The following is a 57,671-nucleotide window of genomic DNA, read 5'->3' as shown; positions in this document are numbered from 1 at the left end:
TTTTATAAAAAATTAAGGAGTCAACTCTATGAAACAACAAGTTGGCCATCAGAATATTTATACAAGTTTATTGTGCCATCAGACGCAAAAAAGATCAACCAAATAGAAGCTCTTTTTGATAATGTAGGTGCTGTTATTAACACTACAGAATCTAAAACAGGAAAATATACCAGTGTATCTGTAAATTTACAAATGAAAGATCCTGATGCTGTTATTTCTAAATATAAAGAAGTTGCTAAAAAAGTTGAAGGCGTTATTTCTCTTTAAGTTTATAGATTGCTAACTATTTTTTTGTATTTTGCACTCATGCAGAAGGACTTCGTGCATCATTTACAAATTCTACACATATAATATTTTGATAGACGATTTAGAATACAATACAGAGCGTGAACATTTGATTATTCCTGAATATGGAAGACATCTTCAAAAGATGATCAATTACGCCAAGGGGTTACCAACAAAAGAAGAACGCAATAAAGTTGCAAAATCTATTATTAATGTGATGGGAAACCTCCAGCCACATTTGCGAGATGTACCTGACTTTCAGCATAAGCTTTGGGATCAATTATTTATTATGTCTGATTTTGAGTTAGATGCTGAGTCGCCTTACCCAAAGCCCTCAAAGGAAGAATTATCTGAGCGTCCAGAGCCTTTAAAATACCCTCAAAATCATCCGAAGTATCGTTTTTATGGGAATAATATAAAAACGATGATTGATGTTGCTAATACTTGGGAAGATGGAGATCTGAAAGAAGCGTTGGTCTACACCATAGCTAATCATATGAAAAAGTGTTTTCTTAATTGGAACAAAGATACGGTTGAAGATGATGTAATTTTTGAGCATTTATATGAACTCTCTGGAGGTAAGATCAATTTAAAATCTAGTGCTGAGGACTTATCAGATTCAACTAGCTTATTACGTAATAAAAAGAAATATTCTAACAATAAGAAATCACATCATAAAAAGAATAATTCTAATAGAAATAGAAAACGCTACTAACTCAACTTCATGGCAACATTTATTATTGAAGGAGGTCACCAACTAAAAGGAGAAATACAACCTCAAGGCGCAAAAAACGAAGCTTTACAAATACTATGTGCAGTTCTTTTAACAGCTGAAGAAGTGAAAATTGATAATATTCCAGATATTATCGATGTCAATAAACTTATTGCCTTACTAAAAAAATTAGGTGTTAAAGTAAATAAATCAAGCAAAGGATCATATACATTCAAAGCAGATGAGGTTAATTTAAAGTATTTAGAATCAGCAGAATTTAAAGAAGATGGTAAAGGTTTAAGAGGTTCTATAATGATTGTTGGTCCACTGTTAGGGCGCTTTGGAAAAGGATACATTCCTAAACCTGGTGGAGATAAGATTGGGCGACGTCGTTTAGATACACATTTTGAAGGTTTTATAAATCTTGGAGCTAAATTTAGGTATAATAAAGAAGACTTATTCTATGGTGTAGAAGCTGATAAATTAACAGGAACCTACATGCTTCTTGATGAAGCATCAGTTACAGGAACTGCTAATATAGTTATGGCTGCAGTTTTAGCAGAAGGCACTACAACTATATATAATGCTGCATGCGAACCTTACTTACAACAATTATGTAAGATGCTTAACCGAATGGGAGCAAAGATAAGTGGTGTTGGTTCTAATATGTTAATTATTGAAGGCGTTGATGAATTAGGAGGAACTAGCCATAGGATGCTTCCAGATATGATAGAAATTGGAAGTTGGATAGGTCTTGCTGCCATGACCAAAAGTGAATTGACAATTACTAATGTGAGCTGGGATGATCTAGGTCAAATACCGAATGTGTTTAGGAAGATAGGAATTAATATTGAACGTCAAGGCGATGATATTCATATTCCTGCACATATAAATGGTTATGAGGTGCAAAACTATATCGATGGTTCAATTCTAACCGTTGCTGATGCGCCTTGGCCAGGATTTACACCAGATCTCTTGAGTATTATACTTACAGTATTAACTCAAGCTAGAGGGAGTGCAGTTGTGCATCAAAAAATGTTTGAAAGTCGCTTGTTTTTTGTTGATAAGTTGATAGATATGGGTGCAAAGATTATCTTATGTGATCCGCATCGTGCTACAGTTATTGGTCACGATTTCAAATCACAATTGAAAGCGACTACAATGACTTCTCCAGATATTAGGGCAGGTGTATCGTTATTGATTGCTGCATTATCTGCCAAAGGCACTTCTACAATTCATAATATTGAACAGATCGATAGAGGTTATGAAAATATAGATGAACGTTTGCGAGCAATAGGAGCAAAGATCACACGTATTGATGGTAATTAAAAACCAATAAGTAACTATTAATAAAAGCCTTGATCCTATCAAGGCTTTTATTAATTTATAGAGTCACTACCTTATTCGAAAGAATAAAAATACTGTTCACTGGCTATTTTACCATCTTTCACTTCATAAACACACACTTCTTCCATTTGTTGTCTACCTCGCTCTTTAAATGTACAATCAAAACCCATTTTAGCTGTAAAAAAATTACCAGCTACAACTGGATCACTTATAGAACTGGCGTGGAAATCTTCTACACTTTCTAACCATTCTTTGCTTTTATTCCAAACATTTTGCTTTCCAGTGGTAACTTCTCCTGGCATACCAGGCATTTCTTTACTTATAACATTGTCTGCATAAAGTTCGTTGATGCAATCTAGATTTTTACCTTCTTTGCACATTTGAGCCCATTTTTGGGCAACTTCTTCTGTTTTCATTTTATTGATTTTTAGATTGAACTTAAAATTAATTAAAAATGAAATAGGTAATTATAAAAGAATGTTAATCTTAAGTTAGTTCAATGCATCTTTATAAACTTTCAAACAGCGTTCTCTAGCCATTTTATGATCTACTATAGGTTGAGGATATGTGAGTTCTTGAAAATCTGGTACCCATTGCTTTATGTATTGAAGATCTTTGTCAAATTTTTGAATTTGAGTCGTAGGATTGAAAATTCTAAAATACGGTGCAGCATCAACACCAGAACCAGCGACCCATTGCCAATTTCCAACATTACTAGCCATTTCATAATCGTGTAATTTTTCAGCAAAATAAGCTTCGCCCCAACGCCAATCTATCAACAAGTGCTTGCACAAAAAGCTGCCAACCAACATGCGAACTCTGTTATGCATAAATCCAGTTTGATTTAGCTGACGCATACCAGCATCAACTAATGGGTATCCTGTTTTTCCGTCACACCATTTGTTGAATTCTTCTTCATTATTCCGCCATTCAATTCTATCATATTTTGATTTGAAAGATTTGTTGGATGTATGTGGAAAATGCCAAAGGATTTGCATAAAAAACTCTCTCCAGATCAATTCTTGCCAAAAGATCTCGTTGTCTTCGGCAATTGCTTTTTTTATCATTTTCCTAATACTTACTGTTCCAAAGCGAAGATGAGGTCCTAATCGAGATGTGGCATCTTTAGCAGGAAAATTTCGAGTATTCTCATAGTCTTGAATTAGCGTAGGCGTTACAGTAAAATCTTTGATTTCTTGTTTAGATTTTACAAAACCAATATCTGATAAGTCTAAATTTGGTAAGCGTGAGTTTTTAATTAGATTGTCTAAATAAGAATTGGTATAAAAGATTTCTAGATCAAAATCTTTAAAGAGACGTTTCCATGTTTTCATGTATGGTGTATAAACCACGTAAGGATCGCCATCATTTTTAACAACGTCATCTTTTTCAAAAATGACTTGATCTTTAAAAGTTTTGAATTCTATACTTTTTGATTCTAGAAACTCCTTTATGTCATTATCACGTTTTCTGGCGTACGGTTCATAGTCATGATTCGTATATACAGATTGTATATTGTAGTCTTCAACTAATTTTTTATAGACATCTATAGGGTTTCCATGAAATATAGCGATGCTACTATTGCGTTCATCTTGAAGTGTAGATCGCATAGTTTGTAAAGTATCATAGATAAAGTTTACTCTTGCATCATCCTTAGGAAGCGTATCTATTATTTCTGAATCGAAAATAAAAATAGGTAATACAGGTTTTTCACTTCTTAAAGCTTCATAGAAACCTACATTATCGTCTAATCGTAAATCTCTTCTAAACCAAAAAATAGTTAATGGTTGTTTCATAAAACAGTAATTCTTATGGGTTGTAAGTTCCGAATAATTCTTCCAATTTCTGAGTTCTATAATTAAAAATTTCTTCAAGTTTAGGCTTGACTAGAATTGGATGAACCAATTGACCTAGAATTCCTAAAGGAACTTTATAGTCTATGATATCTTCCATTTCAACGCCTCCGTCAATTTCTTTTATGAAGTGCTTGTGATGCCAAAGTGAATATGGACCAAAGCGTTGTTCGTCTACAAAGTAATGTTTGTCAATACTATGGGTAATTTCTGTAACCCATTTGGTTTTAATTCCTAGAACTGGTGTGACAATATACTGAATGATTTGTCCGGCATACATAGGCCTGTCTGCACCAGAAAGGATGTGAAAGCCCATATAATCTGGCGTAATGGTCTTGAGGTTTTTTGGATCTGATAAAAACGCCCAAGCAATGTCAATTGTAATGGGTAAGTTTTGCTTTTTATGTAATCTGTATATTTTCATATTAGTTGTAAATTGAAATGTAAAGATTAAGCGATGTTGCAACACATAACCATATTAAATAAGGAAGGATGAGTATAGATTTTCCTTTTAAATCTTTTAAGTATGTGAATAAGAATGCTGTAATAATAATTGCAAGTACAACAATGTTTACAAGCGCAATATTAATAAGTCTTTGATCGAAAAATATGAAGTTCCAACTGATATTCAGAATAAATTGTATGGCGAATAATAGTGCTATTTTATTTGTTGGCCTTTCGGGATACAAATAGGCCATGTAAGCCGAAAAGCATATCATTACTATAGTCCAAGCTACACCAAAAACCCAGCCATCAGGAGTCCAAGGCGCTTTGTTCAGATCAATATACCATCTGTTTTGTGGACCTTGAGCCATGAGCCATGAACCAATGAAAAGCGCAGTAAAATTTAAAATCACAAATACTAAAAAAGACTTTATAAACTTCATTCTTTATGGGATTGAAGTGCTTCTATACGATCTAATACACGTTGAGCTTCTGCATATTTTTTATCACTTTCAGCTCTGTTCGTTGTAGATAGTGCGTGCCATTCTTTCATTAACTTCTCATATTTTTTTTGAAGCTTATCTACTTCAGAGCTTTTTTTAAATATTCCAAACATTGGTTTCTATTTTATATGTTTTGTAATTTTTGCACTGGTTGGTAAGGTCGTAGAGTAGTAATGATCTATTAGTTCACCATTAGTATCGAGAATGTATTTTTGAAAATTCCATTTTACTTTTGAGTTTTTTACACCATTTTTTAGCTTTTGTGTTAACCATGCGTATAACGGATGTTGATTAGTGCCCTTAACATCAACCTTTTCAGTAATTGGAAATGTTACACCATAATTAATCTTACAAAATGATGTAATGGTTTCAGCATCTCCTGGTTCTTGATTTCCAAATTGGTTACATGGCACACCTATTACAATTAGTTTTTCTTTATGAGTATTATATAGGTCTTGCAGTGCTTTATATTGAGATGTGAAACCGCATTTAGAGGCAACGTTAACAATTAGCATATACTTTCCTTTAAAATCCGAAAAGTTTAAGGGTTTACCATCAATTGTGTTGATTTCTATATTGTAAATAGAAGATCTGTTCAATTGATGTATTGTTGGTTTTGAGAATAATGTTGCCATAAAGATCTTGTACGGATTCATACCTATATTTTAAAACTTACAATACCACAATCTATTTCAAATACCTGACCTGAAATAGAGCTTGATCTATCAGAAAGTAGAAATTCTGCCATTTCAGCAACGTCTTGAGGTTGGAGGAATTTTTTCATTGGATGGCGCTCTGTGATATTTTCTATCATTTTTTCATTTCTAAGAAGCTTTGAAGCTAATTCAGTATTTGTAACTGTAGGTGCAATTGCATTAATTCTGAGTGTTGTTGCTAATTCTGCTCCCAAAGATTTTACCAAGCCTTCAACTCCAGATTTTGCTGCTGCTACACTTGAATGGAAAGGCATTCCTAATTTAGTAGCCACTGTACTGAATAAAACTATAGAAGGATTTTCTCCATTTTTTATCACATTCAAATATGTTTGTATGGCTTTCACAGCACCAATCACGTTAATTTCATAGTCATTGCGAAACTCATCTAAACTAAAACGTGAAATAGGTTTAAGATTAATGCTACCTGGACAATAGACTAAGCCGTCTGCAGTTTCAATATTTGGGAGTTGATCAGTAAGTATATCACATTGGTGGTGCGTTAGGTTTGGGTGTGTTAATTTTGGAGCGCTTCTACTTATGTTGATCACATAGTGATTTTCCAGTAAGGTAGTTACTATGGCGTTTCCTATCCCTTTACTGCCTCCAACAACTACGTATGTTTTCATGTGTGTTTTTGGTATTGATTAATACATTACATATAAAAAGCTGATAACCCATTTTACCTTTTGATTTAAACTAAAGCTAAAACAATCAAAAAAATGAAATGTAGGTAAAATTATAGTTACCAGCATTTTGTAATGCTTGTTATACAGCAGATAAATGTCCTTTAAGGCGTTTTTCTACTTTACGTTTGATTACTGTTAAACGTTTCATAATATCCATAATCTTTTGGTCTTTTCGTTCTTTATAGATTTGATTTAAATCTAAAATCAACGCTTTTGCTTCACGCGAAATCTTAACTCGATCACTAGTAGATAAAGATCTCATTTTTCTTTGCTCAAATTCTAAGGCTCTGTTTATTACTTCCATAGTCTTAATTATTTATATAGTTATGTAATTCTGTGATTTTTTCAGTAGTATTAAATTGACCACCATAGTAGGTTGTAACTGTGGCTGAGGTATCATCTTTTATCCCTCTTGATGAAACACATAAATGCTTAGCATCAATAATAACAGCGATATCTTCAGTGTGTAGTATGTTTTTAAGCTCTTCAGCAATTTGATTGGTTAAACGCTCTTGTACTTGTGGGCGTTTAGCATAGTATTGTACAATTCTATTTAATTTTGAAAGTCCAATAACTTTTCCAGAGGAAATATATGCTACATGTGCTTTTCCTATAATTGGAACAAAGTGGTGTTCGCAGTTGGAATAGAAGGTGATATTCTTTTCTACAAGCATTTGATTGTATTGATATTTGTTATCAAATAATGCGACTTTGGGCTTGTTCTTTGGATTCAACCCTGAAAATATTTCATCGATATACATTTTTGCTACACGTTTTGGTGTGCCTTTTAATGAATCGTCAGTGAGATCTAAACCCATAACATCCATAATTTCTTCAAATAAAATGGCAATGCGTTCTTTTTTTTCTGAATCACTAAGTATGAATGCATCGTTTTTCATTGGTGTCTCTAAACCTGTATAAAGATGGTCATCACCAATATCTGAAGTTGAAAAACCATTTAATCTATGGCCGTTATTTTTTAAGTTTAATGTGTTTATGCTCATTTGTTTTCTTTTTAATGTGCTGTCTCAAGTACTCATCTCTATGAACAAAGCACGTTATCATTTCGATATTGAGTTTTGGGTAATTTGTTTTTGTCTAGAACATTTAAATCTACCCTCAGAAAATGTTCTTAATTTTTCGTGTTTTGTTTTTCGTCCTTGAACTCGCTTTCGCCACATTTTGAAACTTTTCGGCTTCATTTCTCTTCGCATTAGTTCAATCACTTCTTGTTCTTTTAAGCCAAACTGAAATTCAATAGCTTCAAATGATGTTCTGTCTTCCCAAGCCATCTCTATAACCCTATCTATTGCTCTTATGTCTAACTCATTTTTATCTTTGAAAATCATAGCGTGTATCATATTGTACTTTTGCATCTAAGAGCTTGTTCAAGAACGTCTTATTCTCTTTAAAGGTTTTATTATTTCTAAAATGGATAAACTTTCCTTGTGAATGTATGCTTGCACCATTGGTTTTATAGATTACCAATTGGTAATAAGGAATAATCCATGTGAAATTTTTTAATCCTTTATTGATGTAAATAAGAATACCACCTGAACGCATTTCTATATTTGCATAGTTTATATCGGATACTAAGTTTAAATATTGTTGCATATTTGGACTCACTTCTTCAATAATCATTCGTTTAGAACCAACGCCTCCCATTTTAAACGATTCAAAAAATGAATAAGGCTTCCCAATTAAATCATTAATGATTTGTTTATGTTCTTTATTTGGATGTGTTGAATCTAAAACCAATGTTCAAAAATCTGAATCACTCAAATTTACGAAATGTTTAATCTTTTTATATAATACTTAAACAAAAAATTAACATAATTCTATTAATGTAAGTTGTTTTTGTGTATAAATATCTGATAAACAATAATTTATATTTAGTTTTTTGATTTTGCAAGGGTGTGTTTTTTAAGAATTCTCTTGTTCTCGTCCTTGACTTTTTTATTTTTACGTAGATTCCAAAGGATTTCTGTCGCTTTTTTACGAGTTTCTTCTATATCAACTACTGGTAAAGGGTAGTCTATACCTAACTTAAAATTATAGAATTGTTGTTCCATCTCTGTCATTAGAAATGGCTGATGGGCTAGGGGTATTTCTAAGTGTCTTAATTCTGGAACCCATTTTTTAATAAATACGGCGTCTGGATCATGTTCTAGACTGTTTTTAATTGGGTTATATATTCTTAGCATGTTTGTACCAGTTTCACCTGCTTGCATTTGTAATTGCGGATAATGGATACCAGGCTCAAAATCTAGAAATTGTTGTGATAAATGTCGCGATGCTGCTTGCCAGGGTTGCCATAGATTATGTGTGAAGAATGAAACCACTAATGCCCGCATTCTAAAATTGAGATAACCAGTTTCGTTTAGGCAACGCATCGCTGCATCGACTAACGGGTAACCAGTTTTTCCGTTTTTCCATGCTTTTTGATAAGTTTCTGAAACATGCTTCTTAAGCTTTTGAAAACCTTTATTCAAGCTTTCTTTTTCCATAGTATGCTCCATTTCAAATTTTTGAATAAAGTGAGATTGCCATCTCAATCGAGACATAAATGCTTCTAAAGGCTTTTTATTCGATAGCGTTTCATTTAATAGATATGTCTTTCTATAGACTTCTCTAACAGATATATTTCCCCAAGCTAAATAAGGAGAAATACGACTACAACTGGTTCGAGATAATTCGGGTTTAGAAATATGAAACATATAATTTACATAACGCTTTTCTAAAAATGATTGAAGATATTTTTGACCTATCGTTCTACCTCCTTTTTGGAAGACTGAGTTATTATTAGTCACAAGAGATGGTACATGTAAAAGTGTTTCTAACTGTTCTATTTCTCTTAAATGTAATAGTTGATTTTCTTGTGGTGTGAAAACTAGAGGTTGGAGCTCAAAATAAGCATTGCATAAATTTATCCACTGTTCTCTATCTTTTAGACCACGTTGTACACCATTGTTGATATTTTCATGCCATGTGATAAGATTATTTTTACAAAAACGATTAAATGATTTATCGCGATTATAAGTAATTAGAATACCTGTTTCTTGATGTGAATATACATTTCTAATGGTGTAGCACTCCATTAATTGGTTAATAGCTGTGATAATATCGCTTTTAACAGTTAATACTTTAGAATGATAGGGTTTTAAACATAGGTTTAAATCTTTAATAGACTCTTTAACGAAATCCCAATGACGTTTACTGTAATGATCGTCTTCTATGAGCATAGTTTCGAAGACATAGAGTAGTAGTGTACGCCTACCTGAAGCTAAAGCATTACTAATGGCTTCATTATCTTCCAGTCGAAGGTCTCGTTTTAACCAAACCACATTTATCTCTGGTGCATTAGTATTCATCTTGATGTTTAATAATATGTTGTGCTTTTTCTTTGATGGCTTGAAGCTCTTGCTTATTCATTTTATCTAACAAACTATACATCATTTTCATTCTAAAGTTGTTACTGAGCAGTGTTCTTTTTTCGTCTAGGAAATTCCAATATAAGCTATTGAAAGGGCAAGCGTTGTCTTCCGTTTTTTTATTTTTATTGTAATGACAATCTGTACAATAATTACTCATCTTGTTAATATAAGACCCAGACGATACATATGGCTTCGTAGCAATTTTACCACCATCTGCAAATTGACTCATTCCTCTAGTGTTGGTTAACTGAACCCACTCTATGGCATCAACATAAATGCCTAAATACCAATCATCTACTTCGTCTGGATTTGTTTGAGTAAGTAATGCATAATTTCCAGTAATCATTAAACGCTGAATGTGATGTGCATAACCATTTTCTAATGAGTTATTTATGGCATGTTTTAGGCAACTCATTTTAGTATTCCCTGTCCAGAAAAAATCTGGTAATTTGTTATAATTATCTAGTTTGTTATTGATTTTGTATTCAGGCATAAATGCCCAATACATACCTCTCATATATTCACGCCAACCGATAACTTGTCTTATAAAACCTTCAATTTGCGAAATACCAATTTTATCATCATGCTTTCGATAATAGTTCATTACTGTCGTCACAACGTCTTTTGGAGAGATGAGTTTTAAGTTCATTGCAAACGATAGCCGTGAATGAAAGAGGTATTGCTCTTCGGTATGCATTGCATCTTGATAGGAACCAAAATGAATTAATAGTTTTTCGCAGAAGAACTTGAGTTGATCAAGGGCTTGAACTCTAGTTATTGGGTATGAAAAGGTTTTAGTATTAAATTTACCTATGGTTTTGATATTTGCTTTTTTGATGGCTTTTACAACCGCTTTAACATCATTATTGAACCATTTATAACCAGGTATGTTAACGTCTTCATTCCATTTATTTCTATTGCTTTTATCAAAATTCCATTTTCCACCTTCTGGCTGATCATCAACTACTAGAATTTTATGTTTTTTCCGCATATTTCTGTAGAAGTTTTCCATGAGAAATTGTTTTTTTCCTTTAAAAAATTGTGCGACGTCTTCTCGATTAGTATAAAAGTGTTCAGCTGAAACAGCATTAGATGTTATAGGTAGTGTTTTACAAAACGTATTTATTTGCTTATCTAATCTATATTCGTCTGGGAATATATATTCAAAGTGTTCAATGTTGTGTGTTTTTATTAAGTGTAAAAGGTTGTCGTCAAGGTGTTGTGAGTTCCCCTTATCATTGATTTTTAAATAGTATACTTGATGACCTAGTTGTTCTAAATCTACAGCAAATTGTCGCATTGCTGAAAAGAAACCAATGACCTTTTGGATGTGATGATTTACATAATCGGTTTCTTGACGCATTTCAAATAAACAATACAAAACATTATGGTCAGTTTTTTTGAACCATGTGTGTTTAATGTTGAGTTGATCACCTAATATGAGTCTGAGTGTTTTCATTTAAAATAAAGTTTCTTGTAACCAGAGTTTTTGAAATTTGCCTGTTGTATCGTATCGTTCTGCTTGTAGATCTACATTGAATTTTCGATTTCTAGGGTCATTACCAACTCCAGAAACGTACATCCAATTTCCATAGTTGCTGTGAACATCATAATCAATAAGCATAGCTTCAAAATATGCTGCTCCAATTCGCCAATCTATCATTAAGTCTTTAGCAAAGAAAGAAGCAACATTTTGTCGGCCTCTATTACTCATCCATCCTGTTTTTTTGAGTTCTATCATATTGGCATTTACAAAGGAAGATTTGGTTTCTCCATTGATCCACTTAAGGACTTCATCATTATCGGTTTTCCAGTGATAATTTTTATTTAAAATGCCTCCAACTTTGAAAATATGGTTTTTATGTTTTAAGGAAATGTATTTAAAATAATCTCTCCAAATGAGTTCAAAGATCAACCAATAGGTTGATTGATTTTTAAAATATAGTTTTTCAAACTGTTTAACGTTCCAATATATAATTCTTGCAGAGATACTTCCATTAGCTAACCATGGTGAAAATTTAGAACTAAAATCGGTTCCAATTAAGCCATTACGCGTTTTTTTGTAGAACCCTAACTTTTTACTTTCAAAGAAATAATCATTAAGTCGCTTAGTGGCATAAGTTTCTCCACCTTTAAAAGGAAATGCTGACTGTGGATGTGTGTTAAAAGGTTCAAGTTTTAGATCTTCAAGTGTTGGTACTTGTGTGGTGTTTTCAATAGCGTTTATTTGATCTGCTGAGGGGTTTTCTACTACAGGTCTAACTCTAGAATAGGTCTCTATTTTTTTTCTAAAGTTGGTAAATACTTGAGGGATTTCTAGAAATGACATTCCTATATCGTTTGGATGATATAAAAATTGATCATAATATTCATTAAATGCAATGTTATCGGCTACCGATTTTTTAATAGAGTTCAAAGTTTCGATTTCTTCAGCAGTCCATTCACTTTGTAGATAAATAGATTTGATTTTAAATATATCGATAAGATTTGGTATGGATTGGTATGGAGCATTTGTAAAGACAAACAGTTCAATATTTAAAGATTTAAGGTTTGCCTTTAAATTTTCAACGGTCTCTATTAGAAATTTTGCTCTAAATCTATCTGTTTTTTTGAATCCAAATCGTGATATTTCATAATGTTTAGGATCAAAACAGTAACAGGCTATAACGTGTTTATGATTAGTAATGGCTTTGTTTAAAACTAGATTATCTTGAACCCTTAAATCATTTCTAAACCATACTAATGCTATATTTTCTTGTTTCTTCTGCATCTTTCACTACAATATTTTACATTATTCCAATTTAGTTTCCATTTTTTTCGCCAGCTGAATGATAAGCCACATGTTAGACATATTTTCTCAGGTAAATTTTGTTTCTTGTATTTAGACATCTACCAACTTATTTATCATTCCTTTGAAAATAAACCCGTGAAATGGTAATACGCTGTACCAATACAATCGTCCCCAAAGTCCGCGAGGCCTAAACGTGGCAGTTTGTTTCAATAATCCATTTTCAATTTTGAACTCCAACCAAGCTTCGCCTGGTAAGCGCATTTCAGCATAAAGGAGTAATTTTTTTTGTTCTTTATCAGCAAAAATGACACGCCAAAAGTCTAGGGCGTCACCAGCATCTAAATCTGTGGGACTAGTTCTCCCGCGACGTAAGCCAATACCACCAAAAAGTTTATCTAAGTAGCCTCTTATTTTCCAAAGAAATGTGCCATAATACCAACCAGTTGTGCCACCTATGCGCCATATTTTTTCTATAGTTTCACTGGTATTAGTTACTTTACGCTCTTTGTAATCTTTAAAACAACCAAACTTTGGAACATTGATATATTTGTGAAGATTATTTCTAAGACGATCACTGCTAATCATAGAATCTTTCCAGCTAGAAATGATACTATTCTGTTCAATTTTCTCAAAAGCCAGTTCTACAGCTTGTTTGTAGGTAAGTGGATTTACCTTAAGTATGTTGTTGATTTTACTTGGTTTACCAATAATTTGAACACCCATGCTATCTACTAAAGACGTTGCGAGTTTATAAGATGTTGAGGTTACAAAATATAACCAATAAGAAGATAATTTAGGTGTCATTACTGGTACAGTTAAAATATACCGCTTTAAACCTCTCACTTCAGCAAATTGAAGAAGCATTTGTTTGTATGTTAGTATTTCTGGACCAAATACGTCAAATGTTTTATTGTATAATTCTTCTTTGCCGATACATCTGTTCAAAAATGATAATACGTCTCTAACTGCAAGCGGTTGTGTTTTTGTGTTTAGCCATTTTGGAGCGATCATAAACGGTAGTTTTTCTACTAGATCTCTTATAATTTCAAAAGAGGAGCTTCCAGAGCCTACTATGATTCCAGCTTTGAAAACAGTAAGTGCATAACTACTTGATTTTAGTAATTTTTCTACATTTTTGCGTGATCTTAAATGTTTAGAGAGCTGATCTTCATTTGTTATTCCACTTAAATAGATTACTTGTTTTGCTGAAGTCGTTTCAATGTAATTTTTGAAGTTTTTGGCACAACGTTCTTCTAGCGACTCAAAGTCTTTAGAGGAATTAGACATGGAGTGAATTAAGTAATATGCAACATCAATATCGTTAGGGATGTTGTTAAGTGTTTCAGGTTTTAAGAAATCTGCTTCAACAACATCAATCAATTCATCTTCAAAATAGTTTTTATCTGCGCGTAGTTGATCTCTAACAGCACATACAACATGATGCTCATCATTGGTAATTAAAGGAATTAATCGTTTACCAATGTAACCAGTTGCTCCTGTTACAAGAATTTTCATTTGCTTTATTATTTGGGTCTTTGATAACCAAAACGCGCCTTGAGTTCTGGTATAGCGTAACCATCTAACCCATTAATTGTAGCTACTCTTGCCTTGGATAAATTAATAAAACCATCTTCAGTTAATAGATTTTCATTGACATGTAAACCTATTATTTTTCCAATGACAAGAATTGTGTTATTTGACTTGATATCATATTCTTCAACATATTTCATGGCTAATTGAAGTGGAGCACCTTTTACATAAGGTGCCTGGAAGTCTTCTTTATATTCTGAATTCAAGTTCGTTTTTTCAAATTCTGAAATATGTGAATCATATTTTGCAGATGTATGATGGGCATCCTTTAAAATATCTTCGTGAATATGATTTACAGTATAATAACCTGTGGTCTTTATGTTTTCATAAGTGTTTCTCAATACAGTCGTAGGCCTGAGAAAGAAACCCAGCATTGGCGGATTTGACCCTATATGTGTTACAGAGCTAAATACAGCTACATTTTCAATACCATCGGTAGATGTTGTGCCTATTAAATTAGCAGATTTATATCCAGAGCAACTATTAATTAAGTTAATTCGATATATGTGGTGAAAATTGGTAATATCATCTGTATTGATATAGATCATTAGAGTGTAAGGAAATTATTGATTTTGATGTCTTTAGCTTTTAGGTCAAACATTAAGTTGTATAAGCCAAAGAATGTTCTATTCATATAAATAAAGTGTTTAGATCCTCTATTACCATTCATTTTACGTAATTCGGTGTTTTTAGAATATTTTTCACCTAGTTCAGCTATTTTGCCAAAGAATTTCTCGTCAGAAAAATCAAAGGTTTCCGCATGAAACGGTTGTGTGAATAAGCTTAGCATTTCATAAAACATAGCTGTAAAAAAATTTACCTCTTCTTTTGTGTCATCTTCTCGGAGGATTTCTAGTTCATAAAGTTTATTTACAAAGTAATCCATGTTAGACATATTTCCCTTTTCAGCTAGTTCAAAATAGGGTGTATAAAACTCTTGAGGGATAATTTTCATACAGCCGAAATCTAGTGCGATAAGTTGACCTTCTTCAGAAATTAAAAAGTTGCCTGGATGTGGATCAGCATGCACTTTTTTAAGCTTGTGAATTTGAAACATATAAAAATCCCATAATGCTTGTCCCAAGGTGTTAGCAATGTTTTGATCTGAATTATGAGCAACAAACTCTGAAAGATGTTCACCAATCATATAATCCATAGTAATGATTCGCTCATTAGAAAGCGATTCATAATATTCAGGAAATTTTAAGTTAGGAATGATGCCACATGCTGCAGAAACTTCTTTGCTTTGTTTGACTTCTAATATATAATCTGTTTCTTCGATAAGTTTGTTTTCAACTTCCTTGAAATATTTATCTGAACCTTTTCCTTTAATATTGAACATACTCATAGCTATAGGTTTTACCATAGCTAGATCTGATGTGATACTTTCTGCAACGCCTGGGTATTGGATTTTCACAGCAAGTTTTTTCCCATCCTTATGTGCTAGATGGACTTGACCTATACTAGCAGCATTTACAGACGTTGCGTTAAAAGTATCATAAATCTCATTTGGGTTCTTACCAAAATATTTTTTAAATGTTTTTATAACCAAAGGTGGAGATAATGGAGGTACAGAGAATTGAGCCAAAGAAAATTTTTCTACATATGCTTGCGGCATTATACTTTTTTCCATGCTTAGCATTTGGGCTACTTTCAATGCACTTCCTTTGAGTTGTTTTAGACCGTCATAAATATCTGATGCATTATTTTCATTTAGTCGCTCTTTTGCTTCGGTTTCCGATTTTGTGATCTTATCACCATAATATTTTATATAATTCACACCTACCTTAGCACCTGTTGATACTAGTTTTGTAGCACGCTGAATTTTTGAAGTTGGTATTTTATCTATGGCTTTCATTTAGAGCAATTTTAATTTATGTGCATTTTTTCTTTGAAAATAAACTTTCCAAAGTCGATCAAACTCTTTATTGGTGCTACATCTAAAACATCAAAAGTTGTATTTACAGATTTCTCGATGAAGATATCAGTTTTTTCGAATCCTGAAGAGGTGTCATCCATCCAGAACTTCATAGTAATCAACAACTGTAACCAAGCAGACTCTTTCAATCCACGACGCTGAATTTTATCAATTTGTTCTTGTTTGATTTCTATAAGTTCAATTTCTAAATGTTCTATATAAGTGGTGAATGCTTCTTTTAATTCAGCTAATAGCTGTAAGCCTTTCAGATTATTTTTGTGTTTATGTAAAGCAAATATTACATAGCTTCTATTAGCAGTAAGGTTTTCAAAGAATGTAAAATAAAAACTTAATAGTTTATTTCGTGCATCAAATGAAGCATAATCATTGCTCTTTTCTAAAACACTAATCGTATTATCAAAGAATGCTTTAAAAATGTGTTTTTCTATAGCATCAAAAGAACCAAAGAAGGTATAGAATTTTTGCTCTTCAAAGTTATTAGACTTAGCAAAAGCATAAACCGTTTTTGGTTGTTGATTATGCTCTAATACATAATCCATGTAGAAAGAAATGATATCGTTATTAGTAATGTTTTTCTTTTTTGCCATAATTTATAATTGTAATGTAAATATACAAAATGTTTAACTATTTTAAATAAAAGCTAAACAAAATTTAACAAGATATTATAAGTAATTGTTTCTAAAAATGCTTGAAATATCAACAACAGTTATTGTCTTTGATTAAGCTACAGCTTTTGATGGCCAAAAACGCTCCAATGAACGGAGCTGTAAGATACAACCACAGGTGTTGCAAATTACCTGAAACCAAAGCAGGAGCCAAAGACCTTATAGGATTCATTGACGCTTTAGTCATTGGGCCAGCAAACATGGCTTCTAGTAAAATAACGCTTCCAACTGCAATAGCAGCCATAGTACCTATTTCTTTACTTCCAGTAGAAACATTGATAATCACAACCATCAAGAAAAAGGTTAGTAATAACTCTAGCACAAAAGCTTTATAAGGCTCAAATCCGTCGGCAGGAATAGAGCTGCCAAGAGTTTCGCTTTCAGGAAACAAAAACCATAGTAAAAAACATGCTAAAAAAGCACCTAAAGCTTGTGCTAGAATGTACTTTGGGACTTCATTCCACGGAAATTTTTTGGCTACAGCAAATCCAAAAGTAACCGCTGGATTAAAATGGGCACCAGAGGTTTCTCCAAACGCATATATCATACTCATAACTATTAGTCCCCAAGTTATAGCTACGCCTACATGAGATATACTGTCATTAGTAATTTCATTGATTGCTATTGCGCCACAACCACAAAAAATCATAGCAAACGTGCCAATAATTTCAGCAAAGTATTTTTTCATCATAATACTGAAGAGGTATAATGTCTTAATTTATAGTTTTATTAACAAATATAGGCTTGTCTAGTTCGTAAATTTACGTGAATTTAAAACTAATCATTAAATCTATTACAATGAAAAAATTATTATTAATATTTGCGGTTTTTGCGATGGCTTTCAATACAAATGCGCAAATTGAAACACCACAGCCTAGTCCTTTAGCAAAAGTTGAGCAGAAAGTAGGATTAACAGATGTATCTATTGAGTATTCTAGACCTAATATGAGAGGACGTACCATTTTTGGAGATTTAGTGCCTTATGGTAAAATGTGGAGAACTGGAGCGAATAAGAATACAATGGTCACTTTTAGTGATGACGTTACTGTAGGAGGTAAAGAATTAAAAGCTGGTTCTTATGCAATTTTTGTAACGCCTTCTGAAAAGTCTTGGGAAGTTACTTTTTATTCTGATACAGAGAATTGGGGAACGCCTAGAAATTGGGATGATTCTAAAGTTGCGGCTAAAGTATCTGCTGATGTATATCCTTTGCCTATGAATATTGAAACCTTTACCATTTCATTTGATGATTTGTCTAATGATTCAGCAGTAATTGGAATGATGTGGGAAAAGGCATATGTAGGTATAAAGTTTGAAGTGCCTACAGATAAAGCAGTTTCAGCAGCTATAGATAGAGTGATGTCAGGTCCTGGAGCTGGAGATTATTATGCAGCGGCGCGGTATTATTTAGAAGCGGATAAAGATATTAATCAAGCTGCAAAATGGATTGATATGGCTGTTGATATGACAAAAGATCAACCTCGTTTTTGGTGGTTACGTCAACAATCTTTAATTCATGCTAAAGCTGGGAATAAGGATAGAGCAATTGCAGCAGCAAAAGCTTCACTTGCAGGAGCTAAAGAAGCAAAAAATGACGATTACGTAAAAATGAATATGGACTCATTGAAAGAATGGGGAGCAATGTAATTTATTTTTCCTAGGTATAGAAAAAAAGCACAGTTTAACTAACTGTGCTTTTTTTATTTGTTATAAGTAATTTTTTGAATGATAAAAGCCATTAGTATAACTAATATGCATCCAAATAAATTTAGCCATAAATAAGGCATCCAATCAAACCACCATCCAGCAATAACGATAACTTGTGTGATAATGGCAGCAGAAAAAACAGCATTTGCTTTAACAAATTTGAAGAAAAAAGCTAAAAGGAAAATACCGAGAACGTTTCCGTAGAAAATAGATCCAATAATATTTACTAGTTGGATTAAATTTTCAGCAAGATTAGCAAAACAAGCGATTACAATTGCAACTAATCCCCAAACCAAAGTAAAGAATTTTGTTGCCTTTACCATATGGGCTTCACCTTTGTTTTCTTTGAGATTTCTGCCATAAAGATCAATAGAAGTTATAGTTGCTAATGCATTAACTTCAGAGGCTGTTGATGACATGGCAGCAGATAAAATCACAGCAAGTAGTAAACCAATAAGTCCTTTAGGTAGATACTTTAAGATAAATGTAATGAACATATAATCTCTGTCGTTGGTTCTTGTGTCTTTAGCTGAAGCCTTATAAAGCGCTTCTAATTCGGTTTCTTTTTCAGAAAATGCTATATCATTTGGGTTTAACTCACTTAGTTCTTTACTAAGCTTATCATAGCTATTGGCATATGATGTGTCGATAGCTTTTTTTATAAGATATTTAGATTCTAAGCGATTACTTCTTTCGATACTGTCTAAATAAAATAAATCTTTTCTAAGCTCAGCATTGTCACTATCTTTAGACAATGCTATACTTAATTCTTTTTTCTTATTAAAAAGCGCATCTTGTTTGGATTGAAGATCACGATAGTCTTCAGAATATTTTGATTCAAGAACGGTTTCTGTTGATGCATCAATGAAATTTAGAGGTGCTTGGTTAAATTGATAAAAAACAAATACCATCACACCTACTAGTAAAATAAAAAATTGCATTGGGACTTTTAGAAGTCCGTTAAATATCAATCCCATTTGCATTTCTTTCATTGACTTACCAGAAAGGTATCGTTGCACCTGACTTTGATCGGTACCAAAATAGGATAGCATTAAAAATGTACCTCCAATTAAACCTGACCAAACGGTGTACCTATTTTCTAAATCAAATGAAAAATCCAGTACTTCCATACGACCGCTAGCGCCAGCAATATCTAATGCGTTAGTGAATGAAACTTCATTAGGAATTAAACTCAAAATAATAAAGAGAGCAGCAAGCATTCCTGCAAAAATGACAAACATTTGCTGCTTCTGAGTCACCGTTACTGCTTTTGTACCTCCAGAAACAGTATAAATGATTACTAATACACCTATTATGATGTTTAGGGTAATAATGTTCCAGTCTAAAACTACAGATAGAATAATTGCTGGTGCAAAAATGGTAATTCCTGCTGCTAAACCTCTTTGAACTAAAAACAATATAGCTGTAAGACTTCGAGTTTTTAAATCAAATCTATTTTCAAGGAATTCATAAGCAGTATAGACTTTCAGTCGGTGATAAATTGGGATGAATACCAAGCAGATAATAACCATAGCTATTGGTAATCCGAAATAAAATTGCACAAAACCCATTCCATCAGAAAAGGCCTGACCTGTTGTAGATAAAAATGTAATGGCACTAGCTTGAGTTGCCATTACAGATAAACCTATTGTCCACCATTTTGACGTATTGCCACCACGAACATAATCTTGAACATTTTTACTACCTCTGGTTTTCCATGTGCCATAACCAACTATAGATAGTAATGTTATGCCCAAAACTAACCAGTCGACCCAATCTAATGTTTGCATATTCAGAAAGCTTTAGTAATGAAGTAAAATACGATTAGATAGATGAGGTTAGCAATTAATACTAAGGTGTACATCTTGCTCCATTTGTATTTTTCCATTTTTGATTGATGATTTAGTTGATTAGTTTTTTATTTCACTAGTTTGGTTGACATCGTTCTTGCCCAATGACAAAATGTTAGCAAATAGACGATAGGCTCCTGAAACTCCTGCAGGAAATTCTCTAAAAAAGCTAAGTCCAGTATATACGTAATACCCTTTACCATGTTTTGCAACAAGTAGACTTCCAGTTTTTGGAGATTCACCATTATCATTCATCGATAGGATAGGAGTAAATTCATTTGCCCATTTATTTGGAAAGTATAATCCACGTTCTTGAGTCCAACCTTCAAAATCTTTAGATGTTATTTTATTAGGGTAATTCAATACAGGATGCTCAGGTGTTAAAATGTGTACTTTGGCATTTTCGTCGGTTACACGATCTCTTGATATTGTTAAATCATAAGGTGCTAAGCGTTTTGTTTTAAGTCCATAGCTTTTACTGTATTGGGCAATGAGGTTGCCACCTTGAGCAATATAATCGAAAAGTTGCTGCTGTTTAAATTCTAGACCTTCAACGGTATTATAAGCTCTTATCCCAAGAACTATAGCATCAAATTTACTAAGAAGTTCATGGGTTATGTTCTCAGTTTTTATGGTTTCAACATTATAGCCGATTTGTTTTAAACTTTCAGGAATAACATCACCTGCACCTTTAATATAACCAATGTTTTTTCCATGCTTTTGAATATCTAGCCTGACAATTTTGCTTTCACTTGGTAGTAAAACTGTTTGAAACGGAATATGATCGTAATTAATTTCTATAAGTTGACGTGTATAGACTTGTTCTCCAATTTTAATCATAGGCGAAATGAAACCTTCACTTTGGTCTTTTGGAGGTATAATAGTAAATACTGCTTTTTGAATATCACCTTTATTTTTGATAAATACTTTTTGTGTTTTAGGATACACTTTCCAGTTGTCTGGATAGCACATTTCGATGGTTCCTTCGATATTTTTTCTACCTGCTTTAATAGTAACTTCTATTTCTTTTTGTTGGTCGCTATCAAAGATGTAAACTTTGTCAGACAATGAAGCAGTTGCTTCAGGTATGATTTCAAAAGGTTTGTACAATTCACCTTTATCAGGTTCTGAATAGCGATACACTATAGGTTTTGTGAAAGTTATAGGGATTTTATTGATTAAAAGGTTAAAATCCACATTGAATGCTCTTGGTGTTTCAGGATTACCAATAAAATCCTTGTCAGCTTTATACATTCCTAATGTTCCTTTTTCAGCCAACCAATATGGAGTTGTTGGTTTTTGTTCATTAGGAATGGTGATAGTTTCTTTAAAATTGAATTTTGTGTTCTCATTCAAGCTAACATCTTTTGAAATTTCTAAATCATTTGATGTATTTATGCTTAGTAAAGTTATGTTTTGTTTACTTCTGTTTAAAGCTTCAATATTCAAATTAATCGTTTCGTTTACAGTAGCCCAGTTAGTCTCGGCTGATGCTTCTAAATACATGCCAGCACAAGCCTCGATAATTGATTTTAGTTCTTTAGTTTTAATGGTTTTCCAATGTTTGTTTTCAATAGAAGACAGAAGTTGATATGCTTGTAATAATTGAGGTATATGTGAAGACGGGTTTACAAAGTTAAAGTTGTTTTCAACATTTAGTAAAATCTCTCCAATTTGACTTCCTCCATTAATACGATTCCAAGACGTGTCTATGCCATCAAAAATATCAGAGTCCATGTTAATAGGCTCTCCTTTTAAAAATTCAATATATTCTTGTTCAGTGCCACGGCGAGTTGGTTGTCCAAATCCTTGACATCGATGTTGGCTACTAGCTAGAGATGCCAATTCGTTGTTAGATAGGCCTTTTAAAGGGTAGTAGACACCAATATCGAAAGCAAGCATATTACTTTTATCGATTTTTTCAAAAGCTTCTCTACTTCCATATCTCCACCAAGAGGTATTGTAAAATAGTCGTTTTGGTTGCCATAATTCGGTTTCTGTTAATTGCTCAGGGTAGGATGAAGAATCATTTGCCAAATCAAATGCTTCCATGCTTAATAATGCAGAACTTGTATGGTGGCCATGAGTTTTTCCAGCACGTCGATGATCAAATCTATTTATAATTACGTCTGGTTTAAATTTTCTAATCGCCAATACAACATCGCTTAACACTTCACTTTTATCCCAAATGGCAAGTGTTTCATCAGGATGTTTTGAATATCCAAAATCGTTAGCTCTAGTAAATAATTGTTCGCCGCCATCAACTCGTCGAGCGGCTAATAATTCTTGTGTTCTCAAGACACCTAACAATTCTCTAAGCTCAGGTCCAATGAGATTTTGCCCACCATCACCACGTGTTAATGAAAGATAAGCTGTACGCGCTTTGACATGGTTTGACATATATGATATCAAACGTGTGTTTTCGTCATCTGGATGCGCAGCAACATACAATACTGATCCTAAAACATTAAGTTTTTTTATAGATTCATATATTTCAGATGAAGTTGGTTTTTTAGGCTGTTGTGCTATTGCTAGCGAAGTTGAAAAAACAAATAAAAAGAGTAGACGTAATTTTGTTTGCATGATGGTCTAATTAGCTAAGACTCAAATATAGCAAAGTAATCTAGTGAAGCATTTTTTTTAATGTTTCTTTAACTTAAAATGGGCAGGTGTAGCTAATCTTTATGTATTAAAAATATAGCTGGACGCTTGTGTAAATCTACTTTAACCTTTTGCCATTCATTAACGGTCATGGTCTTAATGAATTCAGATGGCAAGGTGATATCACAAGCGATGCACACACGCGTTTGAGGGTGCAGTGTGCTACAAATTTCATCAATCACTTTATTATTTCTATAAGGGGTTTCTATAAAAAGTTGTGTTTGGTTGAGCTCATAAGACAAGCGCTCCATTCTTTTTAGAGATGCTTTGCGTTCTGTTTTTTCAATAGGAATATAACCGTTAAACGTAAAACTTTGCCCATTCATTCCAGAGCTCATTAAGGCTAAAACTATTGAAGAGGGTCCAACAAGTGGAATGACCTTGATGTTATTTTCATGCGCTAATTTAACAATGTCTGCTCCAGGGTCAGCAATTCCAGGGCAACCTGCATCTGACAGCAATCCCATGGGCTTACCATCTTTACAAATATCAAGAAAATGAGCGATTTCGTGATCTTGTGTATACTTGTTTAAAAGTTGCAAATTTAATGATGCTTGCGATTTTCTTGAATGAATTTTTTTAATAAAGCGTCTTGCAGATTTTTCATTTTCAACAATGTAATCATCAACAAGTTCGATAATTTTTTTTACGGAAATGGGTAAAACTTCCAAAGGTGGATTGTCTCCTAAACGTGTTGGAATAAGATAAAGTTTTCCAAGAGATGCGTTCATAGCTTTTAGTTTACTACTAATTTCTTTACTACTGATGACTTACTGTTGGTTTTAATCTTAACAAAATATACTCCTTTACTTAAAAACGAAATATTAATATTTCTCTCAGAGAGCATTACATTTTTTTCTATGTAAAGAACGCTTCCTTTGATGTCTATTATTGAAATATTTTCAATTGTATTGCCTAAAGTATTGATATTTAAGAACTCTGAAGCAGGATTAGGAGTGATTGATATGTTTTTTTCTTCAAATTCTGGAACTGATAAAATGGTACCTTTAACTCTATGTATACTTCCAGTAATATCTACAATATACATTTCTCTATTAATATCTTCTCCAAAGGATACCCATACGCCATTGTTAAAATTACCTTGATCTACTAAATTATTTGAGGAATCCACAGTGCCTATACGTCCATTTCCTGTTGTTGCATAAATATATACACCTAGTATGTCACTATAAACACTTCCTCTGTAAACTTGCCCGCCTGCTACATTACAAAAGCAAGAAGGGGTAGGGTATTCAGCCACTGGAAACGTTAGCTCTGCAGCTGGAGGACAATCAGTAGTATTAAACGTATTTGAGCCTTCATAACATCTCCAACCAAAATTATAGCCAACAGTATTAATAGCAACTCTATTGATTTCTTCAGTTGTGCTTTGACCAACATCTCCAATCCACATTTCGCTTGTTTCAGGATCAAAAGAAAACCTCCAAGGGTTTCTTAATCCGTAAGCCCAAATTTCATCTAAAGCATTAGGATTTCCAACAAAAGGATTGTCAGATGGTATTGCATAGTTATTTCCATTTTCAGTATTGTCTACATCAATTCTTAACATTTTGCCAAGTAATTCCATTAAGTCTTGAGCTCTATCTCCAGGATCACCACCAGAACCACCATCACCAGTAGAAATATAAAGGTAACCATCATTAGGGCCAAAATGTAAATCACCACCATTATGATTTGAGAATGGTTGGTCAATGGTTAGTAAGATTACTTCTGAGCTAGCATCTGCTTCATCTATTGTATTTCTAGTAAACCTTGAAATGACTGTGTCTCCCGAATTGTTAGTGTAATTGACAAAAAAGAAACCGTTAGCAGCATAATTTGGATGAAATGCTAAAGATAGCAAACCTCGTTCTCCACCACTACTAACTCTAGGGTCAATATCTAAAAATGGAGTAGGATTTGTAGAACCATCAGCATTTAAAATTTTGATCACACCACCTTGTTCTACAACAAACAGTCTATCATCTCCGGCATTTCTTATGCATAATGGACTTGAAAACCCATTAGCAAATAATTCTAATTCAATGTCTTGGGAAAAACCTAATGTACAGAAAATGCACATTAAGCATAAGGTTAAATTTTTCATAGTATTAATTATTTAGGAAGCATTTTTGCTAAAAATACAAAAAAACAGCTAAATCATTAAAGAAAATTCTTATATCAGTTGGTTTGTAGCTGGTTTGCTAATAGTTTGCAAGTAGTGTTGAGTAAATTAAATACGTCGTGAAAATCGGAAATATTTCCATAGTAAGGGTCAGGAACCTTTTTATCTTTTATGGAGTTGTCAATTTCTAAAATGAGTTTAACTTTAGCGATGTCATTCGTGTGCCTTGCAAGTTTAATGACGTTGTCAAAATTAGATTGATCCATTACATAAACATGATCGAAAGCATCAAAATCGGTTACTTTGAATTGCCTTGCTTGTTGTTTCGAAATATCTATCCCATTGGCTTTAGCCACAGCAATAGAGCGATAATCTGGCGCATCACCTACATGATAATTTGCTGTACCAGCAGAGTCAATATAAAATAGATCTTTTGGAAGTTTTGATTCTAAAATACCGTGTGCTAATGGTGAACGGCAAATATTACCTAAGCATACCATTAGAATACTTGTCATAATACCTAATTACTTATAAGGATAACTTCTTTGAAAGGTCTTCAACATATTTTCTAAATTGTTTGTCTGTAGAGGAAAGATTATCTACAGTTTTGCAAGCATGAAGTACAGTAGCATGATCGCGTTTTCCAATTTGTGATCCAATACTAGCTAATGAAGCTTTTGTATATTTCTTGGCAAAGAACATAGCTAGTTGTCTAGCTTGGACAATATGACGTTTTCTTGTTTTAGATTGAAGTGTACTAACATCCATTTGAAAATAATCTGATACTACTTTTTGAATGTAATCAATTGAGACTTCGCGTTTGGTGTTTTTAACGAATTTTTCAACAATTTCTTTAGCAAGGTTTACGGTAATTTCTTTTTTATTGAATGACGATTGAGCAATTAGTGAAATGATAGCGCCTTCTAGTTCACGTACATTAGTTTTGATATGTTTGGCTACATATTCTATGATTTCTTCAGGCATTTCTACACCATCGCGATAAAGTTTGTTTTTCAGAATAGAAATTCGAGTTTCAAAATCAGGACTTTGTAATTCAGCTGAAAGTCCCCATTTAAAACGCGATAATAAGCGTTGCTCAATATCTTGCATATCTACAGGAGCCTTATCACTGGTTAAAATAACCTGTTTCCCGTTTTGGTGTAAGTGGTTAAAAATGTGGAAGAAGACATCTTGTGTTCCAGATTTACCAGATAGGAATTGTACATCGTCAATAATTAAAACATCTATAATTTGATAAAAATGAATAAAATCATTTCTATTGTTTTTCTTAACGGAGTCAATATATTGTTGGGTGAATTTTTCCGCAGAAATATATAAAACGGTTTTTTCTGGATATTTATCTTTGATATCCACACCAATAGCATGTGCTAGATGTGTTTTACCTAAACCAACACCACCAAATATCAATAACGGATTAAAAGATGTACCTCCAGGCTTATTAGCTACCGCTAAACCAGCATTTCTGGCTAACCTGTTTGAGTCTCCTTCTAAAAAGTTTTCGAAACTATAATTAGGGTTAAGCTGTGATTCAATCTTAACGTTTCTAATACCTGGTATCACGAATGGATTCTTGAGTTCAGGGTTTTTGTTATTAAGAGGAACGTCTACGTCTTGAGATTTTAAAGCACCACGATTTGAACTTGGTATTTTTTCTGTGAACGGTTGTTTGTTTCCATAGGTATTTTCCATTTTGATAACATAAACCAATTTAGCAGACTCTCCTAATTGTTTAGTTAACGCAACCTTTAAAATTTTAACGTAATGTTCTTCAAGCCATTCATAAAAGAATTTACTAGGGACTTGAATGCTTAAAGCATTATCTGTAAGTTTAACTGCTACTATTGGTTCAAACCATGTTTTATAGGCTTGTGGTTGTATGTTGTCTTTTATAAATGAGAGACAGTTACTCCATACCGATTGCGCAGTTACATCCATTCTCTAAGTTAATTTTTGTGTTGTTAGTTAGTTAGCAAAAAAAAGAGAAATTCGAGTTTCTCTTGAAATCATTTTTACAGGACAAATATGTGAACAAATTTCTTAATAAAAAAATCAAAATGTGTTGAATTTTTAGAATTTTTTCCTCATGTTTAAATCCTGTCGAAAATACAAAAAAAATATCAAAAGTTATGTTGAATCTTTCTAAATCAAGTGAAATACAATTTAGAGTGCGTTATGGTGAGACAGATCAAATGGGTGTGGTGTATCATGGTAATTATGCGCAATATTTTGAAATGGGAAGAACAGAATGGCTAAGGCAGATGGGTTTTTCTTACAAAAAAATGGAAGATGAAGGTGTTATGCTTCCAGTTATTTCATTGACTATAAATTACAAAAAGTCAGCATCTTATGACGACCTCATTAAAGTAAAGACTAAACTTGTAAAAACACCATCAGTAAAAATTGAGTTTGATTATGAAATTCTAAATGAAAATGATGAAATTTTAACTACAGGAAATTCAGTTTTGGTTTTTATTGATATTAACAAGAATAGACCTACAAGATGTCCTCAGTATATTTTAGACCAACTGCAAATTTAATCGTTCAATGCCTTTATGTCTATCTCATATAGGCTATCGAAAATTTCAAAAATAGAAGATGCGTCTTTTAATCTAACCGAAATTGTAAGCTCACAGCTCAGTTCTAACTTTTGATTGATGATATCTAATTGTTTTTCTTTAATAACTCGCATCACTTTGTTCATATTCTTATAATCAAAAGCGATAAGGTAATCGATATTTATAGTTTTGGTGACTATTTTTGATGATTCTAAGGCTAATTGAGCAGCAGTCTTGTAGGCATTAATGAGCCCGCTAACTCCAAGTTTTACACCTCCAAAATACCTTACCACTACGATCAAAATATTGGTAACATCATATGATTGTATTTGTCCATAAATGGGCATGCCAGCGCTATTATTTGGTTCACCATCATCATTAGCTCTGAAGCTTAGCTCCTTTTTGTGTTTGCCTAATTGAAAGGCATAGCACCAATGTCTAGCTTGATGGTGTTGTTTTTTTAATCTTTCTAAGTGTGATTTTACATCTTCTTCATTCGCTATTGGAAACGCATAACCAAAAAACTTACTATTCTTGTCTTTAAATAAGACTTCGGGAGAATTTTGTGTTATTGTATGATATGTATCTTTTAAACTCATTAGGCTAAAGTTACCAATACAATTGAAATGATAGCTAAGAATATACCTATCCAATTTACTTTTGAAATAGATTCTTTAAATACTACTAGCCCTAATAGTGTAGATGCCATGACAATAGCTACATTATTCACGGTAAACAAAGTTGAACTTTCTAAGTGTTCATGGTTTAGAGCTTTAAGCAAATAATAGATGGAGAAATAATTCACAATTCCTAAAACACTTCCGCCTAAAATGGTTTTGAGAGGAATAGTATACGGCTTTTTAATGGCTTTAGTAATCAAAATCAACGAACCTATAATAAATGCAAAAGCAAAAATAGTTGCTGAAAACAAAGGAATACCATTTTCTGCAACGTAAGTAGTCTCAATGTATTTGATGGAGGTGTCGATAACACCAGAACCAAAAAACAGTAATATAGGTAACCAAAGCCCTTTGGTTAAATTTTTTGAAGATTTTGGTTTTACAGATGTAAGATAAACTGAAACCAGAGCCAAGAGTATACCTATAACTTTTTGAACACCAACACCTTCATGATATACGTAAATACCAAAGATAACTGGGATGATCACACTCATTTTTGATGCTACAGACGCTACAGAAAGTCCGTTACGTTGTGCTGTCATTGCCATAACATTAAAAATAGCTATGAAAAGAAACCCAAGACCGATGGCGCCAAATATCCATTTTGATGTTACAATCTCATTCATTGTTATTGAACGTTCGTAACTCCAAAGTCCAAATAGACATGCAGCTAAATAATTAACTACAATTGCTTGAAGTGTATTGATTTGATATTTATCAAATAATTTAAAAATGATAAATATGAGTGTTGATGCTGTTATACTAAGGAGTAGGTATATCAAAATAAATGGTTATTAATGGTGAATAAATCTAAAATATCTTCTTGAGTTTCATCGATATTCCAAACATGAACCCCTAGTTTGGCGGCAGCTTTTGTATTTTCTTTTGTGTCATCAATAAATAAACATTCCTGAGGATTTAGGTTGTTCTCTTTTAAAACGTATTGATAAATAGTTGTATTTGGTTTTCTTAAATTGATCTCATGCGATAAATAAAATGCATCAAAATAGGATTTAAATTTCTCATAAAAGGGGATACGATCTTTGATCCAGCTTATATGGAGTTCATTTGTATTACTCAATAAAATGAGTTTATACTTATTTTCTTCCGATAGGGTTTTAAGAAACTTTAAACGTTCTACAGGAAAATCTCTCAAAATAAAATTCCAGGCATCTATAATTTCTACTTTGGTAAGATTAGGAAAGTTATCAGTATAGAAACTAAGAAATTCATCTGTACTTATAAGACCTTGTTCATATAAGATGTTTATAGCTACAAGATCTTCGGGTAATTCATTCAATTCAAATAAAGTGAGTGCATTTTTCATAGCACCTTCTTTATCTAGATTGATAAAAACATCACCAAAATCAAATATTAATGTTTTAATCATTAGTATAAATTTTTAAAACATCTGTTTCTATGAGTGTTTTATTGATAGGTGTTCTAGAAAATTGAGGCGATTTAATTCCTGTATTGAATTTAACATTTCCATAAAATACTCGAGCTTCATCCCATAAGTTTTCATCAATAAAGGTTTGTAAAGTTTTTGAACCGCCTTCAACAATTAAAGAATTGATATTTAGAGAGTATATATATGCACAAATTTGTTGCGCTAGTGGTTTGTTGAAATCAGCTACTTTTTCAGAAATAATATGGGTATCAGAATCCTTATTAAATACAGCATGTTCTTTTGATAGTTTACTTGTTCTGTCAATTACTAATCTAATTGGGTGTTTTCCAGTCCAATCTCTAACAGTTAAGCTTGGGTCGTCTTCAAAAACTGTATTGGTGCCTACTAAAATAGCTTGTTCTTCAGCTCTCCATTTGTGAACCAATTGCCTAGATAATTGATTGGTAATCCAAACAGGTTCTTTTTTATTTTTTGTCTTAGGAGCTATAAAACCATCAGTTGTTTCTGCCCATTTTAAGATGATGTATGGTCGTTTTTTATTATGAAAAGTGAAAAAGCGTTTGTGGTGTTGTCTACACTCAGATTCTAAAATACCAACAGTGACTTTGCATCCAGAGGCTCTTAGCTTATCGATTCCTTTTCCTGCAACTAAAACATTATCATCTAAACATCCTATGACTACATTTGGTATTTCGTGTTCAATAATCAAATCACTGCAAGGAGGTGTCTTACCAAAATGTGAGCAAGGCTCAAGTGTTACGTATAATGTTGAATTTTTGAGTAGCGATTTGTTATATGTGTTGTTTATAGCATTAACTTCGGCATGATTACCACCATAACAACTCGTGTATCCTTCGCTAATAATCTTATGATCGTGAACAATAACACAGCCAACCATAGGATTAGGAGCGGTAGTGCCTAGACCATTTTTTGCAATATCGATACAACGTTTTATGTAAATTTCGTGATCTTTCAAAAGCTTAGTTTATGTTCATATATTTGTTTATGGTCAAAAATTTCATAATTAGCCTCATAGCTTATCCTTTTTGAATCTTCATAATCGTAATGGCTTATCAAATGGTTTTTGAGACTCTTAATTATTCAAATCCATAGTACACATCAAAAGCTAAATTTTACAGTGTATTAGGGTTTATCATTCCAAGTATTTATTTAGTTTCTGATATGATATGCCAAATAAAAAAGATACTTTCTTAAAGCAAGGATTAGAATTTGAGCTTTACATCTTCGGTTTTATCAATGACGTAGCTGTGTGAAAAGCCTAATACTTTATATTTAATATCTCCTTTATATTGTACTTTTATTTTTTTACTCAATAAGCTTCCTAATAAACCGCTCAGGTTATTATTACTCAATATGCTATCGGTTGGAATATTTGTTTTTAACGGAATTGAAAATTCCTTCTTAGCAGGAACTTTAAAATTTTCTGTCGCTACTGAAGCGACATGATTACCATTTACTAAGACCTTTATCTCATCTGTTTTTAATTCACCACCAATATCATTTGGGTTCATAAATAAAGCATCAGCGGTTAAGGTGATATATTCACTTGTAGACTCTAAAACCTTAATGTTCTCTACACGTAAAAATTCGGGTTTTTTATTTACAGAACATGATAAAAAAGTGACAAGGACTGTTGATAAGATTATGAGTTTCTTCATGATGTTTTTTTTAGAAATATACTATCTTCACAAAGCAAAAATAGAATAATAAAGTGAGCAAAGATAATATTGTTATTCGAGAAATTCGCCCAGAAGATAATCTGCAAATTGAAGCTATTATTAAAGCGTGTTTCCCGGAGTTTAATATTCCATTGAAAGGGACTGCATATGAAGATCCAGAAACCCGTTTCATGTATGAATCTTATCAAGGAAAAAGAGAAGTTTATTATGTGGTTACTAATGAAAATGAAGTCTTAGGAGGTGCTGGGATAAAACCATTAAAAGAATTTGATGGAAATGTTTGTGAACTTCAAAAAATGTATTTCTCACCAAGAGTTAGAGGTAAAGGTTTTGGAAAGAAAATGTTTACTAAATGCCTTAAAGCTGCAAAACATTTTGGCTATGAAACGTGCTATTTAGAGTCTGCTTCTCAGCTTAAGGCAGCTATTCATATTTATGAAGATTATGGTTTCGTACATAGAACGGAACCTTTAGGTAATACTGGACATTATTCTTGTGGTGTCTGGATGACAAAGGTCTTATGAGATTAAATGAAGTCGTAGCACTATATCATAAAGTGTTAGATGCTGTTTATGGTGAAACAGAAGTCAAATCTTTTGTTAGATTGCTTATCGAGCATTATTTAGACATTAACCATCTACATTTAGTTTTAAACCCAAACTTTGAGGTTAACAAACATCAAAAGCAACAATTTCTAGAAGCTTTAGAATTCTTAAAACAAGAAAAACCAATTCAGTACATTATTGGTGAAACTGAATTTTATGGTTTGACATTTAAAGTAAATGAACATACGCTTATTCCACGACCTGAGACTGAGGAATTAGTAGATTTGATTATAAAAGATACTGAAGCACGATCGCCAAAAATACTTGATATTGGTACAGGATCTGGATGCATTGCAGTAACATTAGCAAAACAGATACCTAATGCCAAATTGCAGGCTATAGATGTTTCGACAGAAGCGCTCGATATGGCTCAAAAAAATGCAATGTTAAATGCCGTAACGGTAGATTTTATTCAGAAGGATATCTTATTAGCAGATCATTCAAAAATTGAGTTTAAGGAGCCATTTGATATTATAGTATCTAATCCACCTTATATTAGAGATCTAGAGAAAAAAGAAATAAGACCTAATGTATTAAACTACGAACCACATCAAGCATTGTTTGTTAACGATAATAACCCCTTACAGTTTTATACTGCCATATGTGAGTTTGCGAGATATAATCTTAAAAATAATGGTAAATTATATTTTGAGATCAATGAGTATTTAGGAAAAGATACCGTTCAGCTTTTGGAAAATTATAACTTCAAAGCTATTGAGTTAAAAAAGGATTTGTTTGGAAGGGACCGAATCATAAGGGCAGTCAAGCAATACGATCAATAAATTTAAAACCTTCGAAAGCTTGGTTTTACTATATAAAAAACGAACAAAAATAAAGAAAAGAAGAATTTTCTTGAAGTACATTTTAGTATATTAGTTGTCTTAAATATTGAGTATAGAATGCAACTTTTTTCATAACTGTTTACATGAATATTGAACAACAAATTACAGCGCTTCGGGACGAATTAAGAACCCATAATTATAATTATTACATCTTAGACAATGCTACTATTAGTGATTATGAGTTTGATATGAAACTCAAAGAACTGCAAGAGTTAGAGCATAAATACCCTGAGTTTTATGACCCTAATTCACCTACATTACGTGTTGGGGGAGAGGTGACTAAAAACTTTAATACCATTGTTCATGAACATCGCATGTATTCTTTAGATAACTCATATTCTAAAGAAGATCTTTTAGATTGGGAAAAACGGATCAAAAAAATAGTAGATGGCCAAATCGAATTTGTTTGCGAACTTAAGTACGACGGTGCATCTATAAGTTTGACCTATGAAAATGGAACTTTGTTAAGAGCAGTTACTAGAGGCGATGGCACACAAGGTGATGAAGTGACTGCAAATATTAAAACGATTAGGTCTGTTCCACTACAACTAAAAGGTGTTTACCCATCAAGATTTGATATACGAGGTGAGATCGTGCTTCCTTTTGACGGTTTTAATAAAATGAATGAAGAGCGTGTTGCTTTGGGAGAAGAACCTTATAGAAACCCAAGAAATACGGCTTCAGGTAGTTTGAAGTTACAAGATAGTGCTGAGGTTGCAAAGCGACCTTTAGAATGTTTGTTATATAGTATTAAAGGTAAAGACTTGGGGTTTTCTAGTCAATTTGAAAGCTTAGACAAAGCAAGAGAGATGGGATTTAAAGTTCCTGAAGCAGCAACATTAGCCAAATCTATTGATGAAGTGCTTGAGTTTGTTGAATACTGGAATATTCATCGTCATGACTTACCTTATGAAACAGATGGTGTAGTCGTTAAAGTAAATAGCCTATTTCAGCAAGAAGAATTAGGGTATACATCAAAAGCACCTCGTTGGGCAATGGCTTATAAATTTAAAGCTGAACAGGTTTCAACACGATTAAATGAAATTACTTATCAAGTAGGTCGAACTGGAGCTATTACGCCAGTCGCTAATTTAGAACCAGTTGAGCTAGCAGGAACAACAGTAAAAAGAGCATCGCTGCATAATGCAGATCAAATAGAAAAATTAGATGTGAGGGTAGGAGATGAGGTATTCGTTGAAAAAGGGGGTGAGATCATTCCGAAGATCATAGCTGTTGATCTGAGCAAAAGAACAACAAACTCACAACCAACTAAATACATCACACATTGTCCAGAATGTGAAACTGAATTAATAAGGCAAGAGGGTGATGCTAAGCATTATTGTCCTAATTATAATGGCTGTAATCCGCAGATCATAGGTAGAATTCAGCATTATATATCTCGTAAGGCCATGGATATTGAGGGGTTGGGAGGAGAAACAGTTGCGCTTTTGGTAAATGAAAAACTGATATCTAATTACTCAGATTTGTATACCTTGACGAAAGAAGACGTACTTCCTTTAGAGCGTATGGCTGAAAAAAGTGCAGAAAATCTAATCAATGGTATTGAAGCCTCAAAACAAATACCTTTCGAACGCCTTTTGTTTGCACTAGGTATTAGATATGTAGGCGAAACTGTAGCCAAAAAGTTAGCAAAACATTATAAAACTATAGATGCTTTATCTAAAGCTTCGTTTGACGACTTGATTTCTGTTGACGAAATAGGTGATCGAATTGCTGAAAGTGTTATTGAATTCTTTACTTCTGAAAAGAATATACAAATTATAGAAAATCTAAAGTTGCAAGGACTTCAATTAGAGTTATCTGCTGAAAAATTAGCTAATCAAACTGATAAACTTAAAGGGTTATCAATTGTGGTTTCTGGAGTGTTTGAATCGGTATCTAGAACTGAGCTGAAAAAATTAATTGAAGATAACGGCGGAAAGGTTTCGTCTTCTATATCTTCTAAAACAAATTATTTAGTGGCAGGAGATAAAATGGGGCCTAGCAAACGAACAAAAGCAGAAGCTTTAGGTGTTTCTATAATTTCAGAGGAGGATTTTTTAATTTTAATAAAGTAAATTCTTACATATTATTACGTTTTATCGATTAAATAAGAATTTAATCGTTTATTTATTGGTAATTTTTATATTTGCTTCAATAAATTAAATGTGTAACATGCAAATTTACAAGTTTTTAGGAGCGTTTATTTTAGCACTCAGCTTATTTTTCCTTGGATTACAATTCAAAGGTTTAGAAATAGAAGCTGCTGGAGTTAGAGCTTTAGCTGTAGTTTTGCTAACTGGTCTTTACTTAATTAAGGTAAAAGAAAAACATTTATTCTTTTTATTATTCTTAGTTACATTTACTATTTCTGAGATTCTTAATTATATGACTTGGATTGTAAATCTAGATTTCAATCCAGAGATTGATTATTTTTATTTCATTGGAAACGGACTTTATATCTTGTCATATATTTTCTTAATTATAAGAATTTTTATGTCAATTGATATGAAGTATGTGCTAGCTAAGTTACCTATACAAATAACATTATTAGTAATACTAGGTTTGTTTTTTGTGTATTATGTATCAGATACTACTAGAGCAGAGCTTAGTTATTATGAGTACTACTTAGAATTATTTTATAACGCTGTGGTGATGCTTTTAATGGGAATAGCACTTATCAACTATATGTATAGAGATGATAAAAAATCTATGAATTTATTAATAGGCACAATTTGTATTATGTTCTCTGAGGTTATCCAATTGGCATACTTCTACATAGCTGATATGAACTTGCTTAATGTGTTGTGTTCTATATTTTTAGTATTTGCCTTCTTGTTTTTCTATTTGCAATCTAAATTATCACATAGAAAACAAGTTAATTTTTTAGCTCAGCAGCAAGATGTTAATGTCTAGTTGAGCTAAGTTTTTTGCCGATAAGAGGCAGATCCCTTCTGTATATATAAAGAATAATACCCGAAAGCACGAAAGTAATTATTGCTGTTGTGAATAATACACCACCATCATTATTTACTTCTATGCCTAATTGTGTGAGATGCATCATAATTGCACCTCCGATAATGCCTAATGTTAAGACAGCGCCTAGCCAAACAGTTCTTGGAATTAGTAGTAAAATTCCAGCTATTAACTCAGCAATCCCAATACCTATTCTACCGTAAGGTTCTAAACCTACTTTTGTAAATATATATACGCTATCAGGATGTGCTGAAAATTTGAACCTTAAGGTTTGAATTAGAATTATTGCTACTGCAATTCTTAAAATTAATGGAATGTATTTTTTCATTATGATGTGGTTTTTGATTTAGACGTAGCCAAATCTAAAACCTATATAAAATAGTATATTTTAACAAAATAATCGATAAAATGTATAAAAACATCGTTTAAAGTTATAATTTTTGTTATATTTGCTTACCTACTTGTATTAAAATATTATGAATAAAAGTCTTCCATTGTCTCCAAATTGGGCTTTAGTTATCGTATTAGTAGTAATTACTACTTGTTCTATCATTGCCACATATTTTGATTCTGTTCTAGTGCCTAGAATAGCAAAGCTAATAGTTGTTACTATATTATTTACATTTTACTATTGCCAGCTTAATAAAATGGCAAATGTATTTCTTTTTACGTTTGTGATTTTTTTCATAGGTGACGCTTTTTCAGTATTTAGTTTTGGAGAAATGGCTTTGAAACTTTCAAAATCAATGTATATAGGTGGTTATTTATTACTTATTTTTATTTTATTGGGAAAGCTAAAGCGTATTAGGTTTGAAGGGTTAGTGTCTTTATATTTAATTCTAGTCTTATTGCTTAATTCATACTTTCTTTATGTATTATATGAAGTGGCTAAAGAGAACTTTGTTGATGAAGTCAATCTGGTACTCTATGTACTTCATGGTATCATACTCATTGCAATGACCTACTTTTCTTTTGCTGTATATTTAAGTAAAGAAACAGGACAGTCTATAACCTTCCTATTAATGGTGTTCTGTTTTGTTTTTTCTGACGTTTTAGATTACATCTGTAACTTATATATCTATTATTGGCTTTTTGAAGCTTTTGAACGCGTTCTACACATTGGAGGTTTATTCTTATTGTATAAGTATGTGTACGATTTTCATACTGAATCAAAAGAGAAAGAGAAGATGGATTTGAGTACATATTTTACATCAAATACAGAACAACTCAAGGATATGATTGTTGATGGAACATCAGATTAGGCCTATACTATTATGGAAGTACCATTGGCAGATTTATTTTTATCTATATCAAAATAAAAATCAATTTTACCGAGATTTATTCCGTAGCAACCCACTTGATTTACTAAAGTATTTTTATTTTCAATATTTTTTACAACAGTTGGTTTCTTTAAAAATGTATGAGTATGACCTCCTATAAATAAATCAATATTCTTTGTTGTTTCGGCTAGCTTTAAATCGCTAATTTTATCAGGTAAATGTTTGTAATTATACCCTAAATGTGATAAGCATATAATAAGGTCACACTGTTCATTTTCTTTTAGTATTCTACTCATGTCTTGAGCAGTTTCTGTTGGATCAAGGTACTTGGTTTCTTTATACAGATTATTGTCTACCAAGCCGTGAAGTTGTATGCCGAGACCAAAAACACCAACTTTTATCCCATCTCTAATAAAGGTTTTATAAGGCTTTACGTGAGTATCTAAAATCGTATTTGAAAAGTCATAATTTGCTGAAACAAAATCAAATTTCGCATGCGGTAATTGCGCATATAATCCATCAATGCCATTATCAAAATCGTGATTTCCAATGGTAGCAAGATCATACTTTAGCATGCTCATGAGTTTGAATTCTAACTCGCCTCCATAATAGTTAAAGTAAGGCGTGCCTTGAAAAATATCGCCTGCATCAAGTAACAAAGTATTCGGGTTTTCTTGTCTGATATTTTTAATAAGACTAGCGCGTCTCGCTACACCACCTTTATTTGGGTTTCTACCATCATCAGGGCCAAACGGATCTATATGACTATGCACATCGTTGGTGTGTAATATTGTAATTTTTTTAGGTTTACTAGTAAACGAAGTTAATCCTAATCCACCTAGACTTACTAATGAAGCTGCAGCTGCAGTCTGTTGTATAAAATCACGTCTTTTCATATCTACTATTTGATCTTAATGAATCGATTGTCTTGTTTTGGAGCAATAGTGTCTGTTTTTGAGAAATAGTCTATAAGAACATTCCTAATCTTATAATCTAGCACATAAAGACTATCGTTGGTCTTAAAGAAGTTCATCCGATCTCCTCCATTATAGAGGTAGTCATTTGTAGCTACATAATAGGTAGAATTGTAATCAATAGGCTTATCATTAATTGTAGCAGAGTACAATTGATCATCTTTATCGATTACCAAATTTAGTTTTGCTATGGGATGCGCACGTTTTTCAGTAACCAAATACGAAATGAGTTCTTTTACTTGTTCGCCTTTTAATTTTGCAACAACTACAGCATTCTCAAAAGGCATCACTTCATATGCTGTTCTAGTAGTAATATTTCCTTCAGAGATGATAGCTCTTATCCCACCATGGTTCAAAAGGACAAAATCTATGTCGCGATTTGTTCTAGATTTAAAAATAGGGTTGCATTGCTCATAAACTGCATCTACCATCAAATTACCAATAGCTGTGTTGTATTCACCATCAGATTTAGAATAGGTCTCTTTAGCGTACGAAATGACGCTGTCTAGGTTTTTATTTATCTGAACTCTATAGGGCTTTATAAAAGACTCTATATCTTCATCGATTTCTAAGCTATCAGTAACATTGATTTGTTTGGCTTCAATTTTATAAAGATGAGCATCTTGCTTGCAAGCAGTTAGAAAACTAAGGCAAATAAGTAAAGTGAACAGTTTATATGTCATGTATATATTGTGAAATGTTTGGCGTAACAACATAGTAGATTTTACTACATTTGTGCAAAGCATAAATATAAATGATTTTAAAGGCATTTAAAGCAAATTCTAATCAAAAATATATCAACAAATTGTTAAACACACGTCAAGTGACTGTAAGTAACAAAAAAATGAAAACAGTTGGTATTATTTTAAATATGGATGAGTTTTCAGATTTTGATGTGTTTAGGTCTTATTTCAAAGCGTTGGGCATTTTACCAGCAAAAGTTAAAATCATTGCTTTTGTTGATGATGTTAAAGATGCTAATCCTCTTTGGGATACTTATTTTAATCCTAAAGATTTCGGATGGAAAGGAAAAATAAATAATACCGACTTACAAATATTTATAGATACTGAATTTGATGTGCTTATCAGTTTTTATACTGAAGAGCGTTTAGAGTTAAATCTTATAACAGCTGCTTCAAAAGCTAATTTTAAAGTAGGTTTAACACAAGATGATAAACGAATGTACGACTTAATGATAGACGTAAATACTAAACAAGTAGACTTGTTTAAAAAAGAATTAACCAAATATTTAACCGTTTTAAATAAACTATAAATGACAAAATTTAGAGGAACTGGCGTAGCAATTATTACACCTTTTAATGATGATTTATCTGTAGACCATAATGCATTGGTCAATCTGGTAGATTACAATATCAAAAACGGTACAGATTACATAGTTATAAGTGGCACCACTGGTGAAAGCGTAACAATTACTAAAGATGAAAAGAAACAAATTATCGATACTGTTATCTCAGCTAACGATGGTCGTGTTCCTTTAGTTCTAGGGGTTGGTGGTAATAACACATCACAAGTTATAGCTGAAATAAACACTACAGATTTAAGTCAAATAGACGCAATTTTGTCTGTTTCTCCATACTACAATAAGCCAACTCAAGAAGGTATTTATCAGCATTTCAAAGCAATATCTGAAGTATCTCCCATTGATATAATTTTATATAACGTGCCTGGAAGAACATCGTCTAATATGTTGCCAGAAACAACGTTTCGTCTAGCTAGAGATTTTCAAAACATCATTGCGGTAAAAGAAGCAGGTAATAATGTTGCGCAATACTTAGCCTTATTAAAAAATAAACCAAATGATTTTCTTGTTATTTCTGGAGACGATGATTTAGCTCTTGGTGTGGTTTTGGCTGGTGGAGCAGGTGTGATTTCGGTTATTGGTCAAGCTTTACCGAAACAATTTTCAAAAATGATACGTTTAGGTTTAGAAGGGAAAGCCAAAGAGGCCTATCAAATTCATTTTAATTTGATGGATATGACATCACTTATTTTTTCTGAAAATAATCCTGCTGGAATTAAAGCAGTTTTAGAATCACTTCACTTAGCTAAATCTAATGTGAGATTACCTTTAGTTTCAGCTACAGACCATTTGAAAGAAAAGATTAAACAAGCATTAGCTAGTATGGATTAACTATGAAAAGTTAAATTATACTTAAACATACTTTAGCTCCATGATCAACGTTTATTTTAGCATCAAATAATAGTTTTTATAATACGTTATAAATACGTACTTTTGCAACCTGTTTTTATTTTATGAAGAATTTTTTTTACATCCTTTTACTAGCTTTAGCTTTTACATCTTGTAGCGAGTACCAAAAAGCTTTAAAATCTGAAGACATAAAAGTTAAGTATGAACTTGGTACACAGTTATATGAAGCTGAGAAATGGGGTAAGGCTTTTCGTTTATTTCATCAAATAGCACCTCAATATGCTGGCAAGCCGCAAGGAGAGAAGCTAAGATATATGCATGCTATGTGTTCTTACAAAATGAAAGACTATCATATAGCAGGATATCATTTTGAGCGTTTTGAGAATACCTATCCTAGAAGTGAGAAAGTTGAAGAAGCTTCATTTTTATCTGCTAAAAGTTATTACGAGTTATCTCCTATGTACTCTAAGGAGCAAAAAGAAACTTATGAAGCACTTGATAAATTACAATTGTTTGTAAATAAATATCCTGATTCAAAGTATTTAGCCGAAGCAAATAAGCTCATCAATGAACTAGATTACAAATTAGAGAAGAAAGCCTTTGAAATAGCAAAGCAATATAATAAAATTGCATACTTTAGGTCGTCAGATTATGAAGCAGCAATTAAGGCATTTGATAATTTCTTAGTTGATCATCCTGGTTCGAGTTTTAGAGAACAAGCTATGTTTTACCGTTTAGACTCTGCTTATAAGTTAGCTGTAAATAGCGTACAAAATAAAAAATTAGAACGTCTTGAAAGAGCATTAAGCTTTTACAGTACGTTTCATAAATATTTTCCTAATTCTGAACTTAATGAAGAAGTAGAAAAGATGAATGAGGAAATACAAACACAGATGCAACAATTTAATACAAAAAGTTAATCATAATATATTATGTCAGATTTAAAAAAGACCAACGCTCCTGTAACAACAGTAACCTATGATAGAAATGTCATAGATACACCTACAGACAATATCTATGAAGCAATTTCTGTAATCTCAAAAAGAGCAGAACAAATCAATACAGATATCAGACGCGAATTAGTTGACAAATTAGAAGAGTTTGCAACTTATAATGATAGCCTTGAAGAAATTTTCGAAAACAAAGAGCAAATAGAAGTTTCTAAATTTTACGAAAAGTTGCCTAAACCACATGCGTTAGCAGTACAAGAGTGGTTAGATGATAAAATCTATTACAGAAATACTGACGACAACGTAGAGGAATAACAAGCATGTCTATATTAAGCGGCAAAAACATACTCTTAGGCATTACTGCTGGTATTGCTGCTTATAAAACTGCCAGTCTTGTTAGATTATTTATTAAAGCAGGCGCTAATGTAAAGGTCGTTATGACGCCTGCTTCAAAAGACTTCATTACACCTTTAACACTTTCAACATTGTCTAAAAATCCGGTGTATTCGTCTTTTACCAATGACGATGATGACAATGCTATGTGGAATAATCATGTAGAATTAGGGTTATGGGCAGATCTATTTGTTATTGCGCCAGCAACAGCAAATACAATGTCAAAAATGGCTAATGGTACTTGCGACAATTTGCTTATGGCGACATACCTCTCGGCTAAATGCCCTGTGTATTTTGCACCAGCGATGGATTTAGATATGTATAAGCACAAATCAACTGTAAATTCGTTTGAAAAATTGACGTCTTATGGGAATATTATGATTCCTGCTACATCTGGAGAGTTGGCAAGTGGGCTTGTAGGAGAAGGTCGCATGGCAGAACCTGAAGCTATTATCGAATTTATAGAAAATGATGTATTGAATAAACTCCCATTAAGAGGTAACACGATTCTTATCACTGCTGGACCAACCTATGAAGCTATTGATCCAGTACGATTTATTGGAAATCACTCTAGCGGAAAAATGGGATTTGAAATAGCCAAAGCAGCCGCAAATCTTGGAGCGAAAGTGATTCTAATATCTGGACCTTCCTATGAAACTATTTCGCATAATTTGATTAATGTTAAACGTGTAGTAAGTGCAAAAGAGATGTATGAGGAAGCACATGCTTACTTTGCTTCTGTAGATATAGCTATTCTTTCAGCTGCTGTAGCAGATTATAGACCGAAAAATATTGCAGATAAAAAAATAAAAAAGGCAGAAGCAACGTTCTCAATAGAGTTAGAAAAGACGGATGATATTTTAAAATCGCTAGGAGTAATCAAAACCAATCAATTTTTAGTAGGCTTTGCTTTAGAAACAAATAACGAATTAAAGAACGCTAAAGGAAAATTGAAATCAAAAAACTTAAATGTAATAGTACTTAATTCATTAAACGATAAAGGCGCAGGTTTTGGTGGTTCAACAAATAAAGTTACTTTTATAACAGATAAGGAAGAAATTATTGAGCATGAGTTAAAGTCTAAAAAAGAAGTCGCTCATGATTTATTACAACTCATTTTAAAACAAAAACATGCGTAATTTTTTATATGTTTTATTACTTGCTTTCACTTTTCAGCTTAATGCTCAAGAGCTTAATTGTGACCTGATTGTCAATGCTCAACTCACAGGAAATGAAAACGTACAGGTATTTAAAACCTTAGAGCGACAATTAAAAGAGTTTGTTAATAATACCACATGGACTAATAAAACCTTTAAGTCTCAAGAGCGAATAAACTGTAGTATGGTTATTAATGTTACAGATTATAACAATGATATTTTTCAAGCTTCAATACAAGTACAAGCGGCTAGACCAGTATTTGGTTCATCATATAGTACACCTGTTTACAATTATAATGACAAAGATTTTAGTTTTCAATACCTCGAGTTTCAAAATATGGTATATAATGAAACTCAATTTGAATCTAATTTAATCTCAGTGATTGCTTTTCATGTGTATATGATTCTAGGTATGGATGCCGACACATTTGCACCTAAAGGAGGTGACGATTATTACAAGCAAGCACAAATTATCTTAAACTATTCTCAACAAGGGAATTTCAAAGGTTGGAAACTTGAAGATGGTCAGCAGTCTAGGTTTATCTTAATTGATAATGTCTTATCAGATACCTATAGAGAGTTCAGAGATGTTCTTTACAACTATCACAGAGAGGGTTTAGATATCATGAGTGCAGATGCTACAGAGGGCAAGCAAAACATATCTAAGTCTTTGATGGGTCTCCAATCAATGAACAATAGAAGACCAAATTCATACCTAATGCGTGTCTTTTTTGATGCTAAAGCTCAAGAGATAGAAGAGATTTTTAATGGAGGTCCAAAGGTCAATGTATCTGAATTGATTTCCACTTTAACAAAGGTTGCACCTATGCATGCTTCTAAATGGCGCAATATTAATTACTAAGGAATTTGGTTTACTTTACTGTTAAATTTGTAGTGTACTAAAATAAATTAACCTTATACTTCATTTGAATGCTTACTAATTTATCTATAAAGAATTACGCGCTAATTGATTACCTGAACGTAGGTTTTAATTCAGGTCTTACAATTATTACTGGTGAAACAGGAGCAGGTAAGTCAATACTTCTTGGAGGATTATCACTTATTTTAGGGAAACGAGCAGATTTAAGTAATGTTAAAGACAATTCTAAAAAATGTGTTATTGAGGCTACATTTGATATTGCTAAATACAATTTGAAACCTATTTTTGATGTTGAAGATCTTGATTACGAACCTCAAACCATAATACGAAGAGAGATCTTACCTTCAGGTAAATCAAGAGCTTTTGTTAATGATACACCAGTTAATTTAGAGCATTTAAAGTTACTATCAGAACGTCTTATAGATATTCATTCTCAGCATCAGACATTGCAGTTAACCGATGACAGTTTTCAATTTCAAGTTATTGATGCTCTAGCAGGTAATGAGAATTTTTTGTCTGATTATCAAATTCTTTTACAACAATTTAAGACCCTAAATAAAGAATTAAATCGACTGCTATCACAAAAAAATAACGCAATAAAAGAATTAGATTATCATACTTTTTTACTCAATGAACTTGAAGAAGCGCAATTGATTTCAGGAGAATTAGAACTTTTAGAAAGCGAGTACGATACTTTAAGCAATATTGAAGATATTAAAGAAGCACTTGCTTTATCTCATAATTTAATGGCTAATGATGACATAGGAATTCTAACCCATTTAACCGAGATCAAAAACCAGCTTTCTAAACTACAGAGCTATGCATTGCCTTACAAACAAGTTTATGAACGTGTTAATAGTACCCTAATCGAATTAGATGATATTTTTTCTGAAATAGAAACACTTCAACTAGACCTAGAAGTAGATCCAAATCGATTAGAGCAAGTGAACTCAAAGCTTTTAGTGCTGAATAATCTTTTGAAAAAACACGCTGTTTCAACTGTAGAAGAACTTATTGTAATTAGAGATGAGTTGGCAGATAAAGTTTTTGAAACAGAAAACTTAGACATCAAGATTACAAAGGCAGAGGCGATGATAGCTTCAACTTCTAATAAACTTAAGCATCTAGCGAATCAAATTCACGAGTCTAGAATAAAAGCAATTCCTGAATTGAATCAGCAACTAGAAACTATTTTAACAGCATTAGGCATGCCTAATGCTAAGTTTAATATTCAAATACAAGAGTCAGAAACATTTTTATCAAATGGTACAGACCACTTACAGTTTTTATTCTCAGCTAATAAAGGAGGGAAATTCAATGAGCTTAAAAAAGCAGCCTCTGGAGGAGAATTGTCGAGAATAATGTTAGCCATAAAATTTATCTTATCAAAATATTTACAGTTACCGACGATAATGTTTGATGAAATTGATACAGGAGTCTCAGGTGAGATTTCAAATAAAATGGCAGCAATTATGCAGCAAATGAGTAAGACGATGCAAGTGTTCACAATTACGCATCTACCTCAAATTGCAGCAAAAGGAGATATTCATTTTAAAGTCTATAAATCAGATATTAATAATAGTACAGAGACACAATTGAAACTATTAAGTGAAGATGAACGTATTGTAGAAATAGCACAAATGTTGGGAGGACTAAACCATTCAAATTCTGCACTAGAGCATGCTAAACAGTTACTGAATTAATGTTATATTTGAATTTTATAATTTAATAGTAAATGAGAGAAACTGATGCGGATAGCATGTTTTTAGAAGCAGATGACCTATTAAGCGATAACAAGATTGTTGAAGGTAGGGACTTATTGTTAGAGATGCTGTCAGAGTATCCAGATTATGGTAAAGCTCATAATCATTTAGGCTGGATTTATCATTATAAAATGGTTAATTATATTAAAGCAGAAAAACATTATAGGCTTTCTATAAAATATTCTAGAGGTTTTTATGCTGGTTACACTAACTATTCTTATTTTTTGATAGATAAAGGCGCTTACAAGGAAATGATAACATTTGGTGAAAAAGCATTAAAAATAGATGGTGTTGATAAAGGACTTATTTATAATCAAATGGCTAAAGCTTATGAACTAAGAGCTGATTATATGGATGCTTATCGTTTATATAAAAAAGCAAAGATAAATTCACTACGCGGTAATTATATTGAGGAAATAAATGCCTCGTTACAAAGACTTCAAGGGAAAATGAATTTTTTCGAAAGGATGAAAATAATTTTTAAATAATTTAACATGTCATATAACTTATTAAAAGGAAAAAGAGGAATTATATTTGGAGCGTTAGATGCTAATTCTATCGCTTGGAAAACTGCAGAACGTGTACATGAAGAAGGTGGTACATTCGTGTTGACCAATGCGCCAATTGCAATGCGAATGGGACAAATAAATGAATTAGCAGAAAAAACAGGATCACAGATTATTCCTGCAGATGCAACGTCTGTAGAAGACCTTGAGAAATTAGTGTCTGAATCTATGGAAATCCTTGGCGGAAAATTAGACTTTGTACTTCACTCTATAGGCATGTCTGTCAATGTTAGAAAAGGTAGGCATTACACAGATCAAAATTACGATTGGACACAAAAAGGAACTGATGTATCTGCAATGTCGTTTCATAAGGTCATGCATACGTTATACAAAGCAGATGCTATGAATGAATGGGGAAGTATAGTTGCACTAACATATATGGCTGCACAACGTGTGTTTCCAGATTATAATGATATGGCAGATAATAAAGCCTATTTAGAGAGTATAGCTAGAAGCTTTGGTTACTTCTTTGGAAAAGACAAAAAGGTTAGAGTAAACACAATTTCTCAATCGCCTACACCTACTACTGCAGGTCAAGGTGTTAAAGGGTTTGATGGTTTCATTGCTTATGCTGAAAAAATGTCTCCCTTAGGAAATGCAACAGCAATGGATTGTGCCAATTACACAGTAACTTTATTTAGTGATTTGACCAAGAGAGTTACATTGCAAAATTTATTCAATGATGGCGGATTTAGCAACATGGGTGTAAGTGATGCTGTAATGGACAAATTTGTAGATTAATAAATAAAAGCCTATTGGCTTAATAATAAAGACCTTATTGCTATAAATAAGGTCTTTTTTTATGAATTCAGCTTATGTTGTGTTTTTTATCGTTTATATGTGTATTTAATCGATTACTCATCTTTGTTAACATTACTTTAGTAAAATATCAATATTTTTAAAAAATTATTAACTATAAACAACTTAATATGAAAAAAATTACTTTACTAATTACATTATTTTGTTTTTCATTTGGATTCGCTCAAACCTTTACAGATACTGGTGGACCTTATGACATGCAAAACGGAAATGGTACTGATGCATTAACCTGTGGTACAGTTGATGAACTTACTTTACCACTAGCTGTTACAGGTGTTGGTACACTTGGTGGTACCAATTCAATTGCAAGTGTTACACTTAATGTAACACATACTTGGGCTGATGATATTGTTATCAGTTTACAAGATCCTTCAGGAACTGTTACAGTACTGTTAATTGATGATAAAGGAAATCAAAATGATGGTATACAAGTTACACTTCAAGATGGTGGTACACCATTACCTGATGGTGGTGCTGATGGACCTGCATTAATGGGTACATTTGCTCCAGATGAAGCATTAGCTGGTTTTGATGGTGTTGATGCCGATGGTACATGGAACCTTTTGGTATGTGATGATGCAGGTGGCGATGTTGGTCAAGTTGACGATTGGTCAATTACATTTGTTCCAACACCAACGTGTCCTAATGTTACTGGAGCTTCTGTTGACGCCGTAGGAGCAACTACAGCTGATTTTTCATGGACTGATAATGCAAGTGCAACACTAGGTTACGAATGGGTAGTTTTAGCACCAGGAGGAGATCCTGATGTTGATGCCGCTATAGATTCTGGTTCTACTGGTGCTGGCGTGGTTACTGACTCAGCTGCTGGCTTAACAGAAAGCACGTCTTATGAATTTTTTGTAAGAGCTAATTGTGATACAGGTGGGTTTAGCCCTTGGACTGCTGGAGTACCTTTCTCTACGACTCCTACTAACGATACATGTTCTGGTGCTATTGATTTAGGAACAGTTGCACCTGCTGCTTCATGTCCAGGTCTAACGACAGCATCTACTAGTTTTGCTAATGAAGATACTGAAGAATTAACAGGCTGTGATGGTTTTGGAAACCTTGGTCTTTGGTACAGCTTTACGGCGCCTGCTAATGGTCAAATGGAATTTGAATCAGGTGCGGGTTCTCCAGGTATCGAAATATATGAAGGTACATGTGGTGCACTTACTGAAGTAGGAGCCAATTGCTATAATAATGTAAGCGGTACAATTACTGGATTATCGGGAGGAAATACATACTATGCAATGATTTGGACAGATAATCCTGAAGTATTAGTAGAATTTTGTTTATATGGAAAATTATGTGCAACTCCATCTGCTACAACATCTGTCGTGCCAGCATGTGGAACTAACGAATTTTTTATAGATGTTGATGTTACCGATCTTGGAGATTCTGGTACAGTAACAATTTCTAACGATGCTGGTGTAGCTGCTACTGCTGGTGCTGGTTTAGGAATTACAAATGTAGGTCCTTTTCCAGAAGGTACAGCTGTAGTTATTACAATTGAGCACTCAAGTGATAGTGATTGTGATTTAGTACTAGGGGAAGTAAACTTCTCCTGCCCACCAGCAAATGACGAATGTGCTACCGCAGTATCTGTTACTCAAGAAACAGAAATTGTTGATGCTGCTTCAGCGACTGCAACCTCCGGTACTATTCAAGGAGCTACAGATTCGGGTCTTGAGGCTGAAGCATGTAATGGATTTATGGGTAATGCTAATGATGATGTATGGTATTCATTCCAAGCATTAACAGCTAACGTAAATATCACTTTCGAAATCATGAATTTTGACGGTGTAGTTCAGTTATATTCTGGTACATGTGGTGCTTTAGCTGTAGTAGATTGTGCAGATAATTCAGTGGTAACAGCGCCTATTGTCGAAGAAATCAATGCTACCGGATTAGTTGTAGGTGATACTTACTATGTAAGAATTTATCAATATACAACTGCAGCTACAGATGCAGGAGATACTTTTGATCTTAAGGTTTGGTCTCCAGATACGTTAAGTACTGAAAGCTTTGAAAATGAAAATGCATTCTCATATTTCCCTAATCCAGTGAAAAATGAATTGACATTAAAGGCTCAAAGTAATATCGAAAATGTATCTGTTTACAATATGTTAGGTCAAGAAGTTCTAAGAACTGCACCTAACGCTATTGAAAGCAATATAAATATGAATAGCTTAAGCCAAGGAGCTTACTTCGTTCAAGTTACTATTAACAATGTAACTGAAACAGTAAGAATCATGAAGCAATAAGCTTATTTCAAATAAAATTCCAAAAGCCACCTTTAAGGTGGCTTTTGTGTTTTCTTTAATTACCTTTGTAGGGTATGGAAACATTATACTATTCGTTTATAATACCTGTATACAATAGACCTGATGAAATCAAAGAGCTACTCGAAAGTTTAAATAATTTAGAGCAGAGTGTGTCTTTTGAGGTCGTAATTGTAGAAGATGGATCAACTCTAGATTGTAAAGCAGTTGTCGATAATTTTAAACACGAATTGAAAATTTCGTATTACTATAAGCCAAACACTGGACCAGGAGATTCTAGAAATTATGGAATGTCTATGGCTAAAGGTAATTATTTTATCATACTAGATTCTGATTGTGTTTTGCCAAAACAATACCTGAAAATAGTTAACACATTTCTTCTTGATGATTATGTAGATTGTTATGGAGGGCCAGATGCAGCTCATGTGTCTTTTAGCAATCTTCAGAAAGCTATTAATTTTGCTATGACCTCATTTATTACTACTGGTGGAATAAGAGGTTCTAAAGCTAATAATAAAAAATTTCAGCCTAGAAGTTTTAATATGGGATTATCTAAGAATGCCTTTATTGCCTCAGGAGGTTTTGGTAATATTCACCCAGGAGAAGATCCAGACCTTTCTATTAGATTGGTCAATTTGGGATTTGAGACCAAACTTATCAGCGACGCTTTTGTGTATCACAAAAGGCGCATTTCATGGCGCAAATTTTATAATCAAGTTTACAAGTTTGGGTTGGTAAGACCAATACTTAATTTTTGGCATCCTGAAACCGAACGAATGATATTTTGGTTTCCAACTGTGTTTAGTTTGGGCTTTATTATTGCTATAATAGCACTCTTTTTTTACTATAATAAGTTGTTCTTATGCTATCTTATATATCTTGTTATCGCATTCATATTGGCGTTGTATAGAACGAAAAGTTTGAGTGTCGCACTCAATGCTATATTTGCAATTTTTATTCAGTTTTTTGGTTATGGTTTTGGGTTTTTAAAATCTACCTTTGCAATTAAGATATTAAATAAGGACCCTAAAAGATATTTTTCAGATCTATTTTTCAATCATGCTAACTAAATTAAAATCGAAATTAATTAAGTCAATAAAAAACAAGAAACTCAATGTTTTTGGGTTATTCTTTTTGATGGCTTTTATAATTTTAGTGTTTAGTAAGCTTTCTAAAAATTATACCGAAACTCTAAATTTTGATGTCATTTATAAGAACCTTCCAGAAGAAAGTGTTTTGGTAAATACTGAAAAACCAAGCATAGATATTGAGATATCAACTTATGGTTTCAACCTTCTGGCAAACTATTTTAATAACCCAACCATTACCATTGATTTTGACAAAGACACTTATATAGATGATGGTACTTATATTTGGTTAGCCAATCGTAACAATTCTAATATAGCAAAACAGTTGGGTTCAGCACTTAAGATTGTCTCAATACATCCGGATACTCTAAAAATTCCTTTTGCTAAATTAGAAGTAAAAAGAGTTCCAGTAAAGTTAGTATCTGAAGTTTCATATGCATTAGGTTACGATTCTTTATTGGGTTTTATAACAGAGCCAGACTCTGTAAATATTATTGGATCTAATAAAGATATATCTGAAATAAATCACATAAAGACTGATCTATTTGATATAAAGGGCATAAAGGAAGATGTTAATTTAGATATAAATTTAATAATTCCAAAGAATAAAACAGCAGTTAAATTATCTCAAGAGAAAGTTAAAGTAAGCGCTAAGATTCAAAAATTTACAGAAGGTGTACTTGATGTTCCAGTGATTATTAAAAATTTACCTCCAAATATACAAGTGAATTATTTTCCAAAAGCATTGAAGGTTACTTATGATGTAAGCCTTGATGATTACAAGAGGGTCAAGCCTTTAGATTTTAAAATTGTTTGCGATTACTCAGAAGCTATTTCAACTCAAAAAACATACTTTACGGCAAAACTAGTACAAGCTCCAAGTTTTGTAAAACGGTCAAAAATGAAACAAAATAAAATTGAATATATTATTATAAAATGATTGTTGTTGGACTTACAGGAGGTATAGGTAGCGGAAAATCTACAGTGGCAAAGCTCTTTGAAGGTTTAGGTCAACCAGTTTATATTGCTGATTTTGAAGCGAAACAACTCATGAATAGATCAAAAGTAATAAGAAGAAAACTTATTGCATTATTTGGTGATCAGGCATACGTAGATGATAAATTAAATCGTTCGTATTTAGCAAATAAAATCTTTAATGATAAAAGTTTGCTTGAGCAAATGAATGCTATCGTTCACCCAAAAGTAGGTTCACATTTTAAACGTTGGTTGAAGAAACAAGATGCACCTTATGTAATAAAAGAAGTCGCCATCATCTTTGAACAGCAAAAGCAATCTGAGTACGATTTAATTATCACAGTAGTTGCAGATAAAGCTAAACGAATTGAACGTGTTTTAAAAAGAGACCAAACCACTATGGCCAAGATAGAGGCCATAATGAACAATCAAATGTCTGATGAAGACAAAATAAAACAGTCTGATTTTGTGATTGTTAATAATAATTTTGATACACTACATTCTCAAGTATTGAAAATACATCAAGACATACTAGAACAACTTTAAAATTATGCGCATTATCATTAGTGTTAATGTAAGGTTAAAGACAAGTACAACTAAATGTTAAAATGTTAAATTTGAGCGATGGGCAAAAAGCTATTCATTTTATTGGTGGTTTTAATGAGTTTATCACTCATAGGGATTATTTTCGTTCAAGCCTATTTTATAAATAATACGCTAGAAAACGAAGAAAAAAACTTTACACTAAACGTAAAACGCTCTCTGAGTTCTGTATCAAGAGCCATTGAAGAAAATGAATTTGAAATTTACTCAAAAAAACTGCAAAAGCTAATTGAGAGTGGTGTAGACCCAGACTCAACAGCTATACGACAGGTTTTTATTTTAGAGCAAGACGATTTATCTAACGAAACTAGAGTTTACGGTAATTCTATCTCTGAAGAGAGTTTTAAAGTACCATCTTTGTTCTTTGACATTGGTTTAGACAGTTTTAACTTAAGTCGCGTAAGAAATACTAGAATAACTGAGGTTTATGATAAAAATCAAATAGATGGTAATAACAACATAAGTGTTCAAAAATCTATAAAAAACATAAATAACCTCACTTATCTTGAAAAGGCTCAATTTGAGTCTATAACTAGAGATCAGTTCAAGAATATTCCTGTTTATAAAAGGGTTTCTACTGAAAAAGTTTCTTATTTACTTGAAAAACAATTAGATAATAATGGCATCAGTACTGACTTTGAATTTGCTATTTATGATAAAGATCTAGCAACAAAAGTACAATCTGAAAATTTTGATTTAAATCCTAACACCTCAATGGGGATTCCAATTTTTCTAGATAATGACAGTCAAAGTGATTACAAGCTTTATGTTGATTTTCCGAAGCGTAAGCGATTTCTATTGTCCTCTATTTTAGGGATGATTACGTTATCTATTATTTTTACATCGGTAATAATAATTGCATATTCCAGCGCTATTTATCAATTAATCAAGCAGCGTCAAATATCTCAGATAAAAACAGATTTTATCAATAACATGACCCATGAATTTAAAACACCAATTGCAACAATCAATTTGGCCTTAGATTCAATTAAGAACCCTAAGGTTCTAGGAGATCAAGATAAAGTCATGCGTTACCTTAGAATGATAAAAGACGAAAATAAGCGAATGCATGCTCAAGTTGAAAATGTATTACGAATTTCTAAGCTTGAAAAGAATGAGTTGAATATAAGTAAGGAAAGAGTAAAGCTTCACGACTTAATTGAAGATGCTGTAACTCACATCGAGCTAATAGTAGAAGATAAAAAAGGTTATGTGAAAACACATTTAAATGCAGAAAAATCTTCAGTTTTGGCAAACGATACACATTTTACAAATGTAATCGTAAATATTTTGGATAATGCTGTAAAATATAGTGATGACGCTCCAAAAATTGATGTTTACACTGAAAATATTGGAACAAATATCTTATTAAAAATTGCAGATCAAGGCAACGGTATGTCTAAACAAGTACAAAAACGTGTGTTCGAAAAATTTTATCGTGAGCATACAGGCAATGTACACAATGTAAAAGGTCATGGGCTAGGTTTAGCCTATGTAAAACGAATTGTTGATGACCATCAAGGACATATATCAGTAGAAAGTGAAAAAGGAAAAGGTAGCATATTTACAATAAAACTACCATTAATATCATAAATTATGGAAGAACAAAACAAAAAAATACTCTTAGTTGAAGACGATCCTAATTTTGGAACAGTTTTAAAAGACTACCTCAACATGAACGACTACGATGTTGTTCATGCAAAAAACGGAATGGAAGGTTTCGAGAAATTTAAAAAAGATGACTATGACCTCTGTATTCTAGACGTAATGATGCCTTATAAAGATGGATTTACATTAGCTAAGGAGATTCGTGAGAAAAACACCGATGTTCCAATTATATTTTTAACTGCTAAAGCCATGAAAGAAGATGTGCTTAAAGGTTATAAAGTTGGTGCAGACGATTATCTGAACAAGCCTTTTGATAGTGAAGTATTACTAATGAAAATAAAGGCTATCATGCAGCGTAAAGCCACAGATACAATAGCTGATAGCAAGCAATTTGAATTTAAGATTGGTAAATTTGATTTGAACTCTAAGTTGCGTTTTCTTAAGTTTAATGGAAAAGATCCAATTAAATTATCCCCAAAAGAAAATGAATTATTACGTTTGTTAGCACTTCATGAGAATGATTTGATGCCTAGAGAACTAGCTTTAACTAAAATATGGCGAGACGATAATTATTTTACCTCTAGAAGTATGGATGTTTACATAGCTAAGCTTCGTAAATATCTTAAACTGGATGAAAATGTTGAAATTTTAAACATTCATGGAGAAGGCTTCAGACTTGTGGTGAACCAAGATGTATAGTATAATGATTATAGAAATCAAAAAGCCAATCCGAATAGATTGGCTTTTTTTATGAACTTATTTTTTTCGAAATAACATTGATGATCTCTTCGGTATCAGTGTTATAATTAAACCACAGGGTATTTTCATTTTTTTTAAACCAAGTGAGTTGACGTTTTGCAAATCGGCGTGAATTTTTTTTGATCTCAGAAACTGCAAATTCTAAGTTCCAATCACCTTCAAAATAGTTAAATAGTTCTTTGTAACCAATAGTGTTTAAAACATTCAAGTGTCTTTTGGATATAAGAACTTTAACTTCATCTATTAAGCCATTAGCAATCATAAGATCTACGCGCTTATTAATTCTCTCATAAATAATATGACGTTCAGCTGTTAAACCAATAGTTAACGTTTTGAAATTTCTTTGCTTAGCTTTTGAGGTTAAAAAAGAAGAATAGGGTTGTCCACTAGACAAACAAACTTCTAAGGCTCTTATAACACGTTGAGGGTTGTCTAATGCTATTGCATGGTAGGATTTGTCGTCTAGTATTTTTAGTTGACCAACTAAAGGGTCTAATCCATTCAATTCGAATTTCTTATTTAATTCTGTTCTTACTTCTGGTTTAACTTTAGGCAGTTTATCTAGCCCTTCAGTTACAGATTTTACAAATAAACCTGAACCACCAACCATGATTGCAATGTCATTTTTTCCATGAATCTGGGTTAATTTATGAATGGCATCTTTTTCAAAATCACCAACATTATATGGTTCTTCAATAGATTTATGTTGAATGAAATGATGCGGTGCTGAAGCCAACTCTAGAGGTGTTGGAGCTGCAGTACCAATTTGCATTTCCTTATAAAATTGCCTTGAGTCTGCAGAAATGATCTCAGTATTATAATATTGTGCAAGTTGTATACTTAATGCTGTTTTTCCAATAGCTGTAGGTCCAACAATAGAAATGAGAGTCTTAGTCATGATGTAATTTACAACCACATTTAAAACAATACTCAGCACCATCTCGGTGTGTTTCAGTCAGGCAGTTAACGCAGCACTGAGTGTTGAGTTGGACTGTTTCTAATTGCTCACGCTCTTCGTCTGAGATCTTATTTGAATCATCTTCAGAAGCTTTAGTATATTCTGCGGAAACTATTCCAGTTGGGACTGCTATTATTCCATAACCAAGTATCATGATTATTGTAGCAATAAATTGACCAATGGGTGTTTCTGGTGCAATATCTCCAAAGCCAACAGTGGTTAGTGTGACAATACACCAATAAACGCTCTTAGGAATATTAGTAAACCCGTGTTCTTCGCCTTCAACCAAGTACATAATGGTACCAAAAATAACAGAAGCAATAATTACTGCAAATAGAAAGACTGCAATTTTTGCTCTACTAGCTTTAATAGCATTTGCTAATTGATTCGATGCTCCTAAATAACGAGCTAGTTTTAGTATTCTAAATATTCTTAACAAACGTAATGCACGTAAAGCTACTAAAGCATGCGTACCAGCTAAGAACAAGGAAATATATTTTGGTATGGTAGAGAGCAGATCTATAACACCATAAAAACTAAGCATGTATTTTAAAGGTTTTTTTACCGAAATAATACGAGCAATGTATTCAATACTAAAGAGTATGGTGATTACCCACTCTGAGATATCCAGAAATGTATGGTATTTATCATCAAAGCTTTTAATACTCTCTAACATTACAAGTATTATACTTGCTAGTATTGCTATTAAAAGTACAACATCAAATAACTTACCAGCAGGAGTATCTGCTTCATAAATAATTTCATGTAGTTTACTTCTCCAATCGTTATGTTGGTTTTGATTTGCCACTATACCAAATGTACTAAAAAGTTAATTAGCTTCAAGAACAATAGTTTTTAGTCTTTTGTTTCTTCTCAAATAACTTTGAATAATATGCTGTGTATCTCTGTTATTTTCCATTGGTGTTATTATCGATTCTAGAACTTCAATGGTGTTGATTTGGTGATTTAAATCAAAAAAACCAATCCCTTTAAATACACCATTCTCAATATATATTACACTCTTTTCATCAATATCGCGACCTTGATCTATAATAGCCATATTCTTGTTATCATAACTGTTTTTAGCAATGAGTTGCACAACTCTTTTGTTGTATTCTTCAGGAGGCTCTTCATTAATGCAAGCGCCAAAACACTTTTTGATGGTGTAATCAAAACAATTACTCATTGATGTGTCTAGACCTGTTAGCTTTTGACACAAATTGTAATCTTCAATAGCTCTGTAGATAAAGTTTTTAGCACTCTGTGAATTGCTAAAAGTAGTTATTGGAGTAAGGGATTTATTTATACGCTCTATTTTTAGATTAATATACCCATTTTTATCAACAAAACGATACAATGCATGAGAAAACAGAGTTCGACGTAAGGCTCTATTATACAATGGTTTATTGCGTTTTATTTCTTCACTTTCTTTCAGTAGGGCGACCAATTCGCTACCTGTGGCTTCGTAAGTCACAGATTTTGCAAGTAATTGTATTTTTTTAGACTTTGTACTTGTATTGGTAAAATGCTGATTGATACGATGCTTTATGTTTTTGCTTTTTCCAATATATATGATTTCACCATGTTCATTATGAATATAATATACTCCAGTTACAGAAGGAAGTTCATCAATTATGGTTCTATGATTATCCTTAAGCCGTGCAACAATTTCAGTTTTTACATTGTCTTTGATAATCTTCTTATCTAGATCTTTTGACAGCAAGATCTTAAATAACTTGACGGTTGCCATAGCATCACCATTAGCACGATGTCTATCACTAACAGGAATACCAAGAGCTCTAGTTAACTTACCTAAACTGTACGAATCTTGACCAGGAATGAGTCGCTTAGAAAGTTCTACAGTGCATAAGGTTTTACGCTTGAAACCGAAGCCCAAGCGCTTAAATTCAGTTCGTAAGATGCGATAATCAAACTGCGCATTATGTGCAACAATGATGCAATCTTCTGTAATTTCAACAATACGTTTGGCTACCTCGAAAAACTTAGGTGCGCTTTTTAACATATTACTATTAATACCAGTGAGGTTTACTACAAAAGGTTGAATTTCTCGCTCAGGATTAACTAAGCTAATGAATTTATCTACTACTTTATGACCATCAAATTTGTAGATCGCAATTTCTGTAATGCCTTCTTCATTGTACTTTCCACCTGTGGTTTCTATGTCTAATATTGCGTAAATATATTTCTCTTTTAGTTTGAATAGTTCCGACTTCCAAATATACTACTTCCAACTCGTATCATTGTACTTCCAGCATCTATTGCTAGCTGATAATCTCCACTCATACCCATACTAATAACCTCAAGTGAATGGTTTGTAGTTTTGA

General features: G+C 32.6%; 63 protein-coding genes (2 of these 63 running past the window's edge). 25 read left to right on the top strand and 38 right to left on the bottom strand.

What is annotated here, in order from left to right; genetic code table 11:
* From Q0876_RS04050 to murA, 3 genes are all read left to right on the top strand, one after another.
* Positions 1-267, top strand: the 3' portion of a protein-coding gene (locus Q0876_RS04050) for a DUF493 family protein (protein WP_299224403.1). Its footprint begins 27 nt before the window's first position; the window shows 267 of its 294 coding nt (coding positions 28-294); its start codon lies off the left edge, out of view; it ends in the stop codon at positions 265-267.
* 88 nt (positions 268-355) lie between these two features.
* Positions 356-1,000: a DUF4290 domain-containing protein gene (locus tag Q0876_RS04045; RefSeq protein WP_299224401.1), complete on the top strand. Its 645-nt coding sequence runs from the start codon at positions 356-358 to the stop codon at positions 998-1,000.
* 9 nt (positions 1,001-1,009) lie between these two features.
* Complete coding sequence (murA, locus tag Q0876_RS04040) at positions 1,010-2,326, top strand: UDP-N-acetylglucosamine 1-carboxyvinyltransferase (protein WP_299224399.1); 1,317 nt, start codon at positions 1,010-1,012, stop codon at positions 2,324-2,326.
* A gap of 71 nt (positions 2,327-2,397) precedes the next feature.
* Here the strand turns inward: murA and Q0876_RS04035 are convergent, their stop codons facing one another.
* From Q0876_RS04035 to Q0876_RS03940, 20 genes are all read right to left on the bottom strand, one after another.
* Positions 2,398-2,760, bottom strand: a complete 363-nt coding sequence (locus Q0876_RS04035; RefSeq protein WP_299224397.1) for a SnoaL-like domain-containing protein — start codon at positions 2,758-2,760, stop codon at positions 2,398-2,400.
* A 75-nt stretch (positions 2,761-2,835) separates the two neighbouring features.
* Positions 2,836-4,140, bottom strand: a complete 1,305-nt coding sequence (locus Q0876_RS04030; protein ID WP_299224395.1) for a deoxyribodipyrimidine photo-lyase — start codon at positions 4,138-4,140, stop codon at positions 2,836-2,838.
* Between the two features lie 13 nt (positions 4,141-4,153).
* Positions 4,154-4,621, bottom strand: coding sequence for an SRPBCC family protein (locus tag Q0876_RS04025; protein WP_299224393.1), 468 nt, complete (start codon positions 4,619-4,621; stop codon positions 4,154-4,156).
* 1 nt (position 4,622) lies between these two features.
* Positions 4,623-5,084, bottom strand: a complete 462-nt coding sequence (locus tag Q0876_RS04020; RefSeq protein ID WP_299224391.1) for a TspO/MBR family protein — start codon at positions 5,082-5,084, stop codon at positions 4,623-4,625.
* The gene (locus tag Q0876_RS04015; protein ID WP_299224389.1) at positions 5,081-5,257 is read right to left on the bottom strand and encodes a Lacal_2735 family protein; all 177 of its coding nucleotides are present in this window, start codon (positions 5,255-5,257) and stop codon (positions 5,081-5,083) included. Before Q0876_RS04015 ends, Q0876_RS04020 begins: the two co-directional genes overlap by 4 nt.
* 6 nt (positions 5,258-5,263) lie before the next feature.
* Positions 5,264-5,800 (bottom strand): glutathione peroxidase, encoded by a 537-nt coding sequence (locus Q0876_RS04010; protein ID WP_299224387.1) that lies wholly within the window; start codon positions 5,798-5,800, stop codon positions 5,264-5,266.
* A 2-nt stretch (positions 5,801-5,802) separates the two neighbouring features.
* Entirely contained in the window at positions 5,803-6,486 is a 684-nt protein-coding gene (locus Q0876_RS04005) for an SDR family NAD(P)-dependent oxidoreductase (RefSeq protein ID WP_299224385.1), read from the bottom strand.
* Between the two features lie 139 nt (positions 6,487-6,625).
* Positions 6,626-6,850: a hypothetical protein gene (locus Q0876_RS04000; protein ID WP_299224383.1), complete on the bottom strand. Its 225-nt coding sequence runs from the start codon at positions 6,848-6,850 to the stop codon at positions 6,626-6,628.
* A gap of 4 nt (positions 6,851-6,854) precedes the next feature.
* Positions 6,855-7,550, bottom strand: coding sequence for a GTP cyclohydrolase I FolE (folE, locus tag Q0876_RS03995; protein ID WP_299224381.1), 696 nt, complete (start codon positions 7,548-7,550; stop codon positions 6,855-6,857).
* 57 nt (positions 7,551-7,607) lie between these two features.
* A complete protein-coding gene (locus Q0876_RS03990; RefSeq protein ID WP_299224379.1) occupies positions 7,608-7,895 on the bottom strand; it encodes a TIGR03643 family protein in 288 nt (95 codons plus the stop codon).
* Positions 7,879-8,304, bottom strand: coding sequence for a hypothetical protein (locus Q0876_RS03985; RefSeq protein WP_299224377.1), 426 nt, complete (start codon positions 8,302-8,304; stop codon positions 7,879-7,881). Before Q0876_RS03985 ends, Q0876_RS03990 begins: the two co-directional genes overlap by 17 nt.
* A 134-nt stretch (positions 8,305-8,438) precedes the next feature.
* Positions 8,439-9,917, bottom strand: a complete 1,479-nt coding sequence (locus Q0876_RS03980) for a cryptochrome/deoxyribodipyrimidine photo-lyase family protein (RefSeq protein ID WP_299224375.1) — start codon at positions 9,915-9,917, stop codon at positions 8,439-8,441.
* Complete coding sequence (locus Q0876_RS03975; protein ID WP_299224374.1) at positions 9,907-11,439, bottom strand: cryptochrome/photolyase family protein; 1,533 nt, start codon at positions 11,437-11,439, stop codon at positions 9,907-9,909. The genes Q0876_RS03980 and Q0876_RS03975 overlap by 11 nt, the downstream gene beginning before the upstream one ends.
* Positions 11,440-12,750, bottom strand: coding sequence for a DASH family cryptochrome (locus Q0876_RS03970; RefSeq protein WP_299224372.1), 1,311 nt, complete (start codon positions 12,748-12,750; stop codon positions 11,440-11,442).
* On the bottom strand, positions 12,726-12,869 hold the full coding sequence (locus Q0876_RS03965) for a DUF2256 domain-containing protein (protein ID WP_299224370.1): 144 nt from the start codon (positions 12,867-12,869) through the stop codon (positions 12,726-12,728). The genes Q0876_RS03970 and Q0876_RS03965 overlap by 25 nt, the downstream gene beginning before the upstream one ends.
* Positions 12,862-14,286: an SDR family oxidoreductase gene (locus Q0876_RS03960; protein WP_299224368.1), complete on the bottom strand. Its 1,425-nt coding sequence runs from the start codon at positions 14,284-14,286 to the stop codon at positions 12,862-12,864. The genes Q0876_RS03965 and Q0876_RS03960 overlap by 8 nt, the downstream gene beginning before the upstream one ends.
* Before the next feature lie 8 nt (positions 14,287-14,294).
* On the bottom strand, positions 14,295-14,909 hold the full coding sequence (locus Q0876_RS03955; RefSeq protein WP_299224366.1) for a flavin reductase family protein: 615 nt from the start codon (positions 14,907-14,909) through the stop codon (positions 14,295-14,297).
* Positions 14,909-16,219 (bottom strand): AarF/UbiB family protein, encoded by a 1,311-nt coding sequence (locus Q0876_RS03950; protein WP_299224364.1) that lies wholly within the window; start codon positions 16,217-16,219, stop codon positions 14,909-14,911. Before Q0876_RS03950 ends, Q0876_RS03955 begins: the two co-directional genes overlap by 1 nt.
* An 11-nt stretch (positions 16,220-16,230) precedes the next feature.
* Complete coding sequence (locus tag Q0876_RS03945) at positions 16,231-16,887, bottom strand: TetR family transcriptional regulator C-terminal domain-containing protein (protein WP_299224362.1); 657 nt, start codon at positions 16,885-16,887, stop codon at positions 16,231-16,233.
* A gap of 109 nt (positions 16,888-16,996) precedes the next feature.
* The gene (locus Q0876_RS03940; RefSeq protein ID WP_299224360.1) at positions 16,997-17,656 is read right to left on the bottom strand and encodes an MIP/aquaporin family protein; all 660 of its coding nucleotides are present in this window, start codon (positions 17,654-17,656) and stop codon (positions 16,997-16,999) included.
* A gap of 107 nt (positions 17,657-17,763) precedes the next feature.
* On the opposite strand from Q0876_RS03940, the gene Q0876_RS03935 reads away from it, so the two are divergent.
* Positions 17,764-18,612 (top strand): DUF2911 domain-containing protein, encoded by an 849-nt coding sequence (locus Q0876_RS03935; protein WP_299224358.1) that lies wholly within the window; start codon positions 17,764-17,766, stop codon positions 18,610-18,612.
* A 53-nt stretch (positions 18,613-18,665) separates the two neighbouring features.
* On the opposite strand, the gene Q0876_RS03930 is transcribed toward Q0876_RS03935, so the two are convergent.
* The 6 genes from Q0876_RS03930 to dnaA all read right to left on the bottom strand — a co-directional run bounded on the left by Q0876_RS03930 (position 18,666) and on the right by dnaA (position 27,264).
* A complete protein-coding gene (locus Q0876_RS03930) occupies positions 18,666-20,462 on the bottom strand; it encodes a sodium:solute symporter (RefSeq protein ID WP_299224356.1) in 1,797 nt (598 codons plus the stop codon).
* 120 nt (positions 20,463-20,582) lie between these two features.
* Positions 20,583-23,105, bottom strand: a complete 2,523-nt coding sequence (locus Q0876_RS03925; RefSeq protein ID WP_299224354.1) for a PIG-L family deacetylase — start codon at positions 23,103-23,105, stop codon at positions 20,583-20,585.
* 92 nt (positions 23,106-23,197) lie between these two features.
* Positions 23,198-23,914 carry an SAM-dependent methyltransferase gene (locus tag Q0876_RS03920; RefSeq protein WP_299224352.1) on the bottom strand — a complete coding sequence of 239 codons (717 nt, stop codon included), beginning with the start codon at positions 23,912-23,914 and terminating at the stop codon, positions 23,198-23,200.
* A 5-nt stretch (positions 23,915-23,919) separates the two neighbouring features.
* Positions 23,920-25,290 (bottom strand): PQQ-dependent sugar dehydrogenase, encoded by a 1,371-nt coding sequence (locus Q0876_RS03915; RefSeq protein ID WP_299224350.1) that lies wholly within the window; start codon positions 25,288-25,290, stop codon positions 23,920-23,922.
* Between the two features lie 74 nt (positions 25,291-25,364).
* Positions 25,365-25,823, bottom strand: a complete 459-nt coding sequence (locus tag Q0876_RS03910) for a low molecular weight protein-tyrosine-phosphatase (protein ID WP_299224348.1) — start codon at positions 25,821-25,823, stop codon at positions 25,365-25,367.
* Between the two features lie 13 nt (positions 25,824-25,836).
* Positions 25,837-27,264 (bottom strand): chromosomal replication initiator protein DnaA, encoded by a 1,428-nt coding sequence (gene dnaA, locus Q0876_RS03905; protein WP_299224347.1) that lies wholly within the window; start codon positions 27,262-27,264, stop codon positions 25,837-25,839.
* Between the two features lie 191 nt (positions 27,265-27,455).
* On the opposite strand from dnaA, the gene Q0876_RS03900 reads away from it, so the two are divergent.
* On the top strand, positions 27,456-27,866 hold the full coding sequence (locus Q0876_RS03900; RefSeq protein ID WP_299224345.1) for a thioesterase family protein: 411 nt from the start codon (positions 27,456-27,458) through the stop codon (positions 27,864-27,866).
* Here the strand turns inward: Q0876_RS03900 and Q0876_RS03895 are convergent.
* The 5 genes from Q0876_RS03895 to Q0876_RS03875 form a co-directional block, all read right to left on the bottom strand.
* Complete coding sequence (locus Q0876_RS03895; RefSeq protein ID WP_299224343.1) at positions 27,863-28,483, bottom strand: YigZ family protein; 621 nt, start codon at positions 28,481-28,483, stop codon at positions 27,863-27,865. The two genes, Q0876_RS03900 and Q0876_RS03895, sit on opposite strands and share 4 nt — an antisense overlap.
* On the bottom strand, positions 28,483-29,346 hold the full coding sequence (locus Q0876_RS03890; protein ID WP_299224341.1) for a DMT family transporter: 864 nt from the start codon (positions 29,344-29,346) through the stop codon (positions 28,483-28,485). The genes Q0876_RS03895 and Q0876_RS03890 overlap by 1 nt, the downstream gene beginning before the upstream one ends.
* Complete coding sequence (locus tag Q0876_RS03885) at positions 29,343-29,954, bottom strand: HAD family phosphatase (protein WP_299224338.1); 612 nt, start codon at positions 29,952-29,954, stop codon at positions 29,343-29,345. The genes Q0876_RS03890 and Q0876_RS03885 overlap by 4 nt, the downstream gene beginning before the upstream one ends.
* On the bottom strand, positions 29,947-30,951 hold the full coding sequence (gene ribD, locus Q0876_RS03880; RefSeq protein ID WP_299224336.1) for a bifunctional diaminohydroxyphosphoribosylaminopyrimidine deaminase/5-amino-6-(5-phosphoribosylamino)uracil reductase RibD: 1,005 nt from the start codon (positions 30,949-30,951) through the stop codon (positions 29,947-29,949). Before ribD ends, Q0876_RS03885 begins: the two co-directional genes overlap by 8 nt.
* A 247-nt stretch (positions 30,952-31,198) precedes the next feature.
* Positions 31,199-31,654 (bottom strand): LEA type 2 family protein, encoded by a 456-nt coding sequence (locus tag Q0876_RS03875; protein ID WP_299224334.1) that lies wholly within the window; start codon positions 31,652-31,654, stop codon positions 31,199-31,201.
* Positions 31,655-31,707: 53 nt separating this feature from the next.
* On the opposite strand from Q0876_RS03875, the gene Q0876_RS03870 reads away from it, so the two are divergent.
* The 4 genes from Q0876_RS03870 to Q0876_RS03855 all read left to right on the top strand — a co-directional run bounded on the left by Q0876_RS03870 (position 31,708) and on the right by Q0876_RS03855 (position 36,038).
* Entirely contained in the window at positions 31,708-32,199 is a 492-nt protein-coding gene (locus Q0876_RS03870; protein ID WP_299224332.1) for a GNAT family N-acetyltransferase, read from the top strand.
* On the top strand, positions 32,196-33,062 hold the full coding sequence (gene prmC, locus Q0876_RS03865) for a peptide chain release factor N(5)-glutamine methyltransferase (RefSeq protein WP_299224330.1): 867 nt from the start codon (positions 32,196-32,198) through the stop codon (positions 33,060-33,062). The genes Q0876_RS03870 and prmC overlap by 4 nt, the downstream gene beginning before the upstream one ends.
* A 143-nt stretch (positions 33,063-33,205) precedes the next feature.
* Positions 33,206-35,200: an NAD-dependent DNA ligase LigA gene (gene ligA / locus Q0876_RS03860; protein ID WP_299224328.1), complete on the top strand. Its 1,995-nt coding sequence runs from the start codon at positions 33,206-33,208 to the stop codon at positions 35,198-35,200.
* 97 nt (positions 35,201-35,297) lie between these two features.
* Entirely contained in the window at positions 35,298-36,038 is a 741-nt protein-coding gene (locus Q0876_RS03855) for a hypothetical protein (RefSeq protein ID WP_299224326.1), read from the top strand.
* Here Q0876_RS03855 and Q0876_RS03850 read toward each other — a convergent pair.
* Entirely contained in the window at positions 36,028-36,426 is a 399-nt protein-coding gene (locus tag Q0876_RS03850) for a DoxX family protein (protein ID WP_299224324.1), read from the bottom strand. The two genes, Q0876_RS03855 and Q0876_RS03850, sit on opposite strands and share 11 nt — an antisense overlap.
* Before the next feature lie 148 nt (positions 36,427-36,574).
* Between Q0876_RS03850 and Q0876_RS03845 the strand changes: the two genes are divergently transcribed.
* Positions 36,575-37,360: a hypothetical protein gene (locus Q0876_RS03845; RefSeq protein ID WP_299224322.1), complete on the top strand. Its 786-nt coding sequence runs from the start codon at positions 36,575-36,577 to the stop codon at positions 37,358-37,360.
* Positions 37,361-37,362: 2 nt separating this feature from the next.
* Here Q0876_RS03845 and Q0876_RS03840 read toward each other — a convergent pair whose 3' ends face one another.
* Positions 37,363-38,274: a bifunctional UDP-sugar hydrolase/5'-nucleotidase gene (locus tag Q0876_RS03840; RefSeq protein WP_299224320.1), complete on the bottom strand. Its 912-nt coding sequence runs from the start codon at positions 38,272-38,274 to the stop codon at positions 37,363-37,365.
* Positions 38,275-38,279: 5 nt separating this feature from the next.
* Complete coding sequence (locus Q0876_RS03835; protein WP_299224318.1) at positions 38,280-39,035, bottom strand: 5'-nucleotidase C-terminal domain-containing protein; 756 nt, start codon at positions 39,033-39,035, stop codon at positions 38,280-38,282.
* 71 nt (positions 39,036-39,106) lie between these two features.
* Between Q0876_RS03835 and Q0876_RS03830 the strand changes: the two genes are divergently transcribed.
* The 15 genes from Q0876_RS03830 to Q0876_RS03760 all read left to right on the top strand — a co-directional run bounded on the left by Q0876_RS03830 (position 39,107) and on the right by Q0876_RS03760 (position 54,308).
* The gene (locus Q0876_RS03830) at positions 39,107-39,625 is read left to right on the top strand and encodes a hypothetical protein (protein WP_299224317.1); all 519 of its coding nucleotides are present in this window, start codon (positions 39,107-39,109) and stop codon (positions 39,623-39,625) included.
* The gene (gene dapA / locus Q0876_RS03825) at positions 39,626-40,504 is read left to right on the top strand and encodes a 4-hydroxy-tetrahydrodipicolinate synthase (protein ID WP_299224315.1); all 879 of its coding nucleotides are present in this window, start codon (positions 39,626-39,628) and stop codon (positions 40,502-40,504) included.
* A gap of 122 nt (positions 40,505-40,626) precedes the next feature.
* Positions 40,627-41,442, top strand: coding sequence for an outer membrane protein assembly factor BamD (locus tag Q0876_RS03820; protein WP_299224313.1), 816 nt, complete (start codon positions 40,627-40,629; stop codon positions 41,440-41,442).
* Between the two features lie 12 nt (positions 41,443-41,454).
* The gene (locus Q0876_RS03815; protein WP_299224311.1) at positions 41,455-41,787 is read left to right on the top strand and encodes a DNA-directed RNA polymerase subunit omega; all 333 of its coding nucleotides are present in this window, start codon (positions 41,455-41,457) and stop codon (positions 41,785-41,787) included.
* A 5-nt stretch (positions 41,788-41,792) separates the two neighbouring features.
* Positions 41,793-43,004, top strand: a complete 1,212-nt coding sequence (gene coaBC, locus Q0876_RS03810) for a bifunctional phosphopantothenoylcysteine decarboxylase/phosphopantothenate--cysteine ligase CoaBC (RefSeq protein WP_299224310.1) — start codon at positions 41,793-41,795, stop codon at positions 43,002-43,004.
* The gene (locus Q0876_RS03805) at positions 42,997-43,884 is read left to right on the top strand and encodes a DUF4835 family protein (protein ID WP_299224308.1); all 888 of its coding nucleotides are present in this window, start codon (positions 42,997-42,999) and stop codon (positions 43,882-43,884) included. Before coaBC ends, Q0876_RS03805 begins: the two co-directional genes overlap by 8 nt.
* Positions 43,885-43,952: 68 nt before the next feature.
* Entirely contained in the window at positions 43,953-45,605 is a 1,653-nt protein-coding gene (gene recN / locus Q0876_RS03800; protein WP_299224306.1) for a DNA repair protein RecN, read from the top strand.
* A 32-nt stretch (positions 45,606-45,637) separates the two neighbouring features.
* Positions 45,638-46,153, top strand: coding sequence for a hypothetical protein (locus tag Q0876_RS03795; RefSeq protein ID WP_299224304.1), 516 nt, complete (start codon positions 45,638-45,640; stop codon positions 46,151-46,153).
* A 6-nt stretch (positions 46,154-46,159) separates the two neighbouring features.
* Positions 46,160-46,972, top strand: a complete 813-nt coding sequence (locus tag Q0876_RS03790; protein WP_299224302.1) for an SDR family oxidoreductase — start codon at positions 46,160-46,162, stop codon at positions 46,970-46,972.
* Positions 46,973-47,160: 188 nt separating this feature from the next.
* On the top strand, positions 47,161-49,317 hold the full coding sequence (locus tag Q0876_RS03785; RefSeq protein ID WP_299224300.1) for a T9SS type A sorting domain-containing protein: 2,157 nt from the start codon (positions 47,161-47,163) through the stop codon (positions 49,315-49,317).
* Positions 49,318-49,391: 74 nt separating this feature from the next.
* The gene (locus Q0876_RS03780; RefSeq protein ID WP_299224298.1) at positions 49,392-50,405 is read left to right on the top strand and encodes a glycosyltransferase; all 1,014 of its coding nucleotides are present in this window, start codon (positions 49,392-49,394) and stop codon (positions 50,403-50,405) included.
* Positions 50,395-51,363 (top strand): YbbR-like domain-containing protein, encoded by a 969-nt coding sequence (locus Q0876_RS03775; protein ID WP_299224296.1) that lies wholly within the window; start codon positions 50,395-50,397, stop codon positions 51,361-51,363. Before Q0876_RS03780 ends, Q0876_RS03775 begins: the two co-directional genes overlap by 11 nt.
* On the top strand, positions 51,360-51,944 hold the full coding sequence (gene coaE, locus Q0876_RS03770; RefSeq protein WP_299224294.1) for a dephospho-CoA kinase: 585 nt from the start codon (positions 51,360-51,362) through the stop codon (positions 51,942-51,944). Before Q0876_RS03775 ends, coaE begins: the two co-directional genes overlap by 4 nt.
* A gap of 78 nt (positions 51,945-52,022) precedes the next feature.
* A complete protein-coding gene (locus Q0876_RS03765; protein ID WP_299224292.1) occupies positions 52,023-53,594 on the top strand; it encodes a sensor histidine kinase KdpD in 1,572 nt (523 codons plus the stop codon).
* Positions 53,595-53,597: 3 nt separating this feature from the next.
* Positions 53,598-54,308, top strand: coding sequence for a response regulator transcription factor (locus tag Q0876_RS03760; RefSeq protein ID WP_299224290.1), 711 nt, complete (start codon positions 53,598-53,600; stop codon positions 54,306-54,308).
* A 49-nt stretch (positions 54,309-54,357) separates the two neighbouring features.
* On the opposite strand, the gene miaA is transcribed toward Q0876_RS03760, so the two are convergent.
* The 4 genes in view from miaA to Q0876_RS03740 are tightly spaced (at most 21 nt apart) and all read right to left on the bottom strand, a layout consistent with a single transcriptional unit that may run on beyond the window.
* On the bottom strand, positions 54,358-55,266 hold the full coding sequence (miaA, locus tag Q0876_RS03755) for a tRNA (adenosine(37)-N6)-dimethylallyltransferase MiaA (RefSeq protein ID WP_299224288.1): 909 nt from the start codon (positions 55,264-55,266) through the stop codon (positions 54,358-54,360).
* Complete coding sequence (locus Q0876_RS03750; protein WP_299224286.1) at positions 55,259-56,134, bottom strand: ion transporter; 876 nt, start codon at positions 56,132-56,134, stop codon at positions 55,259-55,261. Before Q0876_RS03750 ends, miaA begins: the two co-directional genes overlap by 8 nt.
* 21 nt (positions 56,135-56,155) lie before the next feature.
* Positions 56,156-57,526: an exonuclease domain-containing protein gene (locus Q0876_RS03745; RefSeq protein ID WP_299225167.1), complete on the bottom strand. Its 1,371-nt coding sequence runs from the start codon at positions 57,524-57,526 to the stop codon at positions 56,156-56,158.
* An 11-nt stretch (positions 57,527-57,537) separates the two neighbouring features.
* Positions 57,538-57,671, bottom strand: partial view of a YggS family pyridoxal phosphate-dependent enzyme gene (locus Q0876_RS03740; protein ID WP_299224284.1) — the 3' portion only. Its footprint extends 529 nt past the window's final position; the window shows 134 of its 663 coding nt (coding positions 530-663); the start codon falls outside the window, past its right edge; the stop codon is at positions 57,538-57,540.

It is taken from the genome of uncultured Psychroserpens sp. (assembly GCF_947503375.1).
Lineage (GTDB): Bacteria > Bacteroidota > Bacteroidia > Flavobacteriales > Flavobacteriaceae > Psychroserpens.
This window is presented reverse-complemented; position numbering and strand designations above follow the sequence as displayed.

Excerpts from the sequence above, each read along its gene's own strand:
- Q0876_RS03815 (WP_299224311.1), top strand. The coding sequence starts at position 41,455 with ATGTCAGATTTAAAAAAGACCAACGCTCCTGTAACAACAGTAACCTAT.
- Q0876_RS03855 (WP_299224326.1), top strand. The coding sequence starts at position 35,298 with ATGCAAATTTACAAGTTTTTAGGAGCGTTTATTTTAGCACTCAGCTTA.
- Q0876_RS04025 (WP_299224393.1), bottom strand. The coding sequence starts at position 4,621 with ATGAAAATATACAGATTACATAAAAAGCAAAACTTACCCATTACAATT.
- Q0876_RS03950 (WP_299224364.1), bottom strand. The coding sequence starts at position 16,219 with ATGAAAGCCATAGATAAAATACCAACTTCAAAAATTCAGCGTGCTACA.
- miaA (WP_299224288.1), bottom strand. The coding sequence starts at position 55,266 with ATGACTAAGACTCTCATTTCTATTGTTGGACCTACAGCTATTGGAAAA.
- ligA (WP_299224328.1), top strand. The coding sequence starts at position 33,206 with ATGAATATTGAACAACAAATTACAGCGCTTCGGGACGAATTAAGAACC.
- Q0876_RS04015 (WP_299224389.1), bottom strand. The coding sequence starts at position 5,257 with ATGTTTGGAATATTTAAAAAAAGCTCTGAAGTAGATAAGCTTCAAAAA.
- Q0876_RS03875 (WP_299224334.1), bottom strand. The coding sequence starts at position 31,654 with ATGAAGAAACTCATAATCTTATCAACAGTCCTTGTCACTTTTTTATCA.
- Q0876_RS03925 (WP_299224354.1), bottom strand. The coding sequence starts at position 23,105 with ATGCAAACAAAATTACGTCTACTCTTTTTATTTGTTTTTTCAACTTCG.
- Q0876_RS03955 (WP_299224366.1), bottom strand. The coding sequence starts at position 14,909 with ATGATCTATATCAATACAGATGATATTACCAATTTTCACCACATATAT.
- Q0876_RS03970 (WP_299224372.1), bottom strand. The coding sequence starts at position 12,750 with ATGCAGAAGAAACAAGAAAATATAGCATTAGTATGGTTTAGAAATGAT.
- Q0876_RS03845 (WP_299224322.1), top strand. The coding sequence starts at position 36,575 with ATGAATAAAAGTCTTCCATTGTCTCCAAATTGGGCTTTAGTTATCGTA.
- Q0876_RS03840 (WP_299224320.1), bottom strand. The coding sequence starts at position 38,274 with ATGAAAAGACGTGATTTTATACAACAGACTGCAGCTGCAGCTTCATTA.
- Q0876_RS03790 (WP_299224302.1), top strand. The coding sequence starts at position 46,160 with ATGTCATATAACTTATTAAAAGGAAAAAGAGGAATTATATTTGGAGCG.
- Q0876_RS03780 (WP_299224298.1), top strand. The coding sequence starts at position 49,392 with ATGGAAACATTATACTATTCGTTTATAATACCTGTATACAATAGACCT.
- Q0876_RS03935 (WP_299224358.1), top strand. The coding sequence starts at position 17,764 with ATGAAAAAATTATTATTAATATTTGCGGTTTTTGCGATGGCTTTCAAT.
- Q0876_RS04005 (WP_299224385.1), bottom strand. The coding sequence starts at position 6,486 with ATGAAAACATACGTAGTTGTTGGAGGCAGTAAAGGGATAGGAAACGCC.
- Q0876_RS03940 (WP_299224360.1), bottom strand. The coding sequence starts at position 17,656 with ATGATGAAAAAATACTTTGCTGAAATTATTGGCACGTTTGCTATGATT.
- Q0876_RS03760 (WP_299224290.1), top strand. The coding sequence starts at position 53,598 with ATGGAAGAACAAAACAAAAAAATACTCTTAGTTGAAGACGATCCTAAT.
- prmC (WP_299224330.1), top strand. The coding sequence starts at position 32,196 with ATGAGATTAAATGAAGTCGTAGCACTATATCATAAAGTGTTAGATGCT.
- Q0876_RS04035 (WP_299224397.1), bottom strand. The coding sequence starts at position 2,760 with ATGAAAACAGAAGAAGTTGCCCAAAAATGGGCTCAAATGTGCAAAGAA.
- Q0876_RS03805 (WP_299224308.1), top strand. The coding sequence starts at position 42,997 with ATGCGTAATTTTTTATATGTTTTATTACTTGCTTTCACTTTTCAGCTT.
- Q0876_RS03990 (WP_299224379.1), bottom strand. The coding sequence starts at position 7,895 with ATGATTTTCAAAGATAAAAATGAGTTAGACATAAGAGCAATAGATAGG.
- coaE (WP_299224294.1), top strand. The coding sequence starts at position 51,360 with ATGATTGTTGTTGGACTTACAGGAGGTATAGGTAGCGGAAAATCTACA.
- Q0876_RS03795 (WP_299224304.1), top strand. The coding sequence starts at position 45,638 with ATGAGAGAAACTGATGCGGATAGCATGTTTTTAGAAGCAGATGACCTA.
- dapA (WP_299224315.1), top strand. The coding sequence starts at position 39,626 with ATGACAAAATTTAGAGGAACTGGCGTAGCAATTATTACACCTTTTAAT.
- recN (WP_299224306.1), top strand. The coding sequence starts at position 43,953 with ATGCTTACTAATTTATCTATAAAGAATTACGCGCTAATTGATTACCTG.
- Q0876_RS03785 (WP_299224300.1), top strand. The coding sequence starts at position 47,161 with ATGAAAAAAATTACTTTACTAATTACATTATTTTGTTTTTCATTTGGA.
- Q0876_RS03965 (WP_299224370.1), bottom strand. The coding sequence starts at position 12,869 with ATGTCTAAATACAAGAAACAAAATTTACCTGAGAAAATATGTCTAACA.
- Q0876_RS03900 (WP_299224345.1), top strand. The coding sequence starts at position 27,456 with ATGTTGAATCTTTCTAAATCAAGTGAAATACAATTTAGAGTGCGTTAT.
- Q0876_RS03975 (WP_299224374.1), bottom strand. The coding sequence starts at position 11,439 with ATGAAAACACTCAGACTCATATTAGGTGATCAACTCAACATTAAACAC.
- murA (WP_299224399.1), top strand. The coding sequence starts at position 1,010 with ATGGCAACATTTATTATTGAAGGAGGTCACCAACTAAAAGGAGAAATA.
- coaBC (WP_299224310.1), top strand. The coding sequence starts at position 41,793 with ATGTCTATATTAAGCGGCAAAAACATACTCTTAGGCATTACTGCTGGT.
- Q0876_RS03920 (WP_299224352.1), bottom strand. The coding sequence starts at position 23,914 with ATGAACGCATCTCTTGGAAAACTTTATCTTATTCCAACACGTTTAGGA.
- Q0876_RS03835 (WP_299224318.1), bottom strand. The coding sequence starts at position 39,035 with ATGACATATAAACTGTTCACTTTACTTATTTGCCTTAGTTTTCTAACT.
- Q0876_RS03980 (WP_299224375.1), bottom strand. The coding sequence starts at position 9,917 with ATGAATACTAATGCACCAGAGATAAATGTGGTTTGGTTAAAACGAGAC.
- Q0876_RS03945 (WP_299224362.1), bottom strand. The coding sequence starts at position 16,887 with ATGGCAAAAAAGAAAAACATTACTAATAACGATATCATTTCTTTCTAC.
- Q0876_RS03765 (WP_299224292.1), top strand. The coding sequence starts at position 52,023 with ATGGGCAAAAAGCTATTCATTTTATTGGTGGTTTTAATGAGTTTATCA.
- Q0876_RS04020 (WP_299224391.1), bottom strand. The coding sequence starts at position 5,084 with ATGAAGTTTATAAAGTCTTTTTTAGTATTTGTGATTTTAAATTTTACT.
- Q0876_RS03885 (WP_299224338.1), bottom strand. The coding sequence starts at position 29,954 with ATGATTAAAACATTAATATTTGATTTTGGTGATGTTTTTATCAATCTA.
- Q0876_RS03930 (WP_299224356.1), bottom strand. The coding sequence starts at position 20,462 with ATGCAAACATTAGATTGGGTCGACTGGTTAGTTTTGGGCATAACATTA.
- Q0876_RS03850 (WP_299224324.1), bottom strand. The coding sequence starts at position 36,426 with ATGAAAAAATACATTCCATTAATTTTAAGAATTGCAGTAGCAATAATT.
- Q0876_RS04010 (WP_299224387.1), bottom strand. The coding sequence starts at position 5,800 with ATGAATCCGTACAAGATCTTTATGGCAACATTATTCTCAAAACCAACA.
- Q0876_RS04000 (WP_299224383.1), bottom strand. The coding sequence starts at position 6,850 with ATGGAAGTAATAAACAGAGCCTTAGAATTTGAGCAAAGAAAAATGAGA.
- Q0876_RS03910 (WP_299224348.1), bottom strand. The coding sequence starts at position 25,823 with ATGACAAGTATTCTAATGGTATGCTTAGGTAATATTTGCCGTTCACCA.
- Q0876_RS03820 (WP_299224313.1), top strand. The coding sequence starts at position 40,627 with ATGAAGAATTTTTTTTACATCCTTTTACTAGCTTTAGCTTTTACATCT.
- Q0876_RS03775 (WP_299224296.1), top strand. The coding sequence starts at position 50,395 with ATGCTAACTAAATTAAAATCGAAATTAATTAAGTCAATAAAAAACAAG.
- Q0876_RS03960 (WP_299224368.1), bottom strand. The coding sequence starts at position 14,286 with ATGAAAATTCTTGTAACAGGAGCAACTGGTTACATTGGTAAACGATTA.
- Q0876_RS03915 (WP_299224350.1), bottom strand. The coding sequence starts at position 25,290 with ATGAAAAATTTAACCTTATGCTTAATGTGCATTTTCTGTACATTAGGT.
- Q0876_RS04030 (WP_299224395.1), bottom strand. The coding sequence starts at position 4,140 with ATGAAACAACCATTAACTATTTTTTGGTTTAGAAGAGATTTACGATTA.
- Q0876_RS03895 (WP_299224343.1), bottom strand. The coding sequence starts at position 28,483 with ATGAGTTTAAAAGATACATATCATACAATAACACAAAATTCTCCCGAA.
- folE (WP_299224381.1), bottom strand. The coding sequence starts at position 7,550 with ATGAGCATAAACACATTAAACTTAAAAAATAACGGCCATAGATTAAAT.
- dnaA (WP_299224347.1), bottom strand. The coding sequence starts at position 27,264 with ATGGATGTAACTGCGCAATCGGTATGGAGTAACTGTCTCTCATTTATA.
- Q0876_RS03830 (WP_299224317.1), top strand. The coding sequence starts at position 39,107 with ATGATTTTAAAGGCATTTAAAGCAAATTCTAATCAAAAATATATCAAC.